The 56,123-nt window shown below is 70.6% G+C and carries 53 protein-coding genes, 2 tRNA genes and 1 riboswitch (2 of these 56 cut by a window edge); of the genes, 40 read left to right on the top strand and 15 right to left on the bottom strand.

Going from position 1 to position 56,123, the window contains the following annotated elements; genetic code table 11:
• On the top strand, positions 1-462 hold the end of the coding sequence (locus tag AC0Z9V_RS09630; protein WP_485141370.1) for a glycine C-acetyltransferase. It extends 804 nt beyond the left edge of the window; 462 of the gene's 1,266 nt are visible here — the last part of the coding sequence; the start codon falls outside the window, past its left edge; it ends in the stop codon at positions 460-462.
• A gap of 31 nt (positions 463-493) precedes the next feature.
• On the opposite strand, the gene AC0Z9V_RS09625 is transcribed toward AC0Z9V_RS09630, so the two are convergent.
• Both AC0Z9V_RS09625 and AC0Z9V_RS09620 read right to left on the bottom strand, forming a co-directional pair.
• Complete coding sequence (locus tag AC0Z9V_RS09625) at positions 494-877, bottom strand: YchJ family protein (RefSeq protein WP_133082130.1); 384 nt, start codon at positions 875-877, stop codon at positions 494-496.
• Positions 878-911: 34 nt separating this feature from the next.
• Positions 912-1,934 carry an NADPH:quinone reductase gene (locus tag AC0Z9V_RS09620; protein ID WP_485141369.1) on the bottom strand — a complete coding sequence of 341 codons (1,023 nt, stop codon included), beginning with the start codon at positions 1,932-1,934 and terminating at the stop codon, positions 912-914.
• Positions 1,935-2,052: 118 nt separating this feature from the next.
• Here AC0Z9V_RS09620 and AC0Z9V_RS09615 point away from each other — a divergent pair, with 118 nt between their 5' ends.
• From AC0Z9V_RS09615 to AC0Z9V_RS09600, 4 genes are all read left to right on the top strand, one after another.
• Positions 2,053-3,150 (top strand): NAD(P)/FAD-dependent oxidoreductase, encoded by a 1,098-nt coding sequence (locus AC0Z9V_RS09615; protein ID WP_208740730.1) that lies wholly within the window; start codon positions 2,053-2,055, stop codon positions 3,148-3,150.
• Between the two features lie 169 nt (positions 3,151-3,319).
• Positions 3,320-4,309, top strand: coding sequence for a cation diffusion facilitator family transporter (locus tag AC0Z9V_RS09610; protein WP_459269221.1), 990 nt, complete (start codon positions 3,320-3,322; stop codon positions 4,307-4,309).
• Positions 4,310-4,318: 9 nt separating this feature from the next.
• The gene (locus tag AC0Z9V_RS09605; RefSeq protein WP_133082134.1) at positions 4,319-4,801 is read left to right on the top strand and encodes a cation:proton antiporter regulatory subunit; all 483 of its coding nucleotides are present in this window, start codon (positions 4,319-4,321) and stop codon (positions 4,799-4,801) included.
• Positions 4,802-4,808: 7 nt separating this feature from the next.
• On the top strand, positions 4,809-5,999 hold the full coding sequence (locus AC0Z9V_RS09600) for a cation:proton antiporter (RefSeq protein WP_459288145.1): 1,191 nt from the start codon (positions 4,809-4,811) through the stop codon (positions 5,997-5,999).
• 9 nt (positions 6,000-6,008) lie between these two features.
• Here AC0Z9V_RS09600 and AC0Z9V_RS09595 read toward each other — a convergent pair whose 3' ends face one another.
• Complete coding sequence (locus tag AC0Z9V_RS09595) at positions 6,009-6,854, bottom strand: siderophore-interacting protein (protein WP_485141368.1); 846 nt, start codon at positions 6,852-6,854, stop codon at positions 6,009-6,011.
• A gap of 49 nt (positions 6,855-6,903) precedes the next feature.
• Positions 6,904-8,487 (bottom strand): histidine ammonia-lyase, encoded by a 1,584-nt coding sequence (gene hutH, locus AC0Z9V_RS09590; RefSeq protein WP_485141367.1) that lies wholly within the window; start codon positions 8,485-8,487, stop codon positions 6,904-6,906.
• A 100-nt stretch (positions 8,488-8,587) separates the two neighbouring features.
• On the opposite strand from hutH, the gene AC0Z9V_RS09585 reads away from it, so the two are divergent.
• The 7 genes from AC0Z9V_RS09585 (at position 8,588) to AC0Z9V_RS09555 (ending at position 16,179) form a co-directional block, all read left to right on the top strand.
• The gene (locus tag AC0Z9V_RS09585) at positions 8,588-9,271 is read left to right on the top strand and encodes an IclR family transcriptional regulator (protein WP_485141366.1); all 684 of its coding nucleotides are present in this window, start codon (positions 8,588-8,590) and stop codon (positions 9,269-9,271) included.
• On the top strand, positions 9,268-10,947 hold the full coding sequence (hutU, locus tag AC0Z9V_RS09580; protein WP_485141365.1) for a urocanate hydratase: 1,680 nt from the start codon (positions 9,268-9,270) through the stop codon (positions 10,945-10,947). The genes AC0Z9V_RS09585 and hutU overlap by 4 nt, the downstream gene beginning before the upstream one ends.
• A gap of 33 nt (positions 10,948-10,980) precedes the next feature.
• Positions 10,981-12,198, top strand: coding sequence for an allantoate amidohydrolase (locus tag AC0Z9V_RS09575; protein ID WP_485141364.1), 1,218 nt, complete (start codon positions 10,981-10,983; stop codon positions 12,196-12,198).
• A gap of 116 nt (positions 12,199-12,314) precedes the next feature.
• Positions 12,315-13,679 (top strand): formimidoylglutamate deiminase, encoded by a 1,365-nt coding sequence (locus AC0Z9V_RS09570; RefSeq protein ID WP_485141363.1) that lies wholly within the window; start codon positions 12,315-12,317, stop codon positions 13,677-13,679.
• Positions 13,679-14,881, top strand: coding sequence for an imidazolonepropionase (gene hutI / locus AC0Z9V_RS09565; protein ID WP_485141362.1), 1,203 nt, complete (start codon positions 13,679-13,681; stop codon positions 14,879-14,881). Before AC0Z9V_RS09570 ends, hutI begins: the two co-directional genes overlap by 1 nt.
• Positions 14,882-14,941: 60 nt before the next feature.
• Positions 14,942-15,751 (top strand): CPBP family intramembrane glutamic endopeptidase, encoded by an 810-nt coding sequence (locus tag AC0Z9V_RS09560; protein ID WP_459288131.1) that lies wholly within the window; start codon positions 14,942-14,944, stop codon positions 15,749-15,751.
• 140 nt (positions 15,752-15,891) lie between these two features.
• Positions 15,892-16,179: a DUF1540 domain-containing protein gene (locus tag AC0Z9V_RS09555; protein ID WP_133082143.1), complete on the top strand. Its 288-nt coding sequence runs from the start codon at positions 15,892-15,894 to the stop codon at positions 16,177-16,179.
• 77 nt (positions 16,180-16,256) lie between these two features.
• Here AC0Z9V_RS09555 and AC0Z9V_RS09550 read toward each other — a convergent pair whose 3' ends face one another.
• Complete coding sequence (locus tag AC0Z9V_RS09550) at positions 16,257-16,898, bottom strand: VOC family protein (RefSeq protein WP_133082144.1); 642 nt, start codon at positions 16,896-16,898, stop codon at positions 16,257-16,259.
• Positions 16,899-17,041: 143 nt separating this feature from the next.
• Positions 17,042-17,158: riboswitch (SAM riboswitch) on the top strand.
• An 81-nt stretch (positions 17,159-17,239) separates the two neighbouring features.
• Between AC0Z9V_RS09550 and AC0Z9V_RS09545 the strand changes: the two genes are divergently transcribed.
• The 3 genes from AC0Z9V_RS09545 (at position 17,240) to AC0Z9V_RS09535 (ending at position 20,075) form a co-directional block, all read left to right on the top strand.
• Positions 17,240-18,559, top strand: a complete 1,320-nt coding sequence (locus tag AC0Z9V_RS09545) for a bifunctional o-acetylhomoserine/o-acetylserine sulfhydrylase (protein WP_459288129.1) — start codon at positions 17,240-17,242, stop codon at positions 18,557-18,559.
• Positions 18,560-18,565: 6 nt separating this feature from the next.
• Entirely contained in the window at positions 18,566-19,708 is a 1,143-nt protein-coding gene (gene metX / locus AC0Z9V_RS09540; protein WP_485141361.1) for a homoserine O-acetyltransferase MetX, read from the top strand.
• A gap of 124 nt (positions 19,709-19,832) precedes the next feature.
• Entirely contained in the window at positions 19,833-20,075 is a 243-nt protein-coding gene (locus AC0Z9V_RS09535; protein ID WP_485141360.1) for a hypothetical protein, read from the top strand.
• Between the two features lie 45 nt (positions 20,076-20,120).
• Here the strand turns inward: AC0Z9V_RS09535 and AC0Z9V_RS09530 are convergent, their stop codons facing one another.
• A complete protein-coding gene (locus AC0Z9V_RS09530) occupies positions 20,121-20,954 on the bottom strand; it encodes an SGNH/GDSL hydrolase family protein (protein WP_485141675.1) in 834 nt (277 codons plus the stop codon).
• 134 nt (positions 20,955-21,088) lie between these two features.
• Between AC0Z9V_RS09530 and AC0Z9V_RS09525 the strand changes: the two genes are divergently transcribed.
• The gene (locus AC0Z9V_RS09525; RefSeq protein ID WP_459269229.1) at positions 21,089-21,769 is read left to right on the top strand and encodes an alpha/beta hydrolase; all 681 of its coding nucleotides are present in this window, start codon (positions 21,089-21,091) and stop codon (positions 21,767-21,769) included.
• A 38-nt stretch (positions 21,770-21,807) separates the two neighbouring features.
• Here AC0Z9V_RS09525 and AC0Z9V_RS09520 read toward each other — a convergent pair whose 3' ends face one another.
• Positions 21,808-22,038 (bottom strand): RNA-binding S4 domain-containing protein, encoded by a 231-nt coding sequence (locus AC0Z9V_RS09520; RefSeq protein WP_133082148.1) that lies wholly within the window; start codon positions 22,036-22,038, stop codon positions 21,808-21,810.
• A 39-nt stretch (positions 22,039-22,077) separates the two neighbouring features.
• On the opposite strand from AC0Z9V_RS09520, the gene AC0Z9V_RS09515 reads away from it, so the two are divergent.
• From AC0Z9V_RS09515 to AC0Z9V_RS09505, 3 genes are all read left to right on the top strand, one after another.
• Entirely contained in the window at positions 22,078-23,040 is a 963-nt protein-coding gene (locus tag AC0Z9V_RS09515; protein ID WP_133082149.1) for a DMT family transporter, read from the top strand.
• 192 nt (positions 23,041-23,232) lie between these two features.
• On the top strand, positions 23,233-24,621 hold the full coding sequence (locus AC0Z9V_RS09510) for a glycine--tRNA ligase (RefSeq protein ID WP_485141359.1): 1,389 nt from the start codon (positions 23,233-23,235) through the stop codon (positions 24,619-24,621).
• On the top strand, positions 24,621-25,532 hold the full coding sequence (locus AC0Z9V_RS09505; protein ID WP_485141358.1) for a GNAT family N-acetyltransferase: 912 nt from the start codon (positions 24,621-24,623) through the stop codon (positions 25,530-25,532). The genes AC0Z9V_RS09510 and AC0Z9V_RS09505 overlap by 1 nt, the downstream gene beginning before the upstream one ends.
• Before the next feature lie 105 nt (positions 25,533-25,637).
• Here the strand turns inward: AC0Z9V_RS09505 and AC0Z9V_RS09500 are convergent, their stop codons facing one another.
• Complete coding sequence (locus AC0Z9V_RS09500) at positions 25,638-26,453, bottom strand: lysophospholipid acyltransferase family protein (protein ID WP_485141357.1); 816 nt, start codon at positions 26,451-26,453, stop codon at positions 25,638-25,640.
• A gap of 230 nt (positions 26,454-26,683) precedes the next feature.
• Positions 26,684-27,415, bottom strand: a complete 732-nt coding sequence (locus tag AC0Z9V_RS09495) for an alpha/beta hydrolase (RefSeq protein WP_485141356.1) — start codon at positions 27,413-27,415, stop codon at positions 26,684-26,686.
• A 153-nt stretch (positions 27,416-27,568) separates the two neighbouring features.
• On the opposite strand from AC0Z9V_RS09495, the gene AC0Z9V_RS09490 reads away from it, so the two are divergent.
• From AC0Z9V_RS09490 to AC0Z9V_RS09465, 6 genes are all read left to right on the top strand, one after another.
• Positions 27,569-28,939, top strand: coding sequence for a YibE/F family protein (locus tag AC0Z9V_RS09490; RefSeq protein ID WP_485141355.1), 1,371 nt, complete (start codon positions 27,569-27,571; stop codon positions 28,937-28,939).
• An 86-nt stretch (positions 28,940-29,025) separates the two neighbouring features.
• A complete protein-coding gene (gene dusB, locus AC0Z9V_RS09485; protein ID WP_459269233.1) occupies positions 29,026-30,267 on the top strand; it encodes a tRNA dihydrouridine synthase DusB in 1,242 nt (413 codons plus the stop codon).
• Positions 30,268-30,349: 82 nt separating this feature from the next.
• The gene (locus AC0Z9V_RS09480; RefSeq protein ID WP_133082154.1) at positions 30,350-31,630 is read left to right on the top strand and encodes a deoxyguanosinetriphosphate triphosphohydrolase; all 1,281 of its coding nucleotides are present in this window, start codon (positions 30,350-30,352) and stop codon (positions 31,628-31,630) included.
• A 102-nt stretch (positions 31,631-31,732) separates the two neighbouring features.
• Positions 31,733-33,706 (top strand): DNA primase, encoded by a 1,974-nt coding sequence (gene dnaG / locus AC0Z9V_RS09475; RefSeq protein ID WP_485141354.1) that lies wholly within the window; start codon positions 31,733-31,735, stop codon positions 33,704-33,706.
• Between the two features lie 54 nt (positions 33,707-33,760).
• A tRNA-Asn gene (locus tag AC0Z9V_RS09470) sits at positions 33,761-33,833 on the top strand.
• A 157-nt stretch (positions 33,834-33,990) separates the two neighbouring features.
• Positions 33,991-35,493 carry an SDR family oxidoreductase gene (locus AC0Z9V_RS09465; RefSeq protein WP_485141353.1) on the top strand — a complete coding sequence of 501 codons (1,503 nt, stop codon included), beginning with the start codon at positions 33,991-33,993 and terminating at the stop codon, positions 35,491-35,493.
• 108 nt (positions 35,494-35,601) lie between these two features.
• Here the strand turns inward: AC0Z9V_RS09465 and AC0Z9V_RS09460 are convergent, their stop codons facing one another.
• Positions 35,602-36,831 carry a multidrug effflux MFS transporter gene (locus AC0Z9V_RS09460; RefSeq protein ID WP_133082157.1) on the bottom strand — a complete coding sequence of 410 codons (1,230 nt, stop codon included), beginning with the start codon at positions 36,829-36,831 and terminating at the stop codon, positions 35,602-35,604.
• Positions 36,832-37,124: 293 nt separating this feature from the next.
• On the opposite strand from AC0Z9V_RS09460, the gene AC0Z9V_RS09455 reads away from it, so the two are divergent.
• The 7 genes from AC0Z9V_RS09455 to AC0Z9V_RS09425 all read left to right on the top strand — a co-directional run bounded on the left by AC0Z9V_RS09455 (position 37,125) and on the right by AC0Z9V_RS09425 (position 43,934).
• Positions 37,125-38,558, top strand: coding sequence for a sugar porter family MFS transporter (locus AC0Z9V_RS09455; RefSeq protein WP_485141352.1), 1,434 nt, complete (start codon positions 37,125-37,127; stop codon positions 38,556-38,558).
• Positions 38,559-38,698: 140 nt separating this feature from the next.
• The gene (locus AC0Z9V_RS09450) at positions 38,699-39,508 is read left to right on the top strand and encodes a phage holin family protein (protein WP_485141351.1); all 810 of its coding nucleotides are present in this window, start codon (positions 38,699-38,701) and stop codon (positions 39,506-39,508) included.
• A gap of 112 nt (positions 39,509-39,620) precedes the next feature.
• Positions 39,621-40,244 (top strand): CDP-alcohol phosphatidyltransferase family protein, encoded by a 624-nt coding sequence (locus tag AC0Z9V_RS09445; protein WP_485141674.1) that lies wholly within the window; start codon positions 39,621-39,623, stop codon positions 40,242-40,244.
• Complete coding sequence (locus AC0Z9V_RS09440) at positions 40,232-41,107, top strand: DMT family transporter (RefSeq protein WP_485141350.1); 876 nt, start codon at positions 40,232-40,234, stop codon at positions 41,105-41,107. The genes AC0Z9V_RS09445 and AC0Z9V_RS09440 overlap by 13 nt, the downstream gene beginning before the upstream one ends.
• Before the next feature lie 48 nt (positions 41,108-41,155).
• Positions 41,156-42,403 (top strand): glycosyltransferase, encoded by a 1,248-nt coding sequence (locus tag AC0Z9V_RS09435; protein WP_485141349.1) that lies wholly within the window; start codon positions 41,156-41,158, stop codon positions 42,401-42,403.
• A gap of 64 nt (positions 42,404-42,467) precedes the next feature.
• Positions 42,468-42,541, top strand: a tRNA-Ile gene (locus tag AC0Z9V_RS09430).
• Between the two features lie 202 nt (positions 42,542-42,743).
• The gene (locus AC0Z9V_RS09425; RefSeq protein WP_208740760.1) at positions 42,744-43,934 is read left to right on the top strand and encodes an acyl-CoA dehydrogenase family protein; all 1,191 of its coding nucleotides are present in this window, start codon (positions 42,744-42,746) and stop codon (positions 43,932-43,934) included.
• Here the strand turns inward: AC0Z9V_RS09425 and AC0Z9V_RS09420 are convergent.
• Positions 43,860-44,588, bottom strand: coding sequence for a M23 family metallopeptidase (locus AC0Z9V_RS09420; RefSeq protein ID WP_485141348.1), 729 nt, complete (start codon positions 44,586-44,588; stop codon positions 43,860-43,862). The two genes, AC0Z9V_RS09425 and AC0Z9V_RS09420, sit on opposite strands and share 75 nt — an antisense overlap.
• A 399-nt stretch (positions 44,589-44,987) precedes the next feature.
• Between AC0Z9V_RS09420 and rpsB the strand changes: the two genes are divergently transcribed.
• The 6 genes from rpsB to AC0Z9V_RS09390 all read left to right on the top strand — a co-directional run bounded on the left by rpsB (position 44,988) and on the right by AC0Z9V_RS09390 (position 50,194).
• On the top strand, positions 44,988-45,932 hold the full coding sequence (gene rpsB, locus AC0Z9V_RS09415; RefSeq protein WP_133082163.1) for a 30S ribosomal protein S2: 945 nt from the start codon (positions 44,988-44,990) through the stop codon (positions 45,930-45,932).
• Between the two features lie 135 nt (positions 45,933-46,067).
• Positions 46,068-46,904, top strand: coding sequence for a translation elongation factor Ts (gene tsf, locus AC0Z9V_RS09410; protein ID WP_208740762.1), 837 nt, complete (start codon positions 46,068-46,070; stop codon positions 46,902-46,904).
• Between the two features lie 167 nt (positions 46,905-47,071).
• Positions 47,072-47,812: a UMP kinase gene (pyrH, locus tag AC0Z9V_RS09405; protein ID WP_133082165.1), complete on the top strand. Its 741-nt coding sequence runs from the start codon at positions 47,072-47,074 to the stop codon at positions 47,810-47,812.
• Positions 47,813-47,931: 119 nt separating this feature from the next.
• A complete protein-coding gene (frr, locus tag AC0Z9V_RS09400; RefSeq protein WP_133082166.1) occupies positions 47,932-48,489 on the top strand; it encodes a ribosome recycling factor in 558 nt (185 codons plus the stop codon).
• On the top strand, positions 48,489-49,523 hold the full coding sequence (locus AC0Z9V_RS09395; protein ID WP_485141347.1) for a phosphatidate cytidylyltransferase: 1,035 nt from the start codon (positions 48,489-48,491) through the stop codon (positions 49,521-49,523). The genes frr and AC0Z9V_RS09395 overlap by 1 nt, the downstream gene beginning before the upstream one ends.
• Before the next feature lie 95 nt (positions 49,524-49,618).
• Positions 49,619-50,194, top strand: coding sequence for a DivIVA domain-containing protein (locus tag AC0Z9V_RS09390; RefSeq protein WP_485141346.1), 576 nt, complete (start codon positions 49,619-49,621; stop codon positions 50,192-50,194).
• A gap of 67 nt (positions 50,195-50,261) precedes the next feature.
• Here the strand turns inward: AC0Z9V_RS09390 and AC0Z9V_RS09385 are convergent, their stop codons facing one another.
• Genes AC0Z9V_RS09385 through AC0Z9V_RS09370 form a run of 4 tightly spaced genes read right to left on the bottom strand, consistent with a single transcriptional unit; the run spans position 50,262 to position 54,121 of the window.
• Positions 50,262-51,728 carry a sodium/solute symporter gene (locus AC0Z9V_RS09385; RefSeq protein WP_485141673.1) on the bottom strand — a complete coding sequence of 489 codons (1,467 nt, stop codon included), beginning with the start codon at positions 51,726-51,728 and terminating at the stop codon, positions 50,262-50,264.
• 25 nt (positions 51,729-51,753) lie between these two features.
• On the bottom strand, positions 51,754-52,140 hold the full coding sequence (locus tag AC0Z9V_RS09380; RefSeq protein ID WP_133082169.1) for a DUF485 domain-containing protein: 387 nt from the start codon (positions 52,138-52,140) through the stop codon (positions 51,754-51,756).
• 54 nt (positions 52,141-52,194) lie between these two features.
• The gene (locus AC0Z9V_RS09375; RefSeq protein WP_208740766.1) at positions 52,195-52,914 is read right to left on the bottom strand and encodes a LytR/AlgR family response regulator transcription factor; all 720 of its coding nucleotides are present in this window, start codon (positions 52,912-52,914) and stop codon (positions 52,195-52,197) included.
• 19 nt (positions 52,915-52,933) lie between these two features.
• On the bottom strand, positions 52,934-54,121 hold the full coding sequence (locus AC0Z9V_RS09370) for a histidine kinase (RefSeq protein WP_133082171.1): 1,188 nt from the start codon (positions 54,119-54,121) through the stop codon (positions 52,934-52,936).
• Between the two features lie 224 nt (positions 54,122-54,345).
• Here AC0Z9V_RS09370 and AC0Z9V_RS09365 point away from each other — a divergent pair, with 224 nt between their 5' ends.
• Entirely contained in the window at positions 54,346-54,729 is a 384-nt protein-coding gene (locus tag AC0Z9V_RS09365) for a DUF485 domain-containing protein (protein ID WP_133082172.1), read from the top strand.
• Positions 54,726-56,123, top strand: the 5' portion of a protein-coding gene (locus tag AC0Z9V_RS09360; protein ID WP_459269240.1) for a solute symporter family protein. Its footprint extends 240 nt past the window's final position; the window shows 1,398 of its 1,638 coding nt (coding positions 1-1,398); the start codon lies at positions 54,726-54,728; its stop codon lies beyond the right edge, outside the window. Before AC0Z9V_RS09365 ends, AC0Z9V_RS09360 begins: the two co-directional genes overlap by 4 nt.

Here is a 56,123-nt window from a genome sequence, read left to right as displayed (position 1 = left end):
CGGGCCCGCCCGTACCTGTTCTCCAACTCCCTCGCGCCGTCCATCGTCGCCGCGACCCTGACGGCACTGGACCTCGTGCAGAACAGCGGGGAGCTCCGGGAGACCCTCGCCCGTAATGCGGCCCTCTTCCGCCGCCGCATGACCGAGGAGGGCTTCGAGCTCCTCGAGGGCGAGCACGCGATCATCCCGGTCATGTTCGGCGACGCCGTGCTCGCCGCCCGCACCGCCGACGCCATGCTCGCGCACGGCGTGTTCGTCACGGCGTTCAGCTACCCCGTGGTGCCGAAGGGCGCCGCCCGCATCCGCGTGCAGCTCTCCGCAGCGCACACCGGCGAGGACATCGAGGCCTGCGTGCAGGCCTTCGTCGCCGCGCGCGCCGAGGTGGACGCGGGCAGTCCGGGAGCGGATGGCGGGCAGGCGTCCGACGCCGGCGCGCCGGGCGCGCACGTGGGTGGCGCGTAATCCGGCCCCACCTCGCGGGGTGCTGCAGGTCCTAGGCGCGCACGTCCCCGTCGACATACATCCAGCGCCCTTCCACCCGGACGAATCGGCTGCGCTCCTGCAGCAGCCCCGACCGCCCGGCTCTCCGGAACGATGCTCGGTACTCCACCACGCCGGCGTCGTCGCAGTCGCCGCCGAGGACCGTGTCGACGATCTGCAGGCGACGCCACTCGACGTCCCCGTCGAGATCGACGGTATCCGGACGTGTCGATGGGTCCCACGAATCGAGCAGGTACCTCTCGAGCCCGAGAGCGAACGCCGAGAACCGTGAGCGCATCAGTGCTGACGCCGTCGAAGCTGCCCCTCCCCGGTGGAGCGGCCCGCAGCATTCCCCATACGGCAGAACGGTTCCGCAGGGGCAGTCGTCGAGCGTCATACGCTTCCTTTCCTGACCGGGAAGGGTCGATCGCTCAGGAGTTTTCGTCGGAGACGCGAATGATGACCTTGCCGGTCACACCGTTCTCGACGGCGTCGTGAGCGGCGCCGGTCTCCTCGAGCGGAAACCAGGAGAGGGGGAGTCCGGCAGCCTTCCCGACAGGCAATACCCCGCTGCTCAGCGCCGCCGTGATGTCCTCCGCCGCAGCGGCGAGCGCATCCTGACCCACCGTGTAGAGCAGCAGGCCCTGCCAGCGGACGTTCTTTGCGAAACTCGCGACCACGGGGGCGGTGAAGTCGTCACCATTGTTGTTCGCGTAGTACGCGATGGAGCCATGGTTGGCGATCACCTCGACGTCGAGCGCCGCGTTCTGCCCGGGAGACACCTCCACGACATGGTCGACGCCGCCTGGAGCAACCTCGCGGATGTGGTGGGCGAGGGAGTCGTCGGGGTAGCGGAGCACGTGGTGGGCCCCCGCAGCGAGACCGAGCTCGGCCTTCGCGTCGCTGCTGACCGTTGCGATGACGGTTGCGCCCGCCCAGGCGGCGAGTTGGATCGCCGCGTGGCCGACGGCTCCGGCGCCGCCCTGGACGAGAACTGTGCGTCCCTCGAGGGCGCCGGGAGCGAGTCGCGACGGCCCCTGCTCGTGGACGGTCAGGGCGCGGTGCGCCGTCATCGCCGGTACACCCAGGCTGGCTGCCACCTCGAGATCGACGCCGTCCGGCAGGCGGACAGCCCGTTCGGCGGGAATCACGGTGAACTCCTGGGCGGTGCCCGTCGGGCGGCCGTGAGCAGCGAGGTAGATCCATACCCGGTCGCCTACCTGCGGCTCGATGACGCCCTCCCCGACCGCGTCGACGACTCCGGCGCCGTCCTGGTTGGGGACTACCTCGGGGAACGGGAGGTCGCCGTCAGCGCGGGCCTTCCAATCCGTCGGATTCACGCCGGAGTTGACGATGCGGACCCGCACTTCGCCCGGACCGGGCGTCGCGACGTCGCGGTCGACGAGAGAGAGAACGGAGGAGGGACCGGTGGAGGAGTAGACGATTGCTTTCACGACTAGCCGGAACTATCGGTGCCCGGACGGTATTCCCGGGGCTCGGGGTCCGCCCTATCGACGGGGAGAGCACACCGGACGCCCCCCGGATGGGGGAGCGCCATCCTAGGATGACGGGATGAGCCCCCTCGAGTGCGACGTCCTGATCATCGGCGGAGGCATCGCCGGCCTGTCGCTGGCGTCCGCCCTGGCGCCGTTCGCCGGCGTGGTGCTCGTCGAAGCGGAGTCCTCGCTCGGGTACCACACGTCGTCCCGCTCGGCGCGCCAGCTCATCCCGAGCTACGGCCCCGGGCCCGTCGTGGACCTCACCCGCCGCACGCTGGACCTGCTGGCCGGCGTGCAGTCCTCCACGGGACTGCCGCTGACCGTCCCGCGGTCCTTCCTGCTCGTCGGATCCGAAGCCGACGTCGCGGCGAAGGCGAACGCATCGATGCGCGGGGTGTCCCACGCGGAAGCGCTCGCGCTGTGCCCCCAGCTCCGTCCCGCGTCGTTCGAGGCCGCCGCGATCGACACGGACTGCGTCGGCACCGACACCGACCTCCTGCTCGAGTACCACCGGCGGAGCGCCGGCGACGACGGCGTCATCATCCTGACCGGGGCACCCGTGACCTCCGCACGCTACGACGGTGGCGGCTGGAGCGTCCGTGCGGGATACCGGGCCATCCGTGCCGGCGTCGTGGTCGATGCGGCGGGAGCATGGGCCGACGGCGTGGCGGAGCTGTGCGGGGTCGCACCGCAGGGCCTCGTGCCGCTGCGTCGCACCGCCGCGATCGTGGCGGCGGAGAACGCACCGCGGGTCGGAACGCCGATGGTCGCCGCCGCCGACGATTCCTTCTACTACCGGCCCGACGCCGACGGCGTGCTCATCTCGCCCAGCGAGGCGGAACCCGCCGAGCCGGGTGACGCACAACCCCGTCCGGGGGACGTTGAACGGCTCGTCGCGTACCTCGATCGGGTGACGACCCTCGGCATCACGTCGATCCGGCGGTCCTGGACGGGCCTTCGGACACAGCGGGACAGCGGTCTGCCGGTCGTGGGCTTCGATCCCGCCCACCCCGCGTTCTTCTGGCTCGCGGGGCAGGGCGGCTACGGCTTCCAGACGTCGTCGGGCATTGCAGAACTCGCGGCCGTCCTGCTCACCGGAGCCGATCCCGAGGATCTCGGCGCCGATCCCGGACGGGTCGCGGCCGCCGCGGCAGCCCTCCGCCCCGCCTGAGCCCGACGACGGGATCGCCGTCGCCCGCAACGGTCCGTCACCGTGCGGGACGCCCGCCCCTCGCGCGGGGAGAACTCGTAGAGTTGGAGCCGGAGGCTCCGCGGCGCACGTGCCGCGCGGCCTGGTCATCGAGCCGCCCGGAGGCGGGCAGAGGGAACGGAACCCAACCATGTCAGCAGGTGGAGGCAAGAAGGCGATCATCGCGGCCCTCGCAGCGAACCTCACGATCGCCGCGCTCAAATTCGTGGCCTACGCGCTCACGCGCTCGTCGTCGATGCTCGCCGAGGGGATCCACTCGGTGGCGGACTCGGGCAACCAGGTCCTCCTGCTCGTGGGAGGCAAGCGTGCCAAACGCCAGGCCAGCCCGGAGCACCCCTTCGGCTACGGCCGGGAGCGGTACATCTACGCCTTCATCGTGTCGATCGTCCTGTTCAGCGTTGGCGGGCTCTTCGCCCTCTACGAGGCGTACCACAAGTACCAGGACCCCCATCCCATCGAGGGATCGTTCTGGTGGGTCCCGCTCGCCGTCCTGATCGGGGCCATCATCGCCGAGTCCTTCTCGTTCCGCACCGCCATCAGGGAGTCCAACCACACGCGGGGGAGCATGAGCTGGGTGCGCTTCGTCCGCACCGCCAAGTCGCCCGAGCTGCCGGTCATCCTCCTCGAGGACTTCGGCGCGCTCCTGGGTCTCCTGTTCGCCCTGATCGGCGTCTCCATGACGCTGCTCACCGACAACGGTGTGTGGGACGCGGCAGGGACCGCCATGATCGGCCTCCTCCTCGTCGCGATCGCCGCCGTCCTCGCGGTCGAGACCAAGAGCCTGCTCCTCGGCGAGAGCGCCTCCGCAGACGCCGTCGCGAAGATCGAGGCAGCCATCAGCGACGACGGCGCCACACGCATCATCCATCTCAAGACCCTCCACCTGGGTCCCGACGAGCTGCTCGTCGCCGCCAAGATCTCGGTCGAGAGCCAGGACACCGGATCGCAGATCGCCGGTGCGATCAACGATGCGGAGCAGCGCATCCGGGCAGCGGTCCCGATCGCCACCGCCATCTACCTCGAACCCGATCTGTACGCTCCCCGCGCCACCGCCACGCCCTCAGCGAACGGGAGCTCCGCAGCGCCCCGACCGGACAGCGGGTCGTCCGGGCAGGTCTAGGATGGGCGCATGAACGTCATCGAAACGCGCCTTCCGGGCATCGGAGTGCGGCGGGAGATCGTCACGGGCTCCGGCCGGAGGGTGGGGATCGTCGCGCAGCGCGACGGCGACCTCGACCTCATCATCTCCAAGGCCGGCGACCCCGACGCGTGCGTCGCCTCCATCCCGCTGACCCCGGACGAGGCGGCGACCATCGGCAATCTCCTCGGTTCGCGCCAGCTCGTCGCGCAGCTGACGGAGGAGCACCGCGACCTTCCCGGCGTCTCCACGCGCCAGTTCCTGATCGAGCGCGGCTCACCGTTCGACGGCCGCCCCCTCGGGGACACACGCATGCGGTCACGGTCCGGTGCGTCGCTCGTCGCCGTGCTGCGCTCCGGCCAGGTACAGGCCTCACCCACGCCCGATTTCACGCTCGCCGCCGGCGACCTGCTGGTGGTGGTGGGCACGTCCGAGGGCCTCGACGCCGCAGCGGACATCCTGCGCAACGGCTGAGCCGCCTGTGCACACGACCGCCCTCACCCTGATCGAACTCGGCGCAATCCTCCTGTTCCTCGGGATCCTCGGGCGGCTCGCCGGCCGGATCGGGCTCTCACCGATCCCGCTCTACCTCATCGGAGGCCTGTTCTTCGGGCAGGGCGGGTTCATCGAACTCGACGGAGTGATCGAGTTCAGCGAGGTCGCCAGCGAGATCGGCGTGGTGCTGCTCCTGCTGATGCTCGGCCTCGAGTACACGGCGAAGGAGCTGGTGACAGGCCTCCGCCAGTCCTGGCTGGCCGGCATCGTGGACTTCGCCCTGAATTTCACGCCGGGCGCGCTCGTCGCCGTCGTCCTGGGCTGGGGTCCCGTCGCCGCGCTCGTGATGGGCGGGGTCACCTACATCTCGTCCTCGGGCATCGCCGCGAAGGTCATCAGCGACCTCGGCAGGCTCGGCAACCGGGAGACGCCCACCGTCCTCGCGATCCTCGTCTTCGAGGACCTCGCCATGGCCATCTACCTCCCCGTCCTGACGGCCGTCCTCGCCGGCCTCAGCTTCGCCGGCGGCCTGGGCACCGTGGGCATCTCGCTGCTCGTGGTCACGCTCGTGCTGGTCATCGCCCTGCGGTGGGGCAACGTCGTCTCGGCCGTCGTGGACAGCACCGACCGGGAGGTGTTCCTCCTGACCCTCATCGGCGCCGCGCTCCTCGTCGCGGGCCTCGCCTCCGCCCTCCAGGTCTCCGCGGCCGTCGGCGCGTTCCTGCTCGGCATCGCCATCTCGGGCGCGACGGCGGAGAACGCCGCGCGCATCCTCGAACCCCTGCGGGACCTGTTCGCCGCCATCTTCTTCGTGGTGTTCGGGCTCAACACGGATCCGTCGTCGATCCCTCCGGTCCTCGCCTTCGCGTTGCTCCTGGCCCTCGTCACGTCGGTCACGAAGATCGCGACCGGCTGGTGGGCCGCGGGACGGCAGGGCATCGGCAGGCTCGGGCGCGCACGTGCAGGCGCAGCGCTCGTGGCGCGCGGCGAGTTCTCCATCGTCATCGCGGGACTCGCGGTGGCGTCCGGGGCCGTCCTTCCCGACCTCGCCGCCCTGGCCACGACCTACGTGCTGCTCATGGCCGTCCTCGGACCCGTCCTGGCACGCCTCGCGGAACCCGCCATGGACCTGCTGGACCGGCGCCCGAGGAGGCGCCCGCAGGAGATGACGGCCTAGGGCGCCGTCCTAGTCGTCGAGGATCTTGCCGATCCGCTCCCGCTTCTCCGCCTGGAAGGTGTCCTCCTCGCGGCCGTAGGCCCAGTACCCGGACAGGGAGACCTGCGAGCGCGCCAGGCCTTTCTCCTTGAACAGGACGTCGCGGAGGGCCTTCATGGCGCCACGCTCGCCGTGCACGAAGGCGTCGACGGCGCCCTCGAGCCACGGCCCGGCGGCGACGGCGTCCGCCAGCAGCGTCGTCGTGCCGGCCGGCCGACCGTCCCGCTGGAGCCAGTGCAGCTCGAGGCCCGCGGGCGCGACGAGGGGGAGGATGTCGGCGGCGCTGTCCACCTCGAGATAGGCGTGCCCCAGGGCGTGCGGGTGGAGCGCCTCGATGCCGGCCGCGATCGCCGGAAGGGCGGAGTCGTCCCCGACGAAGAGGTGCCAGTCGGCGTCCTGGTCCGGCGACCACTTGCCGGACGGGCCCATCAGCACGAGGGCGTCCCCCGGGGAGGCCTTCGCCGCCCACGGACCGGCGACGCCCTCGTCGCCGTGGACCACGAAGTCGATGGCGAGCCGCTGCTCGGCGGGGTCGAGCCAGCGGATGGTGTAGGTCCGCTTCACCAGGCGGTCCTCGGCCGGCAGCGCGTCCTTCAGTGCCGCGAGGTCGTAGGGCGGTACCAGCCCGAGTTCCGGCTTCGCGAAGAGCAGCTTGGCGTACTTGTCCGTGGCGTCGCACTCCTGCAGGTCGGCGAAGCCCGGTCCGCCCGCCACCACCCGCACGAGGTGCGGACTCAGCCACCGGGTCTCCAGGACCGTGAGGACGGCCTGTGGGCGAGGGGGCTTGCGGAACGGTTCGGACACGGGCGAGGACATGGAGCGGCGCTTCTTTCCGGGGAGAGTGGTTAGCCCACCCTAACAAGCTTCACGGGAGGGGTGCTGGGAGCACGGCCGTCGCGGCCGCGAGCAGCGCGCCGTCGTCCACGAGCAGGCGGGCCGCCTCGATCTCCGGAGCGAGGTAGCGGTCCGTGCCGGGACCCTCGACATCGGCGCGCAGCCGGGCCCGCACGGCGGAGATCGGAGCGGAACTGCGCAGGCCACCCTCGGCGCCCGCCCCGCCGTCGCGCATGTCCAGGGCCCGTGCGGCCGTGAGGATCTCGATGGCGAGCACCCGGGTCAATCCGTCGATCGCCCTGCGCAGCTTCAGGCCCGCGGCCCAGCCCATCGACACGTGGTCCTCCTGCATCGCGGACGAGGGGATGGAGTCGACCGATGCCGGGGCGGCGAGCCGCTTCAGCTCGGACACGATGCCCGCCTGCGTGTACTGCGCGATCATGTGGCCCGAGTCCACGCCGGGGTCGTGGGCGAGGAACGCATTGAGCCCGTGGCTGCGGGACTTGTCGAGGAACCGGTCCGTGCGTCGTTCGCTCATGGAGGCGACGTCGGCGACGGCGATCGCCAGGAAGTCCAGGACATAGCCCACGGGTGCGCCGTGGAAGTTCCCGTTCGACTCGATGCGCCCGTCCGGGGTGATCACCGGGTTGTCGATGGCGGAGCCCAGTTCGATCGCGGCGACGGATTCGGCGTGGGCCAGGGTGGCGCGCGCGGCGCCGTGCACCTGGGGAGCGCACCGGAGGGAGTAGGCGTCCTGGACGCGCGTGAAGCGGTGCCGCCCGGTCTCCGAGGTCAGCTGCTCGGCGATGAGCGGGGATCCCTCGAGGAGGGCTCGGATGGACGCGGCGGAGGCCACCTGGCCCGGGTGCGGGCGCAGCGCATGGAGGTCTTCGGCGAAGACCGCATCGGTCCCCAGGAGCCCCTCCACGCTCATCGCCGCCGCGAGGTCCGCGGTCGTGAGGAGGCGGTGCAGGTCGGCCGCGGCGAGGACCAGCATGCCGAGCATGCCGTCCGTCCCGTTGATGAGGGCCAGGCCCTCCTTCTCGCGCAGTTCCACCGGGGCGATGCCTGCAGCGGTGAGGGCCTCGGCGGCGGGGACGAGCTCCCCGGACCGGGTCCGCACGGCGCCCTCGCCCATGAGCGCCAGGGCGACGTGGGAGAGCGGGGCGAGATCCCCCGAGCAGCCGAGGGAGCCGTACTCCCCGATGACCGGCGTGATCCCGGCGTTCAGCAGGGCGGCGTAGGTGGACGCCACAACCGGACGCACGCCCGTGCGTCCGGTGGCGAGGGTCGAGAGCCGGCCGAGCATGAGGCCGCGCACCACTTCGCGGTCCACCTCGGCACCCGAGGACGCCGCGTGGCTGCGGATGAGGCTGCGCTGGAGCTGGCTCCGCTGGTCGAGCGGGATGTGCTTGGTCGCGAGCGCGCCGAATCCGGTGGAGACGCCGTAGTGCGGTGTGCCGTCGTCCACGAGGGACTCGATGACGGCGCGGGACGCGGCCATCGCGGACAGGGCGTCCGCCGCGAGCTCCACCTCCGCGCCATGACGCGCCACTGCGACGACGTCGGCGGGGGACAGCGGGCCGGTCCCGACGATCACGGAGGGGTGCGACATGGTGCCTCGGTTCCTGCGGCTCGCGCCGCTCTTGCCATTGAATGAAAAGGACGTTTCAATAAGTGAAATATATGGCAGGGCTGAATGCAAGGAGGCGACCATGGCAGAATCCTCGACCCGCACCGTCGAGCGGGCGCTCGTGCTCCTCGGGGCCGTCTGCGACGCCGGGTCGCTGACGCTCGCGGACGCCGCGCGGGAGACGGACCTGTCGGCGTCGACGGCCCTGCGCCTGTTGCGCACACTCGAGGGGACGGGATTCGTGCGCCGTGACGCGCTCGGCGCCTACCGGCCCGGACTCCGCGTGGTGCAGCTGGGAGCGCAGGCCCTGGGCCACGAGTCGCTCGTCTCCCTCGCCGAACCCGCACTCGAGCGCCTCGTGGACCGGACGGGCGAATCGGCCTACCTCAGCGTCCCGTCGCACGACGGCGAGGGCGTGTACCTGGCCATGCGCGAGGGCACCCACTCCGTCCGCCACGCCAGCTGGGTGGGCCGGAGCATCCCGCTCGCCGGGACCGCCGTGGGCGCCGTGCTGACCGGCAGCCCGGCCACCGACGGGTTCGTCGTCGTCCGCGACGGCGTCGAGGCGGACGTCACGGCCATCGCCGCGCCGGTGTCACCCGGCGCACGGACCGTCGCCGCCCTCAGCGTGGTCGTCCCCAGCTACCGCATCACCGAGGCGGAGGCACACCGTATCGGTGCGCTCGTCGCGCAGGAGGCGGCCACGCTCCTGACGCGGCAGGACGCCGCCGCCCTGACCGAGGACCTGACAGGAGAACCAGCATGACCAGCAGCACGACGACCCCCACGCACGATCCCTCCCGCTCCATCCGCGCGGCCCGCGGCACGCAGCTGACGGCGAAGAGCTGGCAGACGGAAGCGCCGCTGCGCATGCTGATGAACAACCTCGACCCGGAGGTCGCCGAACGGCCCGAGGACCTCGTGGTCTACGGCGGGACGGGCCGCGCGGCCCGCAGCTGGGAGGCCTACGACGCGATCGTCCGTACGCTCGAGACGCTCGACGACGACGAGACGCTCCTCGTCCAGTCCGGCAAGCCCGTGGGCGTGTTCCGCACCAACCCCTGGGCTCCGCGCGTGCTGCTCGCCAACTCCAATCTCGTCGGGGACTGGGCCACCTGGCCGGAGTTCCGTCGCCTCGAGGCCGAGGGCCTGATGATGTACGGGCAGATGACCGCGGGCTCCTGGATCTACATCGGCACGCAGGGCATCCTGCAGGGCACGTACGAGACGTTCGCCGCGATCGCCCGCAAGCGGTTCGGCGGGAGCCTCGCCGGCACGCTGACGCTCACCGGCGGCTGCGGGGGCATGGGCGGCGCCCAGCCGCTCGCCGTCACCCTGAACGGCGGGGCCGTCCTCATCGTCGACGTCAGCGAGGCGCGCCTGCGCCGCCGCGTCGCGAAGCGGTACCTGGACACCGTCGCGGGCTCGCTCGACGACGCCGTCGCGCAGGTCCTCGCCGCGAAACGCGAGAGGCGCGCGCTGTCCGTCGGCGTCGTCGGCAACGCCGCGACCGTCTTCCCCGAACTGCTGCGGCGCGGACTCGACGTCGACATCGTCACCGACCAGACCTCCGCCCACGATCCGCTGAGCTACCTGCCGGAGGGCATCTCGCCCGACGAGTGGGACCGCGAGGCGACGGCCGACCCCGACGGGTTCACGAAGAAGGCGCAGGTGTCCATGGCCCTCCAGGTCGAGGCGATGGTGGGCTTCCTGGACGCCGGCGCCGAGGTCTTCGACTACGGCAACTCCATTCGGGACGAGGCCCGCACGGGGGGCTACGGGCGGGCATTCGACTTTCCCGGCTTCGTGCCCGCCTACATCCGGCCCCTGTTCTGCGAGGGACTCGGCCCGTTCCGCTGGGTGGCGCTCTCGGGGGACCCGGCGGACATCGCCGTCACCGACGCCGCCCTCAAGGAGCTGTTCCCCGACAACGCGCACCTGCACCGCTGGCTCGACGCCGCCGCGGAGCACGTCGAGTTCGAGGGCCTGCCGGCGCGCATCTGCTGGCTCGGCTACGGTGACCGCGCGAAGGCCGGCCTGCTGTTCAACCGGCTGGTCGCCGAGGGCAGGGTCTCGGCGCCGATCGTCATCGGCCGCGACCACCTCGACTCCGGGTCCGTCGCCTCCCCCTACCGCGAGACGGAGGCGATGGCCGACGGCTCGGACGCCGTCGCCGACTGGCCCCTCCTGAACGCCCTGCTGACGACGTCGTCGGGCGCCACCTGGGTGTCCATCCACCACGGCGGCGGCGTCGGGATCGGTCGCTCCATCCACGCCGGGCAGGTCTCGGTCGCGGACGGGACCGACCTCGCCGCCCAGAAGCTCGAGCGGCTCCTGACGAACGACCCGGGGATGGGCGTCATCCGCCACGTCGACGCCGGCTACGAACGTGCCCGGGAGGTCGCCGCCGAACGCGGCGTGCGCATCCCCATGCAATCCTGAGAAGTCCCACCCGCCACCACCGGAAGGCATCCCGTGCAGACCGTCTCCTCAGTCCTCGACTCCATCAGCGACGTCGGCCGCGACGCGACCCGCGGCGGGTACTCCCGTGGCGTGTACACGGGTGCCGAGCTCTCCCTGCGCGAGTGGTTCGCCGCCGAGGCGCAAGCCCGCGGGCTGTCCGTGGAGACCGACCGCAACGGCATCCTCTGGGCCTGGTGGGACGCGACGGACAGCCGGGACGGCGCCCTGGTGACCGGCAGCCACCTCGACTCCGTCCCCGGCGGCGGCGCCTTCGACGGGCCGCTCGGCGTCGCCTCGGCGCTCGTCGCCGTCGATCTCCTGCGGGAGCGGGGCGTGCAGCCGAACCGGTCGCTCGCCGTCACGGTCTTCCCCGAGGAGGAGGGCTCGCGGTTCGGGGTGTCCTGCCTCGGCTCCCGCCTGCTCACGGGAACGCTCGACCCCGACGCCGTCCGCTCCCTGACCGATACCGACGGCACCACCTTCGCCGAGGCCGCGCGGGCGGCCGGCGTCGATCCGACGCACCTCGGCCGCGACGAGGAGGCCATCCGGCACATCGGCGACTTCGTCGAGCTGCACGTGGAGCAGGGGCGCGGGCTGATCGACCTGGACTCCGCCGTCGCCGTCGGCTCCACCATGCTCGGCCACGGCCGCTGGCGGCTGTCCGTCACCGGACAGGGGAACCATGCGGGGACCACCCTCATGGCCGACCGCGCGGACCCGATGGTCGCCGCCGCCCAGGTGATCCTCGCCGCCCGGCGGATCGCCGCCGAGCAGGACGGCGCGCGGGCCACGGTGGGGCGCCTCCAGCCGGTACCGGGCGGCACGAACGTCATCGCGTCCCGCGTGGACTTCTGGCTCGACGTGCGCCACGAGGAGGACGCCGTCACCGCGGCCCTGATCGAGCGGATCCACGGGCAGGCGCAGAAGATCTGCGCCTTCGAGGGGTGCCGTGCCACGCTGACCGAGGAATCCCGCAGCACCACGGTGCACTTCGACGGCGCGCTGCAGCGCACGCTGGGCAACGCGCTCGGCCGCTCCTTCCCGGGCGCGCCGACGCTGCCGACGGGGGCCGGTCACGACGCGGGCATCCTCGGCAGCATCGCACCGACGGCGATGCTCTTCGTCCGCAACCCCACGGGCATCAGCCACTCGCCCGAGGAGTTCGTGGAGCGCGACGACGCCGATGCGGGTGCGACCGCCCTCGCGGACGTCCTCGAAGACCTCCTGTGACGCTGCTGAACGGCGGCGCCCGCCCAGAGCGCTGGCACGGGCCGGATCAGACAGCAAGCGGGCGGGATGCGGTCAGTGCCGTGTGGTGCGAGTCCGCCTGGCTGGGAGGCGACGGCGTGGCGGACGCGGTCCGCGTGGAGGTCGACGCCGACGGCACGGTGGTCGGCGTCGCGTCCGGTGTCCCGGCGCAGGCCGGCGACGTCGTCCTGTCCGGTGTGGCCTTCCCCGGTGCCGCGAACGCGCATTCGCACGCGTTCCACCGTGCCCTGAGGGGCCGTACCCACGACCGCGGCGGCACCTTCTGGACCTGGCGGGAGAGCATGTACCGCGCGGCGGCGGCCCTGACGCCGGAGCTCTACGAGGAACTGGCCACCGCCGCCTATGCGGAGATGGTCGCGGTGGGCTGGACCAGCGTCGCCGAATTCCACTACGTCCACCACCAGCCCGACGGCACACCCTACGGGCAGGGGGACTCCGGCCCGCACGCCATGGAGCTCGCCCTCGCGCGGGCGGCCGTCCGCGCGGGCATCCGGCTGACCCTGCTGGACACCTGCTACCTCGCCGGGGGCTTCGGGGCTCCCCTCGAGGAGGGGCAGCGCCGGTTCTCGGACGGCACCGCCGCGCAGTGGCTCGACCGGCTCGCGTCCCTCCGTGCCACGGTCGCCGCACTCCACCCGGCCCACCAGGTGTCCGTCGGTGCCGCCATCCACTCCGTGCGCGCCGTCCCCGAGGACCAGCTGGCCGTCATCGCACAGCACCTGCCGGCCGGGCTCCCCCTGCATGTCCACCTCTCCGAGCAGCCCGCGGAGAACGAGGACTGCCTCCGTGCCACCGGCCGCACCCCGACCGCCTTGCTCGACTCCTACGGACTCGTCGGGAGCCGGCTGTCCGCCGTCCACGCGACCCACGTCAGCGAGCGTGACATCGCCGTCCTCGCCGGTGCCGGGGCCGCCGTCGTCCTCTGTCCCACCACCGAGGCGGACCTGGCGGACGGCATCGGCCCGGCCGGCGACCTCCGCGCAGCGGGAGCGACGCTCGCCCTCGGCACCGACCAGCACGCCGTCGTGGACCCATGGCTGGAGATGCGGGCGCTGGAGCACGGGGAGCGCCTGCGCACCGGGCGGCGGGGTCACTTCGGACCGGAGCAGCTGCACGCCATCGCCTCTCTCGGCGGGGCAGCCGCGCAGGCCCGGCCGGGCGCCGGCTTCCGGCCCGGCCGCGCCGCCGACTTCATGGCCGTCGATCCGGGCACCGCGCGCACGGCCGGGTCCTCCCGGGAGCAGCTCGCCTACACCGCGACCGGCCAGGACGTCACGGGTGTCGTCGTCGGGGGAGTCCTCGTGGCGCGCGACGGCGTCCACACCACGCTGGGGAGGCCCGCCGACCTGCTGGTCACGGCCATCGCCCGGCTGGACGAGGCGGCGCAGAGGGAGCACGAGCCTGGCAGGAGCCCGGCGGGCCACAGCCGGGAGCAGCACTGATGTCCGTCCTCATCACGAACATCGGTGAGCTCCTCACCTCGGACCCCGACGGCACCACCCTGCGGGACGCCGCCGTGGTGTTCGAGGGCGAGCGCATCAGCTGGATCGGCCCGTCCGCGCACGCCCCTGCCGCCGACGAGAGCCACGACGCCGGTGGCCGTGCAGGCCTCCCGGGCTGGGTCGACAGCCACACGCACCTCGTGTTCGCCGGCGACCGGACGGCCGAGTTCGAGGCCCGCATGGCGGGGGAGTCCTACGCCGCGGGTGGTATCGCCGTCACCGTCGACGCGACACGTGCCGCCGGCGACTACGACCTCACGCGACTCCTGCTGGCCCGGGTCGCCGAGGCCGCGGCGGGCGGGACCACCTACCTGGAGACGAAGACGGGCTACGGGCTCGACGTCGAGCAGGAGGCGCGCAGTGCGCGCATCGCGGCAGGCGTCGTCGACGAGGTCACGTTCCTCGGTGCGCACCTCGTGCCGCGCGGGGAGGACGCGGACCACTACACCGACCTGGTGTGCGGGCCCATGCTCGACGCCGTCCGCCCCTATGTCCGCTGGGCCGACGTCTTCTGCGAGACGGGAGCCTTCACCGCCGAGCAGTCACGCCGCGTGCTCTCCGCCTCCGCCGCAGCCGGCCTCGGCCTGCGCGTGCACGGCAACCAGCTGGGACCGGGCGACGGCGTCGCGCTCGCCGTCGAGTTCGGCGCCGCCAGCGTGGACCACGTCAACCACCTGACCGACGACGACGTCGAGGCGCTCGCCGGTACCTGGGCCGGCTTCGCTGCGCTGGGCGAACCCGGCACGGCGGCCACCTGCCTGCCCGCCTGCGACCTCTCCACGCGCCAGCCGTTCCCGCCCGCCCGGAGGCTCCTCGACGCCGGCGTGCAGCTCGCGATCGCCAGCAACTGCAACCCCGGTACGTCGTTCACGAGCTCGATGGCCTTCTGCGTGGCCACCGCCGTCCTCCAGATGGGCCTCACCGTGCAGGAGGCGGTCCGCGCCGCGACCTTCGGCGGAGCGCTCGCGCTGCGGCGCCACGCGGGCGACGACGAGGACGGCCGGCGCGCGGTCGGCTCCCTGGCCGTCGGGCACCGTGCAGACCTGCAACTGCTGAACGCGCCCTCGGCCACGCATCTCGCATACCGGCCGGGCATGCCGCTCGTCCATGCCGTCTGGCGGGCCGGGAGCCGCGTGCGGTAGGGGAGGCAGGCGGATGTCCGCGGACTGGGAATCACCAGCCGCCGCTGGAAGGATAGCGCCATGACTGCCGAGTCCTCCCCGTCCGCTCCAGCAGCACCGGGCGGTGCCGTCCACCCGGAGCCACCCGTCCCGAGGCGCCGCATCACCGCCGAGCTGCTCATCGTCTTCGGCCTGTCCCTCGGACAGTCCGGTGTGTACGCGATCGTGAGCCTGGCCGAGAAGCTGACGCGCGGCCCCCTCGCCGCGCAGACCACCACGCTGAACCCGGTGCTCGACGACCGGCAGTACTTCGACCTCACCTACCAGCTGCTGGGAATCTTCTTCGCCCTGGTGCCGGTGGCCCTGGTCCTGTTCCTGCTCAGTGGCCACGGGGTCTCGGCGTTCCGGCGCCTCGGCCTCACGTTCGAGAGGCCCCTGCGGACCATGGGGTTCGGGATCGGCCTGGCGGCGGTCATCGGTATCGGCACGCTCGGGGTCTATGCCGGCGGCCGCGCGCTCGGCATCACCACCGCGCTGGTGCCCGCCGCGCTCGACACCTACTGGTGGACGATCCCCGTGCTCATCCTCTCGGCGGTCCGGCACGCCGTGCTCGAGGAGGTCATCGTGGTGGGGTACCTGTTCCTCCGGCTGCGGGAGCTCGGCTGGTCGACCCCGGCCATCGTCCTCACGAGCGCCCTGGTGAGGGGCAGCTACCACCTGTACCAGGGGTTCGGGCCCTTCCTCGGCAACGTGCTCATGGGCCTGCTGTTCGCCTGGTTCTACACGCGCAGCCGTCGGGTGATGCCGCTCGTCCTGGCACACGCGCTCATCGACATCACGGGTTTCGTCGGATTCACCCTGCTCGGTCCCGCCATCGGGATCGGCGGGTGACCGCCTGAGCGAAGCCTTACCTTCGGTCATTGCGCACGCCGATCATGACTAAATTATCCGGTGGACGCGGTGTTACCGTGAGTCCGTTCAGCGAAGCGGCGGCCCCGATCGGGGCCTCACCGGACCAGCCAGGAGGAATCATGAGCGTCGTCACCAGTGTCTCTGAATGCAGCGTCCACAACTGCTCCTTCAACCACGACGGCTGCACCGCCGTCGCCATCACCGTGTCGGGCAGCGAGGAACACGCGTCCTGCGCCACGTTCATCGACACGTCCATCAGCGGCGGGCTGCCCAAGATGCTCGCGCACGTCGGAGCGTGCCAGCGATCCGAGTGCAGCTACAACCACGACCTGCTGTGCAGCGCCCCGGCCGTCAAGGTGGGCCCCGGCGCCGAGGCCGCGGACTGCCTGACCTACACCCACGCCTGATCACTCCTCACCACAGCAGCGACACAGCAGAAGGGACCGGACATCATGTCCGGTCCCTTCTGCGTCCGCGGCGGAGGTCAGATCTCGATGCGGCCGTCGGCGGTCTCGAAGGTCACGGACATGATGCCCGGGGTGCCGTTGGGTGCGATCCACTGGACCTGGACGCCGTCGAGGGTCTCCTCGACCTCCGTGCCGAGCCATTCCGTGACGCGCTCGGACGAGCCGGCGATCGTGAGGCAGTCCAGCTTGACCGTCGCAGGACGGGCCTTCGACGGGTGCAGGGACTCGGTGCCCTCGTCCCAGCGGAGCAGATAGGGCACCTGCGGATCCGCGATGAGGCCCTTGATGCCGATCTGCTGCCAGGTCAGCTCCTGGCCGTCCGGGAACTTGCGGTTGCCGGGAACCGCACCGCGGCCGAGCCGCTCCTCGAAGGGTCCCAGGTCGTCGACGGCGACGCACCAGCCCATCCAGCCTCCACCGGCCTCGGAACGCGCCCGCACGGCCTGGCCGAACGGCGCCTTGTCCGACGCGGGGTGGTTGAGGACCTCGACGACCTCCAGGTACTGGCCGTTGACCAGCGGGAAGATCATGTTGCGGGTGCCGAAGCGGGGGTGCACACCGCCCTTCACCGGTTCCATGCCGAGCCTGGCCGAGATCCGGTCGGCGGTCGCAGCAAGTCCATCGGGTTCGCAGGCATAAGAGACGTGGTCCAGGCGCATGCCGATATTTTGGCACTAAGTGATCTGCGTCTCGACTAAGGCTTGCCTTACCCGTTCGACCGACCGCAGAAGGGGGTGAGCCGCTCCTTCACGGAGGGTCACACGGGTTGCCGGATGCGCCCCGATGGGCTTTCATGAATGCAGGTCATGAGTGCCAGCACGAAGCCCCGGCTTGCTGGCCGGCAACCCTCCAACCGCGGTGGGGTGCCCCGGGTGAAGACCAGGTTCGGCGCCACACCGGCGTCGTGCAAGCGCGGGCTCCTGCGGGCCCGGTCTCCTGGAACGGTGTCCACCGACGGGAGCATCGGAACCCGGCGGAGCCCCTTCCTACAGGGAGCACCATGTCCGACGATTGGTCCTTCGAGACACGCCAGATCCACGCCGGCCAGGTGCCGGACACCGCCACGGGAGCGCGTGCGCTGCCCATCTACCAGACGTCGTCATTCGTCTTCCCGAGTGCCGAGAGCGCCGCGAACCGGTTCTCGCTGACGGAACTCGCGCCCATCTACACGCGCATCGGCAATCCCACGCAGGAAGCGGTGGAGACGCGGATCGCGAGCCTCGAGGGCGGCGTCGGCGCGCTGCTCCTGGCCTCCGGCCAGGCGGCGGAGACCTTCGCGGTGCTGAACATCGCCGAGGCGGGTGACCACATCGTGGCGAGCCCGAGCCTCTACGGCGGCACGTACAACCTCTTCAAGCACACGCTGAAGAGGTTCGGCATCGAGACCACCTTCGTCGAGGACCCCGACGACCTCGAGCAGTGGCGCGACGCCGTCCGGCCGAACACCAAGCTCTTCTTCGGGGAAGTCGTGTCCAACCCCCGGCAGGACGTCCTCGACATCGAGGGCATCAGCGCGGTCGCGCACGAGAGCGGGATCCCCCTGATCGTGGACAACACGCTGTCCACGCCGTACCTGATCCGGCCCATCGAGTGGGGTGCGGACATCGTGGTGCACTCCGCGACGAAGTACCTCGGGGGCCATGGCAATGCCATCGCCGGGGTCATCGTCGATTCGGGGAACTTCGACTTCGCCCAGTACCCCGAGCGCTTTCCGGGCTTCAACACCCCGGACGAGAGCTACCACGGACTCGTCTACGCACGGGACCTCGGTGTCGGCAGCGCCCTCGGCGCCAACCTCGCCTACATCCTCAAGGCCCGCGTCCAGTTGCTGCGCGACCTCGGCTCGTCCGTGTCGCCGTTCAACGCCTTCCTCATCGCGCAGGGTCTGGAGACCCTCAGCCTGCGCGTGGAGCGCCACGTGCAGAACGCCCAGGCCGTCGCCGAGTGGCTCGAGGGGCACGACGACGTCGAGCGCGTCTCCTATGCGGGCCTCGCCTCGAGTCCCTGGTACGAGCGCGGCAGGAAGTACGGGCGGAACAACGGCACGGGCGCGATCGTCAGCTTCGACATCGTCGGGGGACTCGAGGCCGGCAAGCGCTTCGTCGACGGGCTGGAACTCCACTCGCACGTCGCGAACGTGGGCGATGTGCGCTCGCTCGTGATCCACCCGGCGTCCACGACCCACAGCCAGCTGGGGGCTGAGGCGCAGCTGACCGCCGGAGTGCGCCCGGGCCTCGTGCGCCTCTCCGTGGGCCTCGAGAACATCACCGACATCCTCGCCGACCTCGACGCGGGCTTCCGCGCCGCCAAAGGAGCCTAGCCCTTCGTGACGACCTACCCTCCTGCTCCGCTGCACCCCGGGATCGACGGCGCACGCCCTCCGGGGGACGGGCTCCTGCGCATCGCGCCGATCGGTCCGCTGGCCCTGGAGACGGGCGGCACGCTGCCGGACGTGCAGCTCGCCTTCGAGACCTGGGGCCGGCTGAACCGGGACGGGTCGAACGCCGTGCTCGTGCAGCATGCCCTGACCGGCAGCTCGCACGTGGCACGCGGCGACTCGGAGGAGGAGGGCTGGTGGGATTCGCTCGTGGGTCCCGGCCGCACGGTGGACACCGACCGGTACTTCGTGGTGTCGATCAACATGCTGGGAGGCTGCTACGGCTCGACGGGGCCGGCCAGCCTCGCGCCCGACGGGACGCCGTGGGGCTCGCGCTTCCCCCTGATCACCATCCGGGACTCCGTCCGGGCCGAGGCCCTGCTGGCCGACCGGCTCGGCATCGATCGGTGGCACTCGGTCCTCGGCGGCTCGATGGGCGGGGCGCGCGCCCTGGAATGGGCACTCATGTATCCGCAGCGCGTTCAGCGGTGCGCCGTCATCGCCTGCACCGCCGCCAGTTCGGCCGAACAGATAGCGTTCGCCCAGGCCCAGGTGCAGGCGATCCGGCTCGATCCCGCCTACCGCCGCGGCGACTACTACGACGGTGCCCGTCCGGAGGCGGGCCTCGGCATCGCCCGGCGGATCGCGCACATCACCTACCGCTCGGAACACGAGCTGGAGGCGCGCTTCGGTCGCGCGGAGCAGGACACCGAACAGCCGTTCGGCGCCGTCCTGCCCGCCGACCGCGGTCGCTACCAGGTGGAGAGCTACCTCGACCACCAGGCGGACAAGCTCGTGGGCCGGTTCGACGCCAACAGCTACGTGATCCTGACCGAGGCACTGATGAGCCATGACGCGGCGCGCGACCGCGGCACGCTCGACGACGCCCTGGGCACCGCGACGGCGGAGTTCTTCGTCGCGGCCGTGGACTCGGACCGGCTGTACTACCCTGTGCAGTCGAGGCGCCTGGCCGCCGGGCTGCCGGGCGAGGTGCCCGTCCACATGATCTCCTCACCGGTGGGCCACGACGCCTTCCTGACGCAGATCCACCAGCTCGACGCGGACCTCCGGGCCGCCTTCTACACCCGGTAGCAGATACCGGTTGGGTTTCCACGGACCGGCACCTAGTCTTGGAGGTAAGCCTGCTTAGGAACTCGCGGCAGGCAGGTCCCGGGTCGACGTCCCGGGACCACCGACGTCGAAAGAGGAGCTGTTCATGGAACTGAGCACCATTGGCTGGAACCAGGAAGCACGCGACAAGATCCTGCTGGACTCCGACCGCGCGCTGCAGGGGGCGGTCCGCGAGGCCGTGGAGACGATGGACGGCAAGTCCCGCGACGAGGTCTACGAATTCCTCTTCCAGAAGCTGCAGCCGCAATTCGTCGACTTCAAGCCGGGGCCGGACCTCAGCGCGTGCGCCGACGCCGTGGCCAACGGTGAGGTCTCCCTCGACAGCTAGGAACGACGGGCTGCGCCGCCGGGAGGACTGACCGCCCGGCGGCGGTCAGTCCGCAGCACCCGGCGGCATGCCCGGCCCGAAGATCGGTGCGACGTCCGGCCGCTTCGCGAGGACGCCGTCGCCCGACGACCGGTGCCGGAGCCTGCGCAGGACCCACGGCACGAAGTACTCCCGGGCCCACACGAAGTCCTCCGCCCGCGCCTCCCGCCACGTGCGGGCCGGGAGCTCCTTCGGATGCAGCGGCTCGAGCGTGTGCCGTACGGCGAGGGTGTCCAGGACCATCGCGGCGATGGTGTGGTGGCCGAGCGGCGAGAAGTGCAGGCGGTCGGAGGACCACATCTGGGTGTTGAGCAGTTGCCGCAGCGCCCACATGTCCGCGATCACCGCTTCGTGGCGGGCGGCGACGGTCCGCAGGTTCTCGTTGTAGATGGCCGTCTTCGACCGGATGCTGCCGAGGACGGTCTCCCGGACGTCAGGTCCGGTGAACAGGACGACGGTCGCGCCGGACGCCGAGAGCGTGGCGACGACGGCGTCGAGCCGCTCGGCAAGCTCATCCGGATCGCCGCCGGGCCGCAGCAGGTCGTTGCCGCCGGCCGAGATGGTGACCAGATCCGGCCGCAGCGCCAGGGCGGGCTCCACCTGCTGGTCCACGATCTGCTGCAGCAGGCGGCCGCGCACCGCCAGGTTGGCATAGGCGAAATCGGTCTGTCCCCGGGCCAGTTCCTCGGCCACGCGGTCGGCCCAGCCACGATTGCCCCCGACACTGTCGGGATTGGGGTCGCCGATCCCCTCGGTGAAGGAGTCCCCGAGGGCCACGTAGCGGTGCCAGGGATGGGGCTCGGGGTTCAGGCTCGCATCGATCCCGGCCCCGTTGGGAATGGAATCGGTCCCGGGGGAGTCGGGGACTGCAGCAGGTGTAGGGCTCACCACGACATTCTCCAACTGTCGGGGAGCCGGCGCCAACGCCGATCGTCCGGCCGGTGGCCCGGGCGGACCGTGCCAAAATAGGAGCCATGACTGAACCAGCCCCCGGCACGACTGCGCCCTCCACGAGCTCCTGGGATCCGGTGGTCCTCTGGTCGAAGCCCGAGTCCGAGCGGGAAGGCACGCCGCTGCTCGTCCTGTTCCACGGCTACATGGCCAACGAGGAGGACCTGATGGGGCTGACGGACCACCTTCCGGCCGATTTCACCGTGGCGTCCGTCCGAGCCCCGCAGGCTGAAGGGCCGGGCTTCTCGTGGTTCCCGCTGTCTCGCGGGGCCGACTACTCGGTCGACCGCGTGGTGGAGAGCGTCACCGCCGTGGCCCGGTGGCTCGACACCGTCCGGGCTTCCCACTCCAGCGTCAGCCTCCTGGGCTTCTCCCAGGGCATGGCCGTCGCAACGTCGCTCCTGCGCCACCGGCCCGGCGACTTCGCCTGCGTCGTCGGACTCTCGGGGTTCATCGTGCCGTCCGAGGGCCACGCGTTCTTCCGCGACGACGACGCGGCCGCCGCGCCCGTGCAGTTCTTCTGGGGCCGGGACCAGGAGGACCAGGTCATCACGCCGGAGATGGTCGACCTCACGCACGCCTGGCTGACCACGCACACGAAACTGACGAAGATCCTCTACTCGAACATGTTCCACAGCATCAACCTGCAGGAGCTCGCCCACGTCCGCGAGTTCCTGAGCATGACGGTCCTCGGGCGCCGCTGAGCCTGTGCGGTGCTCCGTCAGCGGGCCGGCCGGCGGTACTAGGACTTGGTCAGGCGGACCGTCTCGCCGTTGACGCTCACGGTGTCACCGGGATGGAGCTGGCGGCCCCGGCGCTCCTCGATCTCGCCGTTGACCTGCACCAGCCCGTTGTCGATCAGGGCCTTGGCCTCCACGCCGTCCTCGGCGAGCGAGGCGAGCTTGAGCAGCTGTCCGAGCCGGATCATGTCGTCGCGGATGGACAGTTCGGTGGTGGCTGCGTTCTCGGTCATGCATCCATGATGCCCGACGGCGGCTACTAGGCTGTACGGGTGTCAGATGCGCGTGTGCTTCCCCCAGCCGTCGGTTTCCCCCTCGCCCTCGCGGCAGGACTCGCCATCCCCGTCCAGGGCAGGATCAACGGAGCGCTCGGCACCGTGCTCGACGACGGCATCGCCGCCGCGCTGATCAGCTTCGGCACGGGCCTCGTGGTGATGGTGGTCCTCACACTGGTGCTCCCGAGCGCACGGGCCGGAGCCCGCCAGATCCTCCCGTCGGTGCGCGAGCGCCGCTTCCCGCCCTACTACGTGGCCGCCGGTGCGATCGGCGCCTTCTTCGTCTTCTCCCAGTCGCTGACCATCGGGATCCTCGGCGTCGCCCTGTTCACCGTCGCGGCCGTCATGGGCCAGTCACTGAGCGGCCTCCTCGTCGACCGGGCGGGGATCGGACCCGGCGGCAAGCGCGCCGCGACGCCCATGCGGGTGATCGGCGTGGTGCTGACGGTCCTGTCCGTCGTCTGGGCCGTCTCCCCGCGCTTCGGTGCCGCCGGAGAGGTGACGGAGTGGCTCGTCCCCGTCCTGCTCCCTGTCGCCGCCGGCGTCCTGATGAGCTTCCAGCAGGCCATGAACGGCACGGCGGCCCTCCACTACGGCACGCCGCTCGCGGCCACCCTGATGAACTTCATCGCCGGCACCGCCGTGCTGCTGACGGCCTGGCTCATCAAGGTCGCCGTCGCGGGCCCGGGCAACCCCCTGCCGTCCGAGTGGTGGTACTACCTCGGCGGGCCCATGGGCTGCATCTTCATCGCGCTCGGTGCGCTGCTCGTACGCAGCCTCGGCGTCCTGCTCACGGGCCTGTGCATGATCGGCGGGCAGCTCGTCGGCTCACTGCTGCTGGACCTGGTGTTCCCGGCTCCCGGCACCATCATCGTGTTCGCCACGATCGCCGGGACGCTGCTGACCCTCGGCGCGATCATCCTCACCACCCTGCCCTGGCCGCGGCGGACACGACCCTGACGACCGGTCCGTCCGGCCGGAGGGGCAGGCAGGGGCCGGCCGGGACCGGCCGGGACGGGCCGGTGCGGAGCAGGACGGACCCGGTAGGCTTGCGGGGTGGCTTTCCGGCCCCCGCAGGGGTGGACGGCCCGTGCACGCGACCCCCACCTGCGGACCGCACCCAGCGGCCTGCTCAGAACTGGAGAAGAACCCATGGCAGCAGCCAAGTCAGCACTCGACCCCATCATCTCCCTCGCCAAGCGGCGCGGCTTCGTGTTCCAGTCGGGGGAGATCTACGGCGGTTCCCGCTCTGCCTGGGATTACGGACCCCTCGGTGCCGAGTTCAAGGAAAACATCAAGCGGCAGTGGTGGCAGACCATGGTGCGCGGACGCGAGGACGTCGTCGGGCTCGATTCCGCCGTGATCCTTCCCCGCCAGGTCTGGGAGGCCTCCGGGCACGTCGAGGTCTTCAGCGATCCGCTCGTGGAGTGCCTGTCCTGCCACAAGCGCTACCGCGCGGACCACCTCGAGGAGGAGTACGAGGAGAAGAAGGGCCGCGCACCGGAGAACGGCCTGAAGGACATCACCTGCGCCAACTGCGGCACCAAGGGCCAGTGGACCGAACCCCAGGAATTCTCGGGACTGCTCAAGACGTTCCTCGGCCCGGTCGCCTCCGAGGAGGGCATGCACTACCTGCGCCCGGAGACCGCGCAGGGCATCTTCGTGAACTTCAACAACGTCCTCACCACCGCGCGCAAGAAGCCGCCGTTCGGCATCGGCCAGATCGGCAAGAGCTTCCGCAACGAGATCACGCCGGGCAACTTCATCTTCCGCACGCGCGAGTTCGAGCAGATGGAGATGGAGTTCTTCGTCGAGCCGGGCACCGACGAGGAATGGCACCGGTACTGGATCGACCAGCGCTTCTCCTGGTACACGGACCTCGGGATCAAGGCCGACAACCTGCGCCTCTTCGAGCACCCGCTCGAGAAGCTCAGCCACTACTCCAAGGGCACCACGGACATTGAGTACCGCTTCGGCTTCTCCGGCTCCGAGTGGGGCGAGCTCGAGGGCATCGCCAACCGTACCGACTTCGACCTCTCCACGCACTCGAAGCACTCCGGCACCGACCTCGGGTACTTCAACCAGGCGACCAACGAGCGCTACACGCCGTACGTGATCGAGCCCGCGGCCGGCCTGACCCGCTCCTTCATGGCCTTCCTCGTGGACTCCTACACCGAGGACGAGGCGCCCAACGCCAAGGGCGGCGTGGACAAGCGCACCGTGCTGAAGCTCGATCCGCGCCTGGCCCCCGTCAAGGCCGCCGTGCTGCCGCTCAGCCGCAACGAGGACCTCTCCCCGAAGGCGAAGGACCTCGCGGCGCAGCTGCGCAAGGGCTGGAACATCGACTTCGACGACGCCGGGGCCATCGGCCGCCGCTACCGCCGCCAGGACGAGATCGGCACGCCGTTCTGCATCACCGTGGACTTCGACACGCTCGAGGACCAGGCGGTCACGATCCGCGAGCGCGACACCATGGCCCAGGAGCGCGTGTCCCTCGACCAGGTACAGGGATACCTCGCCGCGCGCCTGATCGGAGCCTGATGGCCCTCGAATACCGCGCCTGGCAGGAAGGGGACGACCTCGAGCTCATCCAGCTCTGGGGCGGGCCCGAGTCGGCGGCGGCCGAGCAGTTCCGCGGATCCTTCCGCACGCCGTCGGACAGCCCGTGGAACCGCTGCATCACCGTGGTCGACCAGGGCATCCCGGTCGCGGCCGGCTGCGTCTACGGCGCGGCGCTCCACCCGGACCGGCTCTGGTGCTACATCGAGGTCGCCGAGGACCACCGTCGGGCAGGCGTCGGCTCGACACTCCTCACGATGCTCCAGCACGAAGCGGCCGCCTCGCCGTCGGGCGTCACGGCGCTGCGCTCGAAGGTGACGCCCGGGACCACGGGCGCCGCCTTCGCCCGGGCGACCGGCTTCGGCACCCTCCAGCGTTCCCGGCTCGTCGTCGTCGGGCCGGGGGCGCTCGCTGCCCCCTCCTTCGACGACGACGCCGGCCCGCAGCTCGAGGAGGCGGCCACCGGATCCGTGGAACTGACGCGGGCGCTCGCGACCTTCTACGAGTCCGTGCACGCGTGGGACCGCGCGGACATCAGCCTGGGTCGCGCGCAGCAGCTGTTCCTGGGCGATGGGAGCGGAGCAGGCGGAGCGATCGTGCTGCGTGACCGGCCGAAGGCCGACGGCGGGGCCATCGCGGCCTTCGCGGTCAGCTACACGCAGGCCCGGACCGACGACCCGGCGGACGTCCTGCTCGGCTACGACACGACGCTCGCGCCGCAGGAGCAGCAGGCGGCCGTCGCCACCATGATCGCCATGCTCGTGCACCAGTACCCCATCCAGCTCGAGGTCGACGACTCCATGGAGGCGCTGGTCGCCGTCGTCGAACCGCTGCTGGCGACGGGCGCGGCCCGGCTCGCCGGACCGGAGACACTGGTGGTCGCGACGGCCTGAGCGCCGGAAGCGGCCGGACACCACGGGTGCCACGCGACCGTCCGACGACAGAGAGGGCCGCTCCCGGTCCGGCGACCAGGAGCGGCCCTCCGTCGTCCCGCTGCGTCAGCCGCGGTCGTGCCGGCCGGCCTTCCTGTCCGCGATGTCGGCCGCCTCGCGCTCGGCGTCGGTCAGGGCGCTGCCGCCGAGGTGCGCAGGCATCCACCAGGCAGCCGGCCCGGGGGTCAGCGGGAAGTCGGCGATGCACGTCGTGATGCCGTCCTGCAGCTCCTGGCGCAGCTTCTCCGTCTCCTCGGCGACATCGAGCCCGGGCGCATGGTGGATGGCAGGGCCGATGTGGACGCGGACGGGGGACTTCCAGGCCCGACGGACGGAGAAGCCGTGGCCGCGCGTCAGCAGCCTGTGCGCTCCCCACACGGAGATGGGGATGACCGGGACGCCGGCTTCAGCGGCGAGCCGTACGGGGCCGGTCTTGAGCTCGCGGACGGTGTAGCTGCGGGACACACCGGCCTCCGGCAGGACCGCGACGTACTCGCCGGCGCGCAGCTTCGCGAGGGCGTCGTCGTATGCCTGGGCACCCGCCTTCCGGTCCGTGACCACGTGGCCGAGGCCGAACACGAAGGGGCTGACGAACCAGTGGTCCGCCGCACGCTTGGAGATCAGGTACCGCGCCTGGATGCGTGCATGGTTCCACAGGACCAGTTCCGCGAAGGCGAAGTCGAGGTACCCGAAGTGGGTGATGGCGACGACGGCGCCGTGCCCGGGCACCGCCTGACGCGAACGCCCGTCGAGGGGATCGGAGTCCGGCAAGTTCTCGGTGCCGGTGACCCGGACCTGCAGGCGGAGGGCCGCGAAGACGGTCTTGCCCGCGTACACCACGAACCGGTACATGCGGTCGCTCTGCCGCGGCTTCCATCCCATGGTCCGTTTCCTCTTCCGGTCGTCGGAGCGAGCGGAAGGGCCCGCTCGTACCGTGTCTGTACCCTTTGTACCCCGCCCGGCCGGACCTACGCCCGCCGGACCGTGCTTTTCCTGGGCGGGGGTCCGGCAGCCGGGTACACGGTCCGAACCCGGACCCGGACCCGCACCCGGACCCGCGACGGGACCGGTACCGCACCCGGACCCGCGACCGGACCGGTACCGGGCGGGACTCAGGCGGTGATGCCGAGCGGATCGGGAGCACGGTAGAGCCGGGCGGATGCCTCGAGCCGGCGAGCGTCGACGGCGGCACCTGTGTCGTCGGCGAAGTGGCTGAGGAGGAACGACGTACTCAGGCCGTGCCACACGGGGACGCGGCGAACCATGAAATGGCCTGCCCCGAGCATGCGCACGTAGTGGACGTCCCGGGCCACGCCCTGGGCGCGGCGGGCGAAGGACAGGGACGCCGTCGGACTCGTCCACCGGTCCTGGTCACCATGCAGGATGAGGACGCTGCGGTCCCGCAGGGGTTCGACGGCGCTGGTCGGTCCGAGCCACGGGGCGAGCGCCGCCACGGCCCGGACCTGCGGATGGCCGGCGGCGGCGATGGCCGTCCGCCCTCCCATCGAGTGGCCGAGCAGGTAGACCGGCACCGACGGATGCGCTGCGGCGATGCGGTCCAGAGCCCAGCGGGCGTCCCCCAGCGCCGACTCGTCCGCGCCGTTCCACCCCCGGACCCGGTTGCGCAGGGCCCAGACGGCCAGGCCATGGACGGATCCCGCCGCTGCGAGCCGTGCCGCGAACGGACGCATCCGCAGGGGGCTGAGGTGCCGGGGCCGTACGGCCTCGAAACTGTCCGCCCGTCCGCCGTGCAGCACCAGCGCGACACCGCGGACGCCGTCGGACGCGCCGCTCACGGTGACGACGGGGTCGGAATCCTCCGCCCGTCCCGCACTCCGTGCCATCCGCCGTGCCATCCGCCGTCCCCTCCGCCCGCAGGCCGTCCGTGCCCCGGCACGTAGAATCCAAGGGCGTGCGCGGCGAGCGCGGCATCCGCCTGCACGCCACCAGCAGGAACCAAGCTACCCGTTCGAACCGATTCCAGCCGAGGGACATCCGTGGGCTCCAGCCACCTCCATACCACCGGGAATGCCGAGCCGTCGGCCTCCGCGATCGCCACGCGGCGGCGGGCGACCCTGCTGCTCTCGGGTCTCCTCGTACCGCTCGGGGTGATCACCCTCATCGCGATGGTGCTGCTCTGGCCGAGCGGAGACCGCACGTCCCTGTCGGTCGCGAACCCGTATGCCACGGCGGAGGGGGTCAGTTTCGACCGCGGGACCGTCCTGGCCGTCCGCGAAGGGGACTGTCCCTCCTCCCGGCCCACCGTGGACGCGGGCGGCACCGCGCAGATCTGCACCATCGCCGACACGCAGCCCGCGCTCGGCGGCGACCTCGTCCCCGTCGAGGTGACGCCGGAGCTGGCGAGGACCAATGCGGTCGAGGCGGGCGACGAGATCCGCTACCTGAACCTCGCGAACGTCCTCCAGGGCGGAGCCGCACCGTACGTGTTCGTCGACTTCGTCCGCTCGGTGCCGATCGTCGCGCTCGCCGTCGGGTACGCCGTCGTCGTGGTCGCGGTGGCACGCTGGCGCGGCCTGCGAGCCATGATCGGCCTCGTCGGTGCGCTCGTGATCCTCGCGCAGTTCGTCCTGCCCGGGCTCGTCGAGGGCAAGCCGCCCCTGCTGCTCGGGCTCGTGGGATCCGTGGTGATCATGTACGGCGTGCTCTACTTCGCGCACGGCGTCTCCGCCCGGACCTCCACGGCGCTGCTCGGGACGGTCTTCGGCCTCGGTGTCACCGCGGCCCTCGCCGCCTGGACCACGGACGCCGCCCACCTGACGGGTGTGGGGGACGAGAACGCGTACACGCTCGTCAACGCGTCCGACGAGCTGTCCATCTCCTCGATCATCCTGTGCGGCCTGATCATCTCGGGCCTCGGAGTGCTCAACGACGTCACCATCACGCAGTCCTCCTCCGTGTGGGAGCTCCACGAGCTCGCGCCGAACACCTCCGGGCGCCGCCTCTTCGCCTCCGCCATGAGGATCGGGCGCGACCACATCGCCTCGACGGTCTACACGATCGCGTTCGCCTACGCCGGGGCGGCGCTGCCCGTGCTGATCCTCGTCTCCCTCTACGACCGTGCCCTCCTCGACACCCTCACCAGTGGCGAACTGGCGGAAGAAGTGGTGCGCACCCTGGTGGGTTCGATCGGTCTCGTCCTCGCCATCCCGCTCACCACCGCGATCGCGGTGCTGGTGGTGAAGGCGGTCGGGCCGAGGACGGCGGATGGTGGATCGGGCGACGGCCCGGCCGGGAGCGGGACGACGCCGGCGGTCCTCGCGGCGGGAGCGGGGACGCTGCCGCCGGGCGGGCGCCTCGTGGGGCTCGGCGAGCGGAGTGCCCGCCGGGCGGCGGAGCAGGACGCATGACGAACGCCTGGCGGAAGGCCGCCCGGGAGCGCAGGCGCACAGCGGACACCGCCACCGGATTTGCGGCGCCTTGCGACAATGGAGGGGTGACCGCAGTAACCACCCTCCCCGTCCCCTCCGGCGATCCCGGCTACGGCGACCCCGCGGCTGCGCTGCCCGAGGCAGCCGACGGCGCCCTGAAGCTCGACCTGCCCCCGCTCGCCCTGGGCGGCATCACCGTGGACACGCCGGTGATCCTCGCCCCGATGGCAGGCATCACCAACAAGGCGTTCCGCCGGCTGTGCCGCGAGTACGGCGGCGGGCTCTACGTGTCCGAGATGGTGACCTCCCGCGCGCTCGTGGAGCGCAGCCCGGAGTCGATGCGCATCATCTCGCACGACGACGACGAGAAGGTGCGCTCGGTGCAGCTGTACGGCGTCGACCCGAAGACCGTGGGGGCCGCGGTGCGCCTCCTGGTCGAGGAGGACCGCGCCGACCACATCGACCTCAACTTCGGCTGCCCCGTCCCGAAGGTCACCCGCAAGGGCGGGGGAGCGGCCCTGCCCTGGAAGCTCGACCTCTTCACGGGCATCGTGCAGACCGCCGTGCGGGAGGCGTCGAAGGGGAACGTGCCCCTCACCATCAAGATGCGCAAGGGCATCGACGAGGACCACCTGACGTTCCGCGAGGCCGGCAGGATCGCCCGGGACAGCGGCGTCGCCGCCGTCGCCCTGCATGGGCGCACCGCGTCCCAGTTCTACTCGGGCACGGCCGACTGGAACGCGATCGCCGAGCTGCGCGAGGCCCTGCCGGACATCCCCGTCCTCGGCAACGGGGACATCTGGAGTGCCGAGGACGCCGTGCGCATGGTGCGGCAGACCGGCGTCGACGGCGTCGTCATCGGCCGCGGCTGCCAGGGCCGTCCGTGGCTCTTCGGCGACCTCCGCCACGCCTTCGAGGGCAGCGCGGACCGGTACCGGCCGGGGCTGGGGCAGGTCGCGGACACCGTCTACCGGCACGCGGAGCTCCTCGTGGAGACCTTCGGCAGCGAGATGATGGGGCTGCGGGACATCCGCAAGCACATGGCCTGGTACTTCAAGGGCTACGTCGTGGGTGGGGAACTGCGCGCCAAGCTGGCCACGGTGCCCACCCTCGAGGTCCTGCGCGGGCTGCTCGACGAGCTCGACAAGGATTCGCCGTACCCGGGCCCGGACGCCGAGGGGCCCCGCGGCCGCGCAGGGTCCCCGAAGAGGACCGCGCTGCCCGAGCACTGGCTCGACGGCCGCGTCCTGGACGCAGCACAGCAGGCCGACATCGCCGCCGCCGAGGTGGACGTCTCCGGCGGCTGATCCGGGCTCCCGCCCGCCCCGCCCGATCCACAACGGCGCACGCCCCCGGGCCACTTCCCGATCGTTGCGCTAGAAAGGCATCATGAGCTTCCCCGAACAGCACGCCACCGGCTACGCCGTCGCCGACACCGCGCGGTGGGTGGAGGAGCCGCCCAAGAGCTCGCACCGGACCGACTTCGAACGGGACCGCGCCCGCGTGCTGCACTCCTCGGCGCTGCGCCGCCTCGGTGCCAAGACACAGGTGGTCGCTCCGGACACCGACGACTTCGTGCGCACGCGCCTGACCCATTCCCTCGAGGTCGCGCAGGTCGGCCGCGAGCTCGGCAGGACCCTGGGGTGCGACCCCGACATCGTGGACACCGCGTGCCTGGCCCACGATCTCGGGCACCCGCCCTTCGGCCACAACGGGGAGTCCGCCCTCAACGACATCGCCCACGGCATCGGCGGGTTCGAGGGCAACGCCCAGACCCTGCGCCTCCTCACACGCCTCGAGCCGAAGGTCCTCGCGCCCGACGGCGGCCCGGCGGGCCTCAACCTGACCCGGGCCAGCCTGGACGCCTCCTGCAAGTACCCGTGGGCCGCCTCGTCGGCACCCGTGATCGGGGGCCAGCGCACCACCAAGTTCGGTGCGTACGACGACGACCTGCCGGTCTTCGAGTGGCTGCGCCACGGTGCCCCCGAGGGCCGGTCGTGCCTCGAGGCGCAGGTCATGGACCTCGCCGACGACATCTCCTACTCCGTGCACGACGTCGAGGACGCGATCGTCGCCGGGCACCTGCAGCTGAAGTGGATGGACAGCGCGGACGCCCGCGCCCGCGTGGTGGGCTACACCCAGCAGTGGTACCTCCCCGGCAGTGACCCGGCGGCCGTCGACGCGGCGCTGGCACGCCTGGAACGGACGCCCGTCTGGGTCCGCGAGGCGGACGGCACACGGCGGTCGATGGCTGCCCTGAAGAACATGACCAGCCAGTTGATCGGCCGCTTCTGCCAGAGCGCCATGCAGTCCACGCGCTCCATCTACGGACCGGATCCGCTGACCCGCTACAACGCGGAGATGGTGGTGCCGGAGGAGACCATCATGGAGATCGCCGTGATGAAGGGCCTCGCGACGACCTACGTCATGACCACCGACCACCGCCAGCCGCTGTACGAGCGCCAGCGGGAGATCCTCGCGTCCCTCGTCGCGCAGATCCACGCCGACGGCGACCGCTCCCTCGAGCCGATGTTCGCGGCCGACTGGCGCGGTGCACCGGACGACGACGCCCGCCTGCGCGTCGTCATCGACCAGGTGGCCTCCCTGACGGACGCCTCGGCGCTCGGCCTGCACGAGCGCATCGTCGGCCCGGTCCCGGCCCTCTGGTAGGCGGGGCAGGGGCCGCGGTGCGGCCGGGACGCGGCGAGGCGTTGCGCACGTCCCCTCCCGTGCCGGTCAGGGTGTCGGTGGGGCGGGCCTAAACTGGGTTCCATGGCCGGACTCATCAAGCGGGAAGACATCGATGAGGTACGCCAGCGCACCGACATCAAGGAAGTGGTCGACGCCTACGTCACCCTGAAGTCCGCGGGGATCGGCTCGTGGAAGGGGCTGTGTCCCTTCCACGACGAGCGGTCCCCGTCCTTCCACGTCCGTCCGCAGATGGGTTCCTACCACTGCTTCGGCTGTGGTGAGGGCGGCGACGTCATCTCCTTCGTGCAGAAGCTGGACCACACGTCCTTCAGCGAGACCGTCGAGAAGCTCGCCGCACGCATCGGCTTCGAACTGCACTACGAGGACGGCGGCACCGGGCCCCGCCGCGAGGACGTGGGCAGGCGGCAGCGACTGCTCGACGCCCACAAGATCGCGGCGGAGTTCTACCGCGACCAGCTCCTCGCCCCGGCGGCCGCCACGGCCCGGCAGTTCCTGCAGGAGCGCGGCTTCGACCGCGCTGCCGCGGAGCAGTTCGGCGTCGGCTACGCGCCGCAGGGGTGGGACACGCTCCTGAACCACCTCACCGGGCGGGGCTTCACCCTCGACGAGCTGAAGCTGACCGGCATGTTCAGCGCTTCCTCGAGCAATCCCGGCCGGTTCTACGACCGTTTCCGCGGACGCCTCATCTGGCCGATCCGCGACATCACCGGTGACACCGTCGGGTTCGGGGCGCGGAAGCTCTACGAGGACGACCAGGGGCCGAAGTACCTCAACACCCCCGAGACCTCCCTCTACAAGAAGTCCCAGGTGCTGTACGGCATCGACCTCGCCAAGCGGGAGATCGCCAAGAACCGGCAGCTCGTCGTCGTCGAGGGGTACACCGACGTCATGGCATGCCACCTGGCCGGGGTCGCCACCGCCGTCGCGACCTGCGGCACGGCCTTCGGCACCGACCACATCAAGATCGCCCGCAGGCTCCTGTCCGACGACGGCACCGGGGGCGAGGTGATCTTCACGTTCGACGGCGACGCGGCGGGCCAGAAGGCGGCGCTGCGTGCCTTCGAGGAGGACCAGCGGTTCAACTCCCAGACCTACGTCGCCGTGGAGGCGTCCGGAGCCGACCCGTGCGAGCTGCGCCAGACCCGCGGCGACGACGCCGTGCGCGCCCTCATCGCCGACCGCCGTCCCCTGTTCGAGTTCGCCATCAAGGCGTCCTTCGGGAACTTCGACCTCTCCTCGGGCGAGGGCCAGGTGAAGGCCCTGCGCCATGCCGCCCCGATCGTCGCCCAGATCCGCGACGTGTCGCTGCGGTCCACGTACACCCGTGAGCTCTCGCGCTGGCTCGGCATGCAGTACGTCGGCGAGGACCAGGTGGCCCGTGCTGTGGCCGCCGCGGCACGCCGCGAGGGCAGCTCCGGGCACACGTCCAACGGCCGTCAGCAGAGCGGGCAGGGGAACCCGGGGCAGCAGGGCGGTGCGGGGTCCGGGCCGACGGACCCCGCCGGCGCCGCGTCGGGTTCCCCCGCGTCCGTGGCGTCCGCCACCCCGGGCGAGCCGTACTTCGAGCGGCCCGATCCGCGGGATCCCATCGCCCGGATGGAGCGGGAGGCGCTCGAGGTGGTGCTCCAGCAACCCACCCTCCTCACTGCGGCGCAGTGGGAGAGCTTCTCCACGTCCCGCTTCACCGTCCCGGTCTACGAGGCGCTGCACAACGCCGTCCTCGCGGCGGGGGCGGCGGGTGCGGAGCTGTCGCGATGGGTGGAGTCGGTGCGGGAGGGCGTCCCGGACGTCCTGCGTCCCCTCGTCAGCGAGCTGGCCGTCCGGCCCCTGCCGGCGAAGGACGCCGACGCCATGGTGATGTACTGCCGCGACATCCTGAACCGGCTGACCGAGCTGCGGATCACGCAGCAGAAGGCCGAGAAGCTCGGGCAGCTCCAGCGCATGGATCCCGCGGCCGACCCGGCCCTCTACAACCAGCTGCAACGCGACCTGATGGAGCTCGAGATGCAGCGGCGGCAGCTCCGCGAGGAGTGAGCCGGCCCCGATTTCACTTCCCCCCGGAAGCTATGTAAAGTAGTACTCGCGCTTTCCTCCGTAGCTCAATTGGCAGAGCATTCGACTGTTAATCGAAGGGTTACTGGTTCAAGTCCAGTCGGAGGAGCAAATATGCCCCTGACCTGTGGAAACACGGGTCAGGGGCATTCTTCTTGCCCGCCCGCCCGTGGCGCGCGGACAGACCTGCCGCGGAGGCGGCCGGGCGTGGACCCCTACGGGCTACCGGCCAGGAGGCTGTCAGGGGGCGAGCGTAGGCTGTGCCCATGGACAACGCGGGCAAGCTCATCCTGGTTACCGGAGCAACGGGATACATCGGCGGGCGGCTCGTCACCAAACTCGTCGCCGAGGGGCGCCGCGTGCGCGTGATCGTCCGGTCGCCGCAGAAGCTCAAGGACGTCCCCTGGGCCGGCTCCGTGGACATCGTGCAGGGTGACCTGCAGGACGTCGACACCATGCGGCAGGCGAGCCAGGGCGTGGACACCCTCTACTACCTGGTCCACTCGATGGGCTCGGGGCGGAACTTCGACCGGCGTGAGGCCGACATCGCGGCCACGGTCGCCCGAGCGGCCACCGAGGCCGGTGTCCGTCGCATCGTCTACCTCGGCGGCCTGCACCCCGACGGCGTCGAGCTGTCCACCCACATGCGCTCGCGCACCCAGGTGGGCAGGATCCTCCTCGAGTCCGGCACACCGACCGTCGCCTTCCAGGCCGGTGTCGTCATCGGGTCCGGCTCGGCGTCCTTCGAGATGATCCGCCACCTCTCCGACGTCCTGCCCGTGATGCCCGCGCCGAAGTGGGTCCTGAACCACATCGAGCCGATCGCGGTCCGCGACGTCATCCACTACCTCGTCGGCGCACTCGACCTCGCCGAGGACCTGAACCGGACGTTCGACATCGGGTCACGGGAGGTCCTGACCTACGCCGAGATGATGAACCAGTACGCGGAGGCCGCAGGACTGCCGCGCCGGAAGATCCTGGCCCTGCCGGTCCTCACGCCGCGCCTCGCCGGACACTGGGTGAACCTCGTCACGCCCATCCCGCGCGCCATGGCCATGCCGCTCATCGAGTCGCTGCAGCACGACGCCGTCACCGCCGAACACGACATCGACCAGTACATCGGCGTCCCCGAGGGCGGCCTGACCGGGTACCGCCGGTCGGTGGACCTCGCGCTCGGCAAGATGCGCGGGGGAGAGGTGGAGACGAGCTGGGCCGGCGCCTCGCAGATCGACACCGAGGCGGACCCCCTGCCCTCGGACCCCCAGTGGGCGGGCCACACGGTCTTCACGGATGTCCAGACCTACAGCTCCACGGCTTCCCCGCAGCAGTTGTGGAGCGTGGTCGAGGGTATCGGCGGTGAGAACGGCTGGTACTCCTGGCCGGTCGGCTGGGCGGCGCGCGGTTGGATGGACAAGCTCGCCGGCGGCGTGGGCCTGCGGCGTGGCCGACGCGACGCGAAGGAACTCCTCACCGGGGAGGCGCTCGACTTCTGGCGGGTGGAGGAACTCGTCCGGGGCGAGCGGCTCCGGCTCCGCGCCGAGATGAAGGTCCCCGGCCGTGCCTGGCTGGAGTTCCGGGTGGCGCCGGACGGTTCCGGCAGTTCCTACTACCAGCGGGCGGTCTTCTTCCCGCAGGGCCTCTCGGGCAGGCTCTACTGGCTCGCGGTACTGCCGTTCCACGGCTTCATCTTCACGGCGATGGCCCGGAACATCGCCAAGGCGGCAGAGGCACTGCCTGCGGACGCGGAACCGGAGTCCGCAGCGGCCTGACCGCCTCCTCCCGCCCCGTGCGCAGGCTGCAGGAGGGCGGCGGCGTTCCGTGCCCTGCAGGTGTCCTCCGCACGATGCGGGCGCCACAGCGCGACGCATCGGCCGGCGTCACTGCAGGGCCGGCACCGTCCTCGGGCGGACGACGACCCAGAGGAACGTCACGGCGAGGGCGATGCAGGCGGCCATGACCAGCGCCATCGGCGTGGCCGACTCGATGCCCTCGCCCAGCAGGCCGACGAGGGGGGAGATGACACCCGCCGTCCCGAAGGTCACCGCGCCGAGCAGCGAGGCGGCCGTCCCGGCCTGGGCCCCGTTGTTGATGAGTGCGAGGACCTGGACGCAGGGGAAGATGAAGCCCGTCGCCATGATGTAGAACCAGAGCGGGAGCGCCGTGCCCCAGAACCCGAGGCCCAACTGGTCGAAGGCGATGATGAGCAGCGCCATGACCAGCTGCACCACGGTGGCCATGGCGATCACCCACTGCGGACCGACGCGCCTGAGGACGCGCGAGCTGATCTGGACGCCCGCCACGATACCCAGGGAGTTGATCGCGAACAGCAGGCCGTACTGCTGCTCGTTCAGCCCGTACGGCCCCTGGAAGAGGAACGGCGACGCGGACAGGTAGGAGAAGAGCCCGGAGAAGTTCATGCCGCCGACCAGCAGGATGCCGATGAAGATCCGGTCGCCGAGCACCGCGCGGTAGCGCTGCACGACCGTGAGCCCGGACCGCCGGCGGTTCTCCCGGGGCAGGGTCTCGATGATGAACAGCGACACCGCCAGGATCACGAGCACGCCGTAGCACGCGAGGAACCAGAAGATGCCGGGCCAGGGGAACAGCAGGAGAAGCTGCGAGCCGATCACCGGGGCGAAGATGGGAGCCATCCCGTTGACGAGTGCCATGTAGGAGAGCATCCGCACCAGGGTGTAGCCGCCGAAGAGGTCCCGCACCATGGCCATCGCCACCACGCCGCCGCCTGCCGCGCCGATGCCCTGCAGCACGCGGAACACCATCAGCATGGTGATGTCCTCCGAGGACGCCGCACCGATGGAGGCTCCGACGTGGAGCGTGGTTGCGAGGATGAGCGGGAGGCGCCGGCCGATCTTGTCGCTGAGGGGGCCCACGAGGAGCTGGCCGCCGGCGAAACCGATGATCGTCCCGGTGAGGGTCAGCTGGACCGCGGCCTCGGAGACGCCGAGGTCGGACCGCAGTGCGGGGAAGGCGGGGAGGTAGAGGTCGATCGTGAAGGGGCCGAGGGCCGTCAGGGTGCCGAGGATGAAGACGTAGATGATCTTCTCGCGGCGGGAGAGGGTGTCGCCGGGGTGGGAAATGGTGCTCAAGATGCTGCCTAACGGAACGGGACGTGCTGCCGGGTGACGAGGACGTGATGGTGCGGGGACGGCATCGACCGCGGCGGCGGCCCGGCGACGACGGCGGAGCGGCCCTGCTGTGCGACCAGCCTCCCGGAAGGGAGTATTTGGTTGCTGCGGCGAATCAATGACCCTGCCATCCTATGCCGCCCGTCAACCCTCCGGGCAGGAGGCGGGCCCGTACGAGCGCTGGCGAACTGCTGCTAAGCACGCTTCGGATTGACGTAGGGTGAGGAGGACGGAACGAGCAGGGAGAACGGAACATGAGCGCGAACGACACCGGCCAGGACACAGGGCAGTCACCACGGCACCTCGCACGGGTCATCGGGATCACGGTCGCGGCCGCCGTCGGAGGGCTCCTGTTCGGCTTCGACACGGCCGTCATCAACGGTGCGGTGGACTCCATCCAGGCCGACTTCGACCTGAGCGCCAGTGTCCTCGGCTTCACGGTGGCCATCACGCTGCTCGGCTGCGCTGCCGGCGCCTGGTTCGCCGGAGGCCTCGCCGACCGGTGGGGCCGGAAGAAGGTCATGGTCGCGGCGGCCATCCTCTTCGCGGTCAACTCCGCCGGTTCGGCCTACGCCTTCTCCGAATGGGACCTCATGGCCTGGCGCCTCGTCGGCGGCCTCGCGATCGGCATCGCCTCGGTGATCGTCCCCGGCTACATCGCGGAGATCGCACCCTCCAAGTGGCGGGGCGGACTGGCATCGGTGCAGCAGTTGGCCATCACGATCGGCATCTTCGCGGCCCTGCTGTCCGACGCCTCGCTCGCGAACGCTGCCGGAGGCGCGGGTGGCGAACTCTGGTGGGGACTGTCCGCCTGGCGCTGGATGCTGCTGGTCGGCGTCGTACCGGCGGTCGTCTACGGGGTCCTGGCACTGATCATCCCCGAATCCCCCCAGTTCCTCATCCGGGCCGGTCGGGACGAGGAGGCCGCGCGTATCCTGTCGCGGGTCTCCGGAGTCGGGGACACCACCGGCAAGATCCGGCAGATCAGGGAGAGCTTCGAGCGCGAGGACCGGGCGAGCTACCGCGACCTCCGCGGGCCGGCCTTCGGCCTGCAGCCCATCCTGTGGATCGGCATGGCCATCGCGGCGCTGCAGCAGCTGGTGGGCATCAACGCGATCTTCTACTACTCGACGACGCTCTGGAAGTCGGTCGGCTTCAGCGAGGGCGACTCGTTCACGACGTCCGTGATCACCTCGATCATCAACGTCGCCATGACCTTCGTCGCGATCTTCTTCGTCGACCGCGTCGGACGGCGGAGACTGCTCCTCATCGGTTCGGTCGGCATGGCCGTCGGGCTCCTCGCCGCGACTCTCGCCTTTTTGCAGGCCGACGGATCCGGCGAGGACATCACGCTCCCCGGCGCCTGGGGGCCCATCGCGCTCGTCGGCGCGAACCTCTTCGTCATCTTCTTCGCGGCCACGTGGGGCCCGGTCATGTGGGTCACCCTCGGCGAGATGTTCCCGAACCGTATCCGGTCGATCGCGCTGGGCGTCGCCACGATGGTCAACTGGGTCTTCAACTTCATCGTCACCCTGACCTTCCCCTGGGTCAGCGAGAACCTCGGCCTCTGGACGATGTACGCGGCGTTCACGGTCTTCGCGGTCCTCTCCTTCGTCTTCGTCCGGACCAGGCTCCCCGAGTTCGCCGGCAAGGACCTCGAGGACAACGCGGAGCTGACGTCCGCCTGACGGCGCCGGCACTAGCGCACCGGGAGCCCTGCGGTCCCGCATCAGCAGGGCCGCCGGGTGGCGGAACCCGGGCAGCCGGCCGGTGGTAATTTTGGTTCAGCGAATTTCCAGCAAGATCCACACGAATGGAGGCAGGGCCTATGAACAGCTCGGCTAGTACGCGCGGCAAGCGGTCCACGGGCTCGCTCTCGCTGTTTGGACTCCTCAGGCTCCTGGCACGCCTGACGCCGCGACAGGTCAGCGACGAGTTCTCGATCGCCCTCGAGCAGATGAAGCAGAAGGGGATTAAGGCGGGAATCGCCGCCGCGTTCCTCGTGGTCGCACTCGTCCTCGTCCTGTTCTTCGCCGTCGCACTCGTCGTCGCCGGCATCATGGGCCTCGCGGAGATCATGCCGGCCTGGCTGGCCGCCCTGCTGGTGGCCCTGCTGTTCCTCGTGCTCGCCGGCATCCTCGCCCTGATCGGTGTGTCGCGCCTGAAGAAGCAGCTCCCGCTGATGCCGCAGGACGCCATCCGCGGCATCCGTTACGATCTCGGCGTGCTGAAGGAGGGCCGCAGCTTCGACCCCGCGACCCTGGACGTCAAGAAGCCGAAGGACGACACGTCGGGCAAGGACGATGTCGCCAAGGACACCAAGCCCAAGGAGCCGACGCCGTCGTACGAGGAACTGCGCGGCCGCTCGGGCGAGCGCCGCACCCACATCGCCGAGGCGCGGGATTCCCTCGGCGCCCGCGTGGACATCGCGTCACGTTTCGGCAAGGGCAGGCACCGCTCGCCCCAGAGCGGTGCGGCATCGGACGGCTCGAAGGGCGACGGAGCGGTCGCCGCCGTCGCGGTGCGCCGCGACGTGCCCCACAACACGAGCCTCGCCGACCGCTGGAAGCCGCTGAGCGTCCTCGCCGCCTCCGTCGCGGCCCTGCTCGTGCTGCTGCGCAGGCTCCTCAGCAGGTAGTACCAGGCAAATCCGACGGCGGCCGCCCGCCCGTGATCCGACCCGCAGCACGCGGGGAGAGTCGCAGGAGAGCGGCCGCCGGCCTGCATAATGGGGTGGGGAGGCACGGGTGATGCGATTGATCGGGGCCGGGACACGGCCCGGCAGCGAGGGGACTGTTCTCTCGACGGCATGGACGCTGCCCAACATCATCACGCTCGTCCGGTTCCTCGGCGTCCCGCTGTTCGTCCTCCTCATCGCTCAGCAGCGCTACGGGGCGGCCGTCCTCACCCTCGTGGTCGTCGGCTCCACCGACTGGGTGGACGGCTACGTCGCCCGGCGCTTCAACCAGGTGTCGACCGTCGGCAAGTGGCTCGACCCGGTGGCGGACCGCACCGCACTGATCGTCATCGCGGTCACCTTCGTGGTGGACGGCATCGCCCCCGCGTGGCTCGTCTGGACCATCGTCATCCCCGACGTCATCCTCATCATCAACGCACTGGTCCTGTTCCGCGGCCCTCTGCATCTGCCCGTGGCCGCCGTCGGAAAGGTCCGCACGGCGCTGCTCCTCGTCGGAGCCCCCCTGCTCCTGCTGCACCGCGTCGAGGGATTCGGGCACGCCTGGATCCTCGCCGTGGCGCAGGGGCTGCTCGCGGCCGGGTGCGTGCTGCACCTCGTCGCGTTCGTCGCCTACTTCCGGGCCGCCCATCGAAAGTACCGGCTGGAGCGGGCCGAGCAGCAGTCGTGCCCGTCCTAGCGATCACGCTCGCGCTGCTCGGCGCGGTCTTCCTCGCGTTCGGAGCGCAGCGGCAGGGCAGCGCCGTCCGGGCGAACACGGGCGGCCTGTCCCTCAGCTCGTCCGGACTCGCGAGGCTCCTTGCCAACCCGCGCTGGCTGCTCGGCCTCTTCCTGCTGGGGACGGGCACGGCCCTGAACGTCGTCGCCCTGTCCCTGGCGAGCCTGACGGTGGTCCAGCCGATCGGAGCGATAGCGCTCGTGATCACCACGATCGTCAACTCCCGGGACCAGGGCATCCGCATCAACCGGCCGACGGTCGCCGCGATCAGCGCGTGCGTCGCAGGCAGTGCGCTGTTCGTGCTGCTCGCCGTGAACGTCACGCGGGCGAACCATGCCATCGATCCCGCGCAGGAACTCTCCGTGGTGCTGCTGCTCGGAGCCGCCGTCGTGCTCTTCGGCTCCCTCGCGGTGTTCGGCAGGCACCGCCTCAATGCCTTCGCCTACATCCTGGGAGCCGGCGTGCTGTTCGGGTTCGTGGCCGTCCTGACCAAGGTCGTCGCGAGTCATCTGCTCGACCCGAACGGCCGTTTCCTGTTCAACGTCCCGATCCTGACCGTCGTGGCGCTCGTCGCGGCAGCGGCCCTCGGATCGTGGTTCGTGCAGAGCGCCTACGCCACGGGTCCGCCCGACCTGGTGATCGCGGGACTCACGGTGATCGACCCGATCGTCGGGATCGCCGTCGGCATCACCATCCTCGACGAACTCCAGCCGGACGTGCAGACGGTGACCGCGCTGGGCATGGGCGCGGCGGCCCTCGTTGCTATTGTGGGGGTCATCGCGCTGTCCCGCCATCATCCCGATGTCGTGAAGCGACAGCGCTGACAGACCCGTTGCAGTTCCGTCCAGCACACCGACGTAGGGGATCCACGCGTGAGTTACCCGGCTGATTACAAGCCCCTGACCATCCTGATCGCGGCGGACACGTACCCGCCCAACGTGAACGGCGCAGCCCAGTTCGGCTACCGGCTGGCGAAGGGCATGACGGGGCGTGGACACGACGTGCACGTCCTCGCGCCCCGGGACTCCAACGGCCGCAGCTTCACCGAACCGGGCGGGCACTGGACGGTGCACCGCCTCCGCTCGCACAGCGTCCCCACGCACGACTACTGGCGTATCTGCTACCCGTGGGAGATCAAGCGTGACATCAGCCTGCTCTTCGACCAGGTCCAGCCCGACGTCGTGCACATTCAGTGCCACTACATGGTGGGGGAGTACACCCTCTACGAAGCCGTGAAGCGGGGCATCCGCGTGGTGGCCACCAACCACTTCATGCCGGAGAACCTGAATCCCTTCCTGCCGTTCCCCGGGTGGCTGAAGAGGGTCATCGCGAAGAACTCCTGGAAGGACATGGGCAAGGTCATGGGCAAGGCGGCCGCCGTCACGACGCCCACGCCCCTGGCGGCCAAGGCCATGCACGACCACGCGTTCCTGACCGAGGTGCTCCCCGTGTCCAACGGGATCGACTCGTCGGCGTACGAGCTCCAGCCGGGCGAGAGCATCGAGCCGCACGACCATCCCACGGTCCTCTTCGTGGGGCGCCTCGCGGAGGAGAAGCACGTCGACGTGCTGATCGACGCCGTCGCCAGGACCCCGGAACACCTGCAAGTCCACCTCGAGATCGTCGGCGGGGGCGAGGTGAAGCCCGCGCTGCAGGCGCAGGCGGCCCGGCTGGGCATCAGCGACCGCGTGACCTTCCGGGGGCTCGTCGACGACGACGAACTGCGCAAGAGCTATATCCGTGCGTCGCTGTTCTGCCAGCCGGGTACCGCCGAGCTGCAGTCGCTCGTGACGCTCGAGGCGATGTCAGCATCCACCCCGGTCCTGCTCGCCGACGCCATGGCGCTCCCGCACCTGGTGTCCGACGGCGAGAACGGATTCCTGTTCGCGCCCGGCGACTCGGCGGACCTGGGTCGGCGCATCACGGAGATCCTCGAGATGTCCCGCGAGGACCAGCAGAAGATGGGGGCGGCGAGCCGCGCCCTGGTGGGCAAGCACGACATCGACGTCACGCTGGCCACCTTCGAGGGACTGTATTACGGGACCCTTCCCGGAGGGGATCTCCCCGGCGGCTCCGCGGTCGCCGAGGACACCGGGGTCGATGCGGTCCGCCTACAATGAGACCTGCGTCCGGTGCCCGGGTATCAGTTCCGGGAACCGGCGTTGCGGGAGCAGTGTGCTCCTGGGGGCTGTAGCTCAGCTGGTTAGAGCAGCGGACTCATAATCCGTTTGTCCTGGGTTCAAGCCCCAGCAGCCCTACCCTCGGGTCGATGACGACCGATGCGATGCGTCACCTCCTTCCGGGCGGTGGCGCATCCGTCGTTCGGTGCCCGTCCGCTCCGGTCGGACTCACTGGCGCACTAAGTTACTCACGGGTAACATAGGGTGCAGAGCGTGCCGCGTGCGCGCCACCGTCAGCGTGGAGCGTGCTGGTCACCGACGACCAGAGTGAGGGGATCCGATGAGCAAGACGTCGATCGATGTCAACAACCTGCCGTACCCGGGCGGCGACTTCTACGCCTTCGAGGACCTGCTGTCCGACAAGGAGCGTTCCCGGCTGGCCGAGATCCGCGCCTGGCTCACCCGCGAGGTCCGCCCCCACGCCGTCGGGTGGTGGAACCAGGGCGCGTTCCCCAAGGAGCTCATCCCCCGGATCGCCGAGCTGGACCCGGTGAGCCCCGTCCACCGGCAGGGCTACTCGAATCTTTTCGCCGGTATCACCCATGCCGAGTTCACCCGGGCGGACACGTCGTTCGCGACCTTCCTGGGGGTCCACGACGGCCTGTTCACCGGATCCATCGAAGCCCTCGCCTCCCCGGAGCAGCAGCGGGAATGGCTCCCGGACATCTACGCCCTGAAGAAGATCGGCGCCTTCGGCCTGACGGAGCCGCTCGGTGGCTCCGACGTTGCAGGCGGGACGCGCACCACGGCCCGCCGCGACGGCGGCTCGTGGGTCCTGAACGGCGCCAAGCGCTGGATCGGCAACGCGACCTTCTCCGACTGGGTGGTCGTCTACGCGCGGGACCTCGCCGACAACCAGGTCAAGGGCTTCCTGGTGGACACCACCACCCCCGGATTCACCTCGACCAAGATCGAGAACAAGATCGCGCTGCGCACCGTCGAGAACGCCGACATCGTGCTCGACGACGTGGTCGTCTCCGACGACTACCACCTCAAGGGTGCGAACAGCTTCCGGGACACCAACAAGGTCCTGAAGGTCACGAGGCTCGCCGTCGGGTGGCAGGCCGTGGGCCAGCAGCTCGCCGCCTTCGACGTGGCGCGCCGCTATGCCGTGGAGCGCGAGCAGTTCGGCCGGCCCATCGCCAGTTTCCAGCTCATCCAGCAGCAGCTCGTCCAGATCCTCGGCAACGCGATGAGCTCCATGGGGATGATGGTCCGCCTGTCCCAGCTCGAGGACGCGGGCAAGGCCAAGGACGAGCAGTCCGCCCTCGCCAAGGCCTTCACCACGGCCCGGATGCGCGAGAGCGTCGCGGCCGGGCGCAACATCCTCGGCGGGAACGGCATCGTCGCGGACTACGAGATGGCGAAGATCTTCTCCGACGCGGAAGCCATCTATTCATACGAGGGCACCCAGGAGATCAACACGCTCGTCGCGGGCCGGGCGATCACGGGCATGGCCGCCTTCGTCTAGGCCGTCCTCGGCCCGCGCCCGCGCCGCTCGACGGTGCAGCGGGAGGAGCACGGAGGGGCGCCGGTCCGTCACGAAGGCCAGCGGGTCCACGTAGTCGCCGTAAACGCGGACGCCCCAGTGCAGGCAGGGGTCGCCGCAGTGCCCGGCCGCCGGTCCGCCGACGCCGGATCCGGACAGGATGGCCACGGTGTCGCCCCTGCGCACCCGCTCACCCTTTCCCAGGCCGGTGGTGACGGGCTCGAAGCTGCTGACCCTGCCGTCGCCGTGGTCGATCGACAGCACACCCCGGTCCACCACCGTCCCGGCGAAGGACACGACGCCGTCCGCCGGGCTCACGATGGTGGTGCCGGCACCGCCGGCGACGAGGTCGACGCCGCGGTGGCCGCGCTTCCACTTCTGCGGAGGTTCCTCGAACGGGCGCCGGACCTCCGGGGGCGGCTCCAGTGGCCAGACCCACTCCGGCACGAACGGTGCGCCAGTGGCGCGGTCCGTCGACGGGGCGGCGGGAAGACCGGAGCCGCCTACCGACAGGGTCGCCAGCAGCAGGGCCAGGAGCGCGAGCCGCGACCGGCCGGCCCGACGGGACCGGCGTCCACGCCTGCCCGGCAGTGATCCGGCGGAAGACGCGCCCGGGGGTGGGGGATGGCTGTCCATGCCCCGACCCTGCCGGAGCGCCGGTCCGCGCGGACGGGCCCGGGGGTCTATGTGGACGACCGGTCGCCCGTCCGGCCGTCCGGCCGTCCGGCCGAGCCGGATCCGGCCCTGCGCCTGTAGTACACTTGCATCAGCAGTCTGCTGCTCCCACTCCCTTCGTGCCCCCGGCACCGTCGCGGCATGGGACCGCCAGGCTGACTACGCGTGCCTGCGATTCAGTGCCCATCGAGGGCGCCGAAGTTCCCGCCCTGCGGTCCGGTCCAGTCCGGTGGAGGAGGGGACGTCCACGACGACGGACAGGCACCAGGATGTATCGGCCACCCCGGCCGGTACTGAGACAACCGTCAACAAGCTGCCGGCAGCGCACTGCGCCTGAGCCGGAGCTGAAGAAAGGCAGACATGCCAGTCGTAACCATGCGCCAGCTGCTCGACAGCGGCGTCCACTTCGGTCACCAGACCCGCCGTTGGAACCCGAAGATGAAGCGGTTCATCTTCACCGAGCGCAACGGCATCTACATCATCGATCTCCAGCAGTCGCTGGGCTACATCGACCGCGCGCACGAGTTCGTCAAGGCCACAGTCGCCCACGGCGGAACCGTCCTCTTCGTCGGCACGAAGAAGCAGGCCCAGGAAGCGATCGCCGACCAGGCGACCCGCGTCGGCCAGCCCTACGTCAACCAGCGCTGGCTCGGTGGCATGCTCACCAACTTCCAGACGGTCTCCAAGCGCATCCAGCGCATGAAGGAACTCGAAGAGATCGACTTCGACGACGTCGCCGGTTCGGGCCACACCAAGAAGGAGCTCCTGCTCCTCAAGCGTGAGCTGACCAAGCTGCAGAGCAACCTCGGTGGTATCCGCAACCTGACCAAGGCTCCCTCGGTCGTCTGGGTTGTCGACACCAAGAAGGAACACCTCGCGATCGACGAGGCCAAGAAGCTCAACATCCCCGTCGTCGCGATCCTCGACACCAACTGCGATCCCGACGAGGTCGACTTCCCGATCCCGGGCAACGACGACGCCATCCGCGCCGTCAACCTGCTCACCCGGGTCATCGCGGACGCCGTGGCCGAGGGCCTCATCGCCCGCAACAACCGTGCCAACGGCACCGAAGCCGCCGCGGCCGAAGAGCCGATGGCCGAGTGGGAGCGCGAACTGCTCCAGGGCAACGCCGACGCCGCGACCGCTCCCGAGGCGGACGCAGCACCCGAGGCCGGGACCGCCGCGCCCGAGGCAGCAGCCCCCGCCGCCGACGAAGCCCCTGCAGGCCTGCAGGCGCCGATCGCCGAGGAAGTCCCCGAAGCAGTGGCTCCGGTCACCGAAGCCGCGGCAGACGACACCAAGTAGTTCCCGGTGCGTAAGGGGTGTGGGTGAAACCACGCCCCTTACGCATCTTCCGCGGATGTTCGTCGCGGAACGTCCGTACCCCGGGCCGAGGCCCGCGAAAGCTCTTCGTAGATCCACATCAACTTAGGAGTTCATATGGCAAATTTCACTGCCGCTGACATCAAGGCCCTGCGCGAGCGCACGGGCGCCGGCATGATGGACGTCAAGAAGGCGCTCGACGAAGCCAACGGCGACGCCGACAAGGCCCTGGAACTGATCCGCATCAAGGGCCTGAAGGGCGCGACGAAGCGCGAGGGCCGCTCGACCGCCGAGGGCCTCGTCGCCGCTCGCGTCGACGGCACCGTCGGCGTCATGGTCGAGGTCAACTGCGAGACCGACTTCGTCGCGAAGGCCGGCCCGTTCATCGACTTCTCGAACAAGGTGCTCGCCGCCGCGATCGAATCCGGTGCAGCCGACGTCGCGACGCTCCTGGCGTTCGAGCTCGAGGGCAAGCCCGTCTCCGAGCACGTCATCGAAGCGGGTGCGCTCCTCGGCGAGAAGGTCGACGTCCGTCGCATCGCCCGCGTCGAGGGCCAGATCGTCGACGCCTACCTGCACAAGACGTCCAAGGACCTCCCCGCCCAGGTCGGCGTGCTCTTCGCCGTCGAGGGTTCCGGGGACGGGGCCGTCGAGGCCGCGCACGACGTCGCGGTGCACATCGCTGCGTACTCGCCCACCTACCTGACCCGCGAGGACGTCCCCGCCGAGCTCGTCGAGTCGGAGCGCCGCATCGCCGACGAGACCGCACGCGCCGAGGGCAAGCCCGAGCAGGCCCTGGCGAAGATCGTCGAAGGACGCCTCACCGGCTTCTTCAAGGAGGGTGTGCTGGTCGACCAGGCATTCGCCAAGGACGCGAAGAAGTCCGTCGCCACGGTCCTCGCGGACGCCGGCGCCAAGGCCACGGCCTTCGCGCGGTTCCGCGTCGGAGCCTAGCCCTTCGGCCCCTGCACGGTGAAAGGGCGGCCGCCTCCAGGTGGCCGCCCTTTCCTGCGCCCGGGAGGCGCACCGTATCCTGTAACGGGTCCGGCAACATCCCACACCCCGCACCAGCGGCCGTCCGGTCAGGCACGGCCCCCAGTACTACGCCCGGGAGGCACTTCATGGACACCATTTCCACTGCACGGACGGGTGGCACCGGGGGCCGGCGCCGCGTCCTGCTGAAACTGTCGGGCGAGGTCTTCGGCGGTGGCAAGCTGGGCGTGGACCCCGAGACCGTGCGGTCGGTGTCGAAGCAGATCGCGGCGACCGTCGGCGACGTCGAGGTCGCGATCGTCGTCGGGGGCGGCAACTTCTTCCGCGGCGCGGAGCTCTCGCAGAGCGGCATGGACCGCTCGCGCGCCGACTACATGGGCATGCTCGGCACCGTGATGAACTGCCTCGCACTGCAGGACTTCCTGGAGCAGGCGGGCGTCGAGACGCGGGTCCAGAGCGCCATCACCATGGGCCAGGTCGCCGAGGCGTACATCCCGCGCCGCGCCATCCGCCACCTCGAGAAGGGCCGCGTGGTCATCTTCGGTGCCGGCGCCGGCCTGCCCTACTTCTCCACCGACACCGTGGCGGCGCAGCGCGCACTCGAGGTGCATGCCGACGAGGTCCTGATGGCGAAGAGCGGGGTGGACGGCGTCTACACCGCGGATCCGCACAAGGACCCGACGGCGGAGAAGCTCGACACCCTCTCCTACGACGAGGCCCTGCGACGGGACATCCGGGTGATGGACCAGACCGCGATGACCATGTGCAAGGACAACAACCTGACCATGGTGGTGTTCGGCATGGAGGGCGAGGGCAACGTGACCCGGGCCATCCGCGGCGAGAAACTCGGCACCATCGTCACCGCCTAGCGGCTCGGTGCGGACGGGGCAACGACGCCCTGCCCGCGCCGGGGCACCGCACCCCCGTGAACTAGGATGAACCACTGGAACGGTTGCCGTGCAGCCGACTGCAGAGCGAAGGAGACATTGTGATCGAAGAGACCTTGCTGGAAGCCACCGACAAGATGGACAAGGCCGTGGAGGTTGCAAAGGACGATTTCGCGACGGTCCGCACCGGCCGCGCCAATGCGTCGCTGTTCTCCAAGGTGGTGGTGATGTACTACGGCGCGCCCACCCCCCTGCAGCAGCTGGCGTCGTTCCAGAACCCGGAAGCCCGCACCCTGCTCATCACACCGTTCGACCGCACGGCCCTCAACGACATCGAGCGGGCCCTGCGCGACTCCGACCTCGGCGCGAACCCCTCCAACGACGGCAACGTGATCCGCGTGGTCCTGCCCGAGCTGACGCAGGAGCGCCGCAAGGAATACGTGAAGCTGGTGAAGACCAAGGCCGAGGATGCCAAGATCTCCATCCGCAACATCCGGCGCAAGGCGAAGGACGGCATCGACAAGGCGGTCAAGGACGGCGACTCCGGCGAGGACGAGGGCTCGCGTGCGGAGAAGGAACTCGACGCACTGACGAAGTCCCGCGTCGATCTCGTCGACGAGCTGCTGAAGCGCAAGGAAGCCGAGCTGCTCGAGGTCTGATGGCAGCCCTCGATCGTCCCGGCGCGGGCAGCGGGCACACACCAGGACCCGCCGCCGGGACAGACGACACCCGCGCCGTCGTCGTCGCGACCGGCGCAGCGCCGACGGACGCGGAGGTCCCGGCGCGTTCCACCGCCGGAACCCGTGCGGCGCGACGGGACCGGCGGTCGACGGGCGGCCTGTTCCGCCGCCGCCGGCCGATCAGGGAGCCGGGGCAGCCGTCGCGTGCGGGCCGCAACCTACCCGCCGCGATCGGTGTGGGCGCCGGCCTCCTGGTCCCCGTCCTGGCGGGTCTGTTCTTCTTCCCGATCGTGTTCGTGGGCATCGTGACCCTGTTCGGAGCGGTCGGGGTGTGGGAGATCTGCCGAGCGCTCGAACTCCGGCGCATCCGCGTCCCCCTGGTGCCCACCCTGGCCGGCGCCCTGGTCCTCCCGTTCTCGGCCTACTTCGGCGGGGCGGAGGGCCTGGCCGTGGCCGCCGTCTTCTCCGTGCTCGGACTCTTCCTGTGGCGGGCACTCGATCCGGCGCCCGATGCCGCGAAGAGCCTCATGGCCGGGACCTTCACGGTGCTGTGGGTGCCGTTCATGCTCAGCTTCGCGATGCTGCTGATGCGGGCCGAGGGCGGCTTCCTCGTCATCGCCACCCTGCTGCTGCTCGTGGTCGCGAACGACACGTTCGGCTACCTGATCGGCGCGTTCTTCGGCAAGCACGCCATGGCGCCGAAGATCAGCCCCAAGAAGTCCTGGGAGGGCTTCGGCGGGTCCATCGGCGGGGCGTTCGTCGTCGGCGGCCTCTGCGCCGTCTTCCTGCTCGGTCAGCCGCTGTGGATCGGGCTGGCCCTCGCCGTCGCGATCGTGGCATCGGCCACCGCGGGCGACCTGGCCGAATCGATGATCAAGCGTGAACTCGGCGTCAAGGACATGGGCACCATCCTGCCCGGGCACGGAGGCGTGATGGACCGCCTCGACTCGATCGTCTTCGCGTCCCCGGTGGCGTACCTGCTGTCCGCTACATTGGTACCGGGATTGCTGTAACCGCGGGCCGGAGGGCGGATCCTGGAGCCGTCGGCTCCACGGCATCCCAGGTGGGCCACGGGCCCCGGCAGGTTCCAGGAGAAGGACAACACAGCATGGTCGTGGCTCGCCCGGGTAGCTCCCCGTTCGCATGCGTGGGACGCCGGGAGATCGGCTACGACACCGCCCAGGTGGACCGCTTCCTGGCCACGGTGCGCCGGCAGGACACCGCGGACGAGCCCGATGGCGGCCTCACCAGCAGGGACATCCGCACCATGGCCTTCGACCCCGCGCGGGGCGGGTACGAGCCCCGGGCCGTGGACGCGGCACTGGACCGGTTCGAGGACTCTCTCGCGCAGCGGGAACGTGACGCGCTGATCGCGGCGCAGGGCGAGGACGCGTGGCTCCGCCGGATCGGACGGACCGCCGCGGTACTCCGCAGGCGCCTGCACCGCCCGGCGGGGGAACGCTTCCGCCGGCCGACGAAGGCGAGGAGCGCGAGCTACGCCGTCGAGGACGTCGACCGCCTCTGCGACGAGCTCCTCCGGTACCTCGAGCACGATCTGCCCCTGAGCGTCGACGTCGTCCGCCGTGCCGTGTTCCGTGAGGCCAGGGGAGCGGACGGCTACGAGGAGAACCAGGTGGACGTGTTCCTCGACCGGGTCGTGGAACTCATGGCGGCCATCGACTGACGGACGCGCCGGGACGCTGACGCAGGAAGCCGGCGGACCGCCCGCCGCGGGGGATCGCCCTGGTGTCCTACCGCGGCTCCGGAGTATGCAGCCGGGCCAGCACGCGCGACGTCGACGCCGGGCGGCGCCCCGCCGTCGCCCGGGACACCAGCACCATGGTGACGAACGCCGTCGGGACCGTCCAGAGCGCGGGCTGGCTCAGCGCCACCCACTGCCCACCCGTCCCCGGGCCGAGGAGAGCCGAGGCCATGATCGCCCCGCCGCAGAGGACGGCGCCCGCGAGCATCCCGGCGATCGCCCCGGCATCGGTCAGGCCCCGCCACCAGATCCCCAGCAGCAGCAGGGGACACAGGGTGGACGCGGTGAAGGCGAAGACGGACCCGACGCTGCCGGCCAGGGCGAGGCTGTCCGTCATCAGGGCGACCACGAGCGGGACGAGGGCGGACAGCAGGGCGGCGCGCCGGAAACCCCGGACGCTGCCCTGGAAGAACTCCTGGCTGACCACTCCGGCGAGCGAGACCACGAGCCCGCTCGTCGTCGATAGGAACGCCGCGAAGGCTCCCGCGGTCACGAGGGCCGAGAGGAGGTCGCCCGTGGCGCCGTCGACGATGCGGCCGGGCAGCAGGAGGACGGTGGCGTCCGCCGCGCCCCCTGCCGCGAGTTCCGGGGTGTGGATCCTGCCGAGGATCCCGTACACGGTGGGGAAGAGGTAGAACACGGAGAGCAGGCCGAGGACGATCAGGGTGGTCCTGCGCGCCGACGCCCCGTCCGGGTTCGTGTAGAAGCGGACGAGCACGTGCGGCAGCCCGAGCGTCCCGAACAGGAGGGCGATGACGAGCGAGATGGTGCCGTAGAGCGACGCGTCCGCCGTCGTGTCGAGGTCCGCCGTGAAGGCACGCCCACCGTCCGTGATCGGCAGGCCCTCCGAGCCGAGGTGCACGAGGACGAACACGACCGGCACGGCGAGGGCCGTCAGCTTCAGCCAGTACTGGAAGGCCTGCACGAAGGTGATCGAGCGCATCCCGCCGGTCACGACGCTGAGGCACACCACCACGACGACGGCCAGCGGCCCCACCCAGGCGGGCAGGCCCGTGGTGATGCTCACCGTCAGGGCGGCGCCGTGCAGCTGCGGCACGATGTAGAGCCAGCCGACGACGACCACGAGCAGGCTGGTCACGCGCCGCACCAGCAGCGAGTCCAGGCGCGCCTGGGCGAAGTCCGGGATGGTGTAGGCGCCGGACCGGCGCAGGGGAGCGGCGACGAACAGCAGGAGCATGAGGTACCCGGCGGTGTACCCGATGGGGAACCAGAGGGCATCCACCCCCGAGACCAGGATCAGGCCGGCGATGCCGAGGAAGCTCGCCGCGGAGAGGTACTCGCCGCCGATCGCCGAGGCGTTCCACCACGGGCGGACGGTTCGCGACGCGACGTAGAAGTCCCCGGTGGTGCGCGAGATCCGCAGGCCGTAGATGCCGATCAGCAGGGTGCTGAGCGCCACGAGGACGAGCGCCGTGTAGCCGATGGCCGGGCTCAGCTGCAGGGCCCCGCCGTCCAGTGCCTCACTCATCGTCGACGAGATCCTGGAAACGTCGCTCGTTCCGCGACGCGCTGCGCACGTAGAGGACGGCGCAGCCGATCACGAGGGGATAGACACCGAGGCCCAGGAGCAGCCACGGGACGGGGACGGTCAGGACCCTCATCCCGTCGATGTCGGGGAACACCGCGAGCAGCACCGGGATGCCGATGAGGATCACCAGGAACCCTCCGGCCACCACGAGGGCCAGGCGCAGCTGGGACCGGATCAGGGACGCGACGAACAGCTGGCCCACCTCGGACTGCTCGGCCATCTCGCGGGAGACCGGGAAGGAGGCGCCCGTGGCGCGCGCCGCCGTCCGGGGGGCGGTGACGCGGACCCGACGGGACTTCTCGGGGCGCTCCTCGGTCACGGGGCCGTCCCGGGCAGGGCGGCAGGGGGCGTACGCGGGTCCATGCAGCGCCCGTCAGTGGCTCGGCCGCAGCCGGGTGGCTTCGAGCTTCTCCCGCACATCGGGCAGGTGCCGGCGGCTCACGGGCAGCTCGGCGTCCCCCACGAACAGGCTCGCCCGCCCGGCGCCGATCCGCACCTTCCGCACCTGGTCCATCGCCACGAGGTAGGAGCGGTGCGTGCGGAGGAACCCCGCCTCGGCCCACTGCCGCTCGAGATCGTTGAGCGGGATGCGGATGAGGTAGCTCGCCTCGGAGGTGTGCAGGCGCGCGTAGTCGCCCTGCGCCTGGACGTACCGCACGTCGTCGCGCCGGATCATCCGGCTCACGCCGCCCTGGTCGACGGTGATGACCTCGGGCGCCGCCGTCGCCCCCTCCATGAGTTCGCACACGCGGCGCACGGACTCCGCGAGCCGTTCGGTCCGGACGGGCTTCAGGAGGTAGTCGACGGCACGCAGCTCGAACGCCTCGAGGGCGCGGTCCTCGTCGGCGGTGACGAAGACGACGGCGGGCGGCCGGCTGAAGCGGGAGATCACGCGGGCGATGTCGAGACCGGACAGCGACGGCATGTGGATGTCGAGGAACAGGGCGTCCACGCTGTGCTGCTCGAGGGCCCTCAGGGCCTCTGCTCCGCTCGACGCGCGGTGGATCGTCCCGATCCGGGCGTCCTTGCCGAGCAGGAATGCCAGTTCCTCGACGGCGGGGAGCTCATCGTCGGCGATGATGACATTGACCATGGATCCTAGGTTACGCGTCTCACGCCTGGTGATCGGGCTGCGACTTGGGCACGCGCATGGTGATGAGGGTGCCTGCGCCGGGCGCGGTGTCGATGATCAGGCCGTGGTCGTCGCCGTACACCTGGCGCAGGCGGGAATCGACGTTGCGCAGGCCCACGTGGACGCCCTCGGTGTGGCCGGCGAGGACGGACCGGAGGTGCTCCGGCTCGATCCCGACGCCGTCGTCCTCGATGGTCACCTCGGCGAACGGGCCGACGTCGTGCGCCGTGATCGTGATGTTCCCGACGCCGTCGCGGGAGTCCAGCCCGTGGCGCACCGCGTTCTCGACCAGCGGCTGGAGGCTGAGGAACGGGATCACGGTGCTGAGGACCTCGGGACCGATCTCCAGGGTGACATTGAGCCGGTCCCCGAAGCGGGCACGTTCGAGCAGGAGGTAGCGGTCGATGCTGCGCAGCTCCTCCGCCACGGTGGTGAAGTCGCCGTGGCGGCGGAAGGAGTAGCGCGTGAAGTCGGCGAACTCGACCACGAGCTCCCGGGCCCGCTGCGGGTCCGTGGTGATGAAGGACGCGATGGCGTTGAGCGAGTTGTAGATGAAGTGCGGGCTGATCTGGGCCCGGAGGGCGCGTACCTCCGCTTCAGCCAGGAGCCGCCGGGACGAGTCCAGTTCCGCGAGTTCCACCTGCGTGGAGACCCATCCGGCCAGCTCGTTGGTGGCCCGCACGAGACCCGCGTCGACGTCGCCCGCGAAGGCGCCGACCGTGCCCACCACGCGGTCGTCCACGCGCACCGGCGAGAGGACGAGTTCGCCGAGGTCCGTCAGGCCCGCGGCATCGAGCCGCTGGCGCCGCACGATCTGCGTCCGGCCGCTCTCGAGGACCTGCCGGACCAGCGGCATGACATCGGGCGGGGTACCGCGACCGCCGTCCCAGGCGAGCACGCCGGCGTCGTCGCTGATCATCAGGACGTCGCAGCGGAGGAGGCCGTGCAGGTGGCGCCCGGCCTTCGAGGCGCCCGACGGCGTCAGTCCCTCGCGCAGGTGCTCGGAGGCCAGGGCCGCCGAGTGCAGGGTCGCGTACGTGGCGCGGTCGGCGTCGGATCCGAGGTCCCGATAGGAGCGCGAGAGGCGGAAGCCGAGAAAGGCCACGACCGCGAGGGTGATGACGGCCACGGCGCACACCAGGGCGGTGTCGACGGCGGCACTGAACATGGCTCCAGAGTATCGCCCGCCGTCCGGCCTGCCGGGCCGGGCCGTTCGTCGCGCCCGGCGACCGTTCGGCGCATCCGGCTGCGCGCTCACCGACGGAGGCCGGTGCGGTGCTGGTGATGGGCGTCGCCGTGCAGCACAGTGATGGGAGTCACACCGCCGTGCCTTCCTGCGCGGCGATCCTGCCGCCCGGCGGCCGGGGTGACGTCCCGACCGAAGGAGAAACAATGGGCTCGCACCCGACAGAGCCGGCCGCCGGCTCCGGTGCTGCCGTCGACTTCACAGAAGTCCAGCAGACCGAGCAGTTCAAGGAACTGCGCAAGCGCCACCGCAGCTTCGTCTTCCCCATGGCAGTGTTCTTCCTGCTCTGGTATTTCGCCTACGTGCTGCTCGCCGACTACGCGCACGAGTTCATGGCGACGCCGGTGATCGGCAACGTCAACATCGGCATCATCCTCGGGCTGCTGCAGTTCGTCAGCACGTTCGCCATCACCATGTGGTACGTCAGCTACGCCAACAAGCGCCTCGACCCGATCGCCGCGAACCTGCGGCACGAGCTCGAGGAAGCAGCCCCCGAAGTATTCATCGACCCCGCAGGCGGAAAGAAATGATCTCCATTCCCAGCGCGGGCGTCCGCCTGCCGCTCCAGACGGTCGAGGCGACCACCGTCGGTTCCCCGGCCCTCAACATCACGATCTTCGGCCTGTTCGTGGCGATCACCCTCGTGATCGTGCTCCGCGCCAGCCGCAACAACAAGACCGCGGCGGACTACTACGCCGCGGGCCGCTCGTTCACCGGCGGACAGAACGGCACCGCGATCGCGGGGGACTACCTCTCGGCGGCCTCCTTCCTCGGCATCGTGGGCGCCATCGCCATCAACGGGTACGACGGCTTCCTGTACTCGATCGGGTTCCTCGTCGCCTGGCTCGTGGCACTGCTCCTGGTCGCCGAACTGCTCCGCAACACGGGCAAGTTCACCATGGCGGACGTGCTGTCCTTCCGGCTGAAGCAGCGTCCCGTGCGCATCGCGGCGGCCATCACCACGCTGGCGGTCTGCTTCTTCTACCTGCTCGCGCAGATGGCGGGAGCAGGCGGACTCGTCTCGCTCCTGCTCGGCATCAACGACCGGCTCGGCCAGTCCGTGGTCATCACGGTGGTCGGCGTACTCATGATCATGTACGTGCTGATCGGCGGCATGAAGGGCACCACCTGGGTGCAGATCATCAAGGCCTGCCTGCTGATCGCCGGCGCATTCATCATGACCGTCTGGGTCCTCGCGCTGCACGGCTTCAACCTCTCCACGCTGCTGGGTGCCGCGATCGAGACCTCCGGCAACGCCGCCATCACGAGCCCGGGCCTGCAGTACGGGCTGACCTCCGTCACGCGCCTGGACTTCCTGTCGCTCGCGCTCGCGCTGGTCCTCGGCACCGCTGCACTGCCGCACGTCCTCATGCGCTTCTACACCGTCCCCACCGCGAAGGAGGCCCGCCGCTCGGTGGTCTGGGCCATCTGGCTGATCGGCGCGTTCTACCTGTTCACCCTCGTGCTCGGCTACGGCGCCAGCGCCCTCATCGGATCGGAGCGCATCCTGGCCGCACCGGGAGGCGTCAACTCGGCTGCGCCGCTGCTGGCCTTCGAGCTCGGCGGATCCATCCTCCTCGGACTCATCTCCGCCGTCGCGTTCGCCACGATCCTCGCGGTCGTCGCAGGACTCACCATCACGGCCGCGGCCTCGTTCGCCCATGACATCTACGCGAGCGTCATCCGCAAGGGCAAGGTCGACCCGGACGGGGAGGTGAAGGTCGCGCGTCGCACGGTCGTCGTCATCGGCCTGCTGTCGATCCTCGGCGGCATCGGCGCGCAGGGCCAGAACGTCGCGTTCCTCGTGGCCCTCGCCTTCGCCGTGGCGGCCAGTGCCAACCTGCCGACCATCCTCTACTCGCTGTTCTGGCGGAAGTTCAACACGCAGGGCGCCATCTGGAGCATGTACGGAGGGCTCGGCTCC

The organism is Arthrobacter sp. UYP4 (genome assembly GCF_057291175.1).
This window is presented reverse-complemented; position numbering and strand designations above follow the sequence as displayed.

What these genes read in the sequence shown, in the direction of transcription:
- AC0Z9V_RS09615 (WP_208740730.1), top strand. Translation starts at nt 2,053, where the DNA reads ATGAGCCCCCTCGAGTGCGACGTCCTGATCATCGGCGGAGGCATCGCC.
- AC0Z9V_RS09495 (WP_485141356.1), bottom strand. Translation starts at nt 27,415, where the DNA reads ATGGCACGGAGTGCGGGACGGGCGGAGGATTCCGACCCCGTCGTCACC.
- AC0Z9V_RS09370 (WP_133082171.1), bottom strand. Translation starts at nt 54,121, where the DNA reads ATGTTCAGTGCCGCCGTCGACACCGCCCTGGTGTGCGCCGTGGCCGTC.
- AC0Z9V_RS09480 (WP_133082154.1), top strand. Translation starts at nt 30,350, where the DNA reads ATGAGCTTCCCCGAACAGCACGCCACCGGCTACGCCGTCGCCGACACC.
- AC0Z9V_RS09585 (WP_485141366.1), top strand. Translation starts at nt 8,588, where the DNA reads ATGGCAGAATCCTCGACCCGCACCGTCGAGCGGGCGCTCGTGCTCCTC.
- AC0Z9V_RS09425 (WP_208740760.1), top strand. Translation starts at nt 42,744, where the DNA reads ATGAGCAAGACGTCGATCGATGTCAACAACCTGCCGTACCCGGGCGGC.
- AC0Z9V_RS09595 (WP_485141368.1), bottom strand. Translation starts at nt 6,854, where the DNA reads ATGTCCTCGCCCGTGTCCGAACCGTTCCGCAAGCCCCCTCGCCCACAG.
- tsf (WP_208740762.1), top strand. Translation starts at nt 46,068, where the DNA reads ATGGCAAATTTCACTGCCGCTGACATCAAGGCCCTGCGCGAGCGCACG.
- AC0Z9V_RS09395 (WP_485141347.1), top strand. Translation starts at nt 48,489, where the DNA reads ATGGCAGCCCTCGATCGTCCCGGCGCGGGCAGCGGGCACACACCAGGA.
- AC0Z9V_RS09555 (WP_133082143.1), top strand. Translation starts at nt 15,892, where the DNA reads ATGAGCGTCGTCACCAGTGTCTCTGAATGCAGCGTCCACAACTGCTCC.
- AC0Z9V_RS09525 (WP_459269229.1), top strand. Translation starts at nt 21,089, where the DNA reads ATGACTGAACCAGCCCCCGGCACGACTGCGCCCTCCACGAGCTCCTGG.
- AC0Z9V_RS09365 (WP_133082172.1), top strand. Translation starts at nt 54,346, where the DNA reads ATGGGCTCGCACCCGACAGAGCCGGCCGCCGGCTCCGGTGCTGCCGTC.
- AC0Z9V_RS09605 (WP_133082134.1), top strand. Translation starts at nt 4,319, where the DNA reads ATGAACGTCATCGAAACGCGCCTTCCGGGCATCGGAGTGCGGCGGGAG.
- AC0Z9V_RS09390 (WP_485141346.1), top strand. Translation starts at nt 49,619, where the DNA reads ATGGTCGTGGCTCGCCCGGGTAGCTCCCCGTTCGCATGCGTGGGACGC.
- AC0Z9V_RS09610 (WP_459269221.1), top strand. Translation starts at nt 3,320, where the DNA reads ATGTCAGCAGGTGGAGGCAAGAAGGCGATCATCGCGGCCCTCGCAGCG.
- AC0Z9V_RS09500 (WP_485141357.1), bottom strand. Translation starts at nt 26,453, where the DNA reads ATGGGATGGAAGCCGCGGCAGAGCGACCGCATGTACCGGTTCGTGGTG.
- rpsB (WP_133082163.1), top strand. Translation starts at nt 44,988, where the DNA reads ATGCCAGTCGTAACCATGCGCCAGCTGCTCGACAGCGGCGTCCACTTC.
- hutU (WP_485141365.1), top strand. Translation starts at nt 9,268, where the DNA reads ATGACCAGCAGCACGACGACCCCCACGCACGATCCCTCCCGCTCCATC.
- AC0Z9V_RS09520 (WP_133082148.1), bottom strand. Translation starts at nt 22,038, where the DNA reads ATGACCGAGAACGCAGCCACCACCGAACTGTCCATCCGCGACGACATG.
- AC0Z9V_RS09445 (WP_485141674.1), top strand. Translation starts at nt 39,621, where the DNA reads ATGCGATTGATCGGGGCCGGGACACGGCCCGGCAGCGAGGGGACTGTT.
- AC0Z9V_RS09625 (WP_133082130.1), bottom strand. Translation starts at nt 877, where the DNA reads ATGACGCTCGACGACTGCCCCTGCGGAACCGTTCTGCCGTATGGGGAA.
- pyrH (WP_133082165.1), top strand. Translation starts at nt 47,072, where the DNA reads ATGGACACCATTTCCACTGCACGGACGGGTGGCACCGGGGGCCGGCGC.
- AC0Z9V_RS09535 (WP_485141360.1), top strand. Translation starts at nt 19,833, where the DNA reads ATGGAACTGAGCACCATTGGCTGGAACCAGGAAGCACGCGACAAGATC.
- AC0Z9V_RS09450 (WP_485141351.1), top strand. Translation starts at nt 38,699, where the DNA reads ATGAACAGCTCGGCTAGTACGCGCGGCAAGCGGTCCACGGGCTCGCTC.
- AC0Z9V_RS09510 (WP_485141359.1), top strand. Translation starts at nt 23,233, where the DNA reads ATGGCAGCAGCCAAGTCAGCACTCGACCCCATCATCTCCCTCGCCAAG.
- hutH (WP_485141367.1), bottom strand. Translation starts at nt 8,487, where the DNA reads ATGTCGCACCCCTCCGTGATCGTCGGGACCGGCCCGCTGTCCCCCGCC.
- AC0Z9V_RS09545 (WP_459288129.1), top strand. Translation starts at nt 17,240, where the DNA reads ATGTCCGACGATTGGTCCTTCGAGACACGCCAGATCCACGCCGGCCAG.
- hutI (WP_485141362.1), top strand. Translation starts at nt 13,679, where the DNA reads ATGTCCGTCCTCATCACGAACATCGGTGAGCTCCTCACCTCGGACCCC.
- AC0Z9V_RS09455 (WP_485141352.1), top strand. Translation starts at nt 37,125, where the DNA reads ATGAGCGCGAACGACACCGGCCAGGACACAGGGCAGTCACCACGGCAC.
- AC0Z9V_RS09550 (WP_133082144.1), bottom strand. Translation starts at nt 16,898, where the DNA reads ATGCGCCTGGACCACGTCTCTTATGCCTGCGAACCCGATGGACTTGCT.
- AC0Z9V_RS09465 (WP_485141353.1), top strand. Translation starts at nt 33,991, where the DNA reads ATGGACAACGCGGGCAAGCTCATCCTGGTTACCGGAGCAACGGGATAC.
- AC0Z9V_RS09505 (WP_485141358.1), top strand. Translation starts at nt 24,621, where the DNA reads ATGGCCCTCGAATACCGCGCCTGGCAGGAAGGGGACGACCTCGAGCTC.
- AC0Z9V_RS09375 (WP_208740766.1), bottom strand. Translation starts at nt 52,914, where the DNA reads ATGGTCAATGTCATCATCGCCGACGATGAGCTCCCCGCCGTCGAGGAA.
- AC0Z9V_RS09420 (WP_485141348.1), bottom strand. Translation starts at nt 44,588, where the DNA reads ATGGACAGCCATCCCCCACCCCCGGGCGCGTCTTCCGCCGGATCACTG.
- dnaG (WP_485141354.1), top strand. Translation starts at nt 31,733, where the DNA reads ATGGCCGGACTCATCAAGCGGGAAGACATCGATGAGGTACGCCAGCGC.
- AC0Z9V_RS09560 (WP_459288131.1), top strand. Translation starts at nt 14,942, where the DNA reads ATGACTGCCGAGTCCTCCCCGTCCGCTCCAGCAGCACCGGGCGGTGCC.